We start from the raw sequence: 49,041 nt of genomic DNA, 5'->3' as shown, positions 1-49,041 counted from the left end.
GCCGGCATGCCGGAAATGGTGGCCGCCTTCTCGAGCGCCGCGGGCGGCGCGAACTGACGGGTTTCGTGAAGAACCGAATCGATCTTGGACAAGCGTGTCTCCATGCGTTCATGTGATTCCTGCCGGCGCTCGGGAAAACGCAACATGCATGCCAGTTGTACGACCGGTGCGTGCCTGCGGCGAAAGCCGCGACGGCCGGGCATGTGGCGCCTGATCCGAGCGGCCCCGTGGCGTCGAGAACGGCAGCGCGGTGCGACGCTGCGTTCAGAAATGCAGCAGGTCGTGTTGCAGTCCTGAGCAATGGGTGTGCGAGCCGCAAGGCGGTCGCCCGGCACGGCCGCGTCAGGCGAGCAGCGAGCGCAGCGCCGGTGCGTGCCTGAATTGCCGGATGCGTTCGAGCGCCGATACCTCGAGCTGACGGACGCGCTCTGCCGACAGGTTCAGTTGCCGGCCGATCTCGCGCAGCGAATACTCGTTTTCGACATCGATGCCGTATCGCAGGCGAAGAATCCAGGCTTCGCGGGCGGGAAGGCAATCGATGAGCGCCGCGACCGCCGCGCGCAACTGACCGGCGCTCGCCGCTTCTTCCGGCGTCGGCGCGTCGGGGTCGATCGTGACGTCGCACAGCGTGAGGTCGTGATCGGGCGAAACCGGCAGGTCGGCGGAGATCGGTTCGCGCACGATGCTCATCAGCTCGCGCACCTTATCGACCGGCAGCCGCATCTGCGCGGAAAGCGCCCGCGCGTCGGCGACGTCGCCGGTTCGTTGCCGGTGGATTCGCGCGAGCCGCGACAGCTTGTTGAGCGCATCGACCGTGTGCGCGGGCACGCGTATCGTGCGCCCCAGGTCGGCGAGCGCATGCGTGATCGCCTGCCGGATCCACCACGTCGCATAGGTCGAGAATTTGAAGCCGCGCCGGTGATCGTAGCGATCGACGGCCTTCATCAGGCCGATGTTGCCTTCCTGGATCAGGTCGGAGAACGGCAGGCCGCGATCGGCATAGCGTTTGGCGACCGACACGACGAGCCGCAGGTTGCTCTGGAACAGCTTCGTTCTCGCGGGTTGCATCGCACGCTCGATACGCAAGAGCCGCGCATCGAGCGCTATTGCGATGTCGAGCGGCAACGGCGACTGGCCGGCGAGGCAAGCGAGCGCGCTGCGCGTTTCGATCAGCGTGGGCGCATGGCGGGCGAGTGCGGCGGCACATGCTGGATGCGCGGCGCTGCATGCGTGCAGCCATGCGCGTATGTCGTCGCACCGCGTGAAGAGATCGTGGCGCGCGGATTCCGTACGGATGCCCGAGGCGGCCAGCGTGTCGACGAGCCGCTTTTCGAACGTGCGCGCTTGGGTCGCGCGCTCGCGGTTTGCATGACCGATACGCTCGATCGCACGCAAGGTGAAGCGGACCCTGCCGGTCGCTGCGGCCGCCTCGCGCAACAGCGACCGGTAACCGACCGACGTGAAACCGTCGGTGTGCAATGCCTGCTGCATCGCTGGCGCCAGCGCACCGATACGCTCGAGCGCTTCGACGACCGTATCGCGCCACGCCGGGCTGTCGAGAGAAAGACCGGTGTCGTCCTGCGCAGGCGATTCCGTGGCCGGATCGTCGGGCAGAATCGTCGGCGCACTCGCGGGCGGCTCGGCGTCACAGGCGAGCCCCGTCACGTAAGCCGACGCGGCCGCCTTGCCGGCGCCGATGTCGTCCGCGATCGCCGCGACGACGGCGAGTGCCGCCGGATCGCGGCTCAATGCGTCGATGCATGCGGCGCGGCCGCTTTCCAGACGAAGCGCGAGCGCGATCTCTTCGTCGCGTTCGAGCAGCGGCGTCGCGCTCATTTCCCGCAGATAGAGCCGGATCGGGTCGTTGGTCTGGCCTGCAAGCAGGTCGTCGGCCGCGAGCGGCGTCGATGCGTCGGCGAGCGGCGGCGCGATTTCCGACGCTTGCTCAAAATGGCCGTCGAGCGTCCACGCGGTGCGTGCGCCGGCATGCTCGCGTACGTCGACGCCGAACTCGCGCAGCATCGACGCGGCGGCATCGACATCCGCACCGTCGGCCGCGTCATCGGGCAACGCATCGGCAATTTCGCCGTGCGTCACGTATCCGCGGTCGATGCCCAGCGCGACCAACGCATGCAGATGCGCCGCGCTTTCTGCGTCCGCGCCGCGCCGCGACGCGCCGTCGCGAGCGGGCCCGACGTCAGGCGAGCTTCGCATAGACGTTGCACCAGCCTTCGGCGGCAACCGTCTTGCCCGCGAACATCGGGCACGTACCGGAGGATTCGCCGGCGGCAGCCTTGTAGAAGCGGCAGTTCGAACACGTCTGGCCGGCCTGGTACTTCGGAAACTTGCCGGCGTCGACGGTCGTCGCCTTTGCGCGGTAGCCGAGCGTCTTTGCTGCCGCGTCGTTCTCGTCGACGGGCGGTGTGGCCGCGAATGCACGGGTGCCGGTTGCGAGTGCGGCACACAGGCCGGCCGCCTGCACGAAGAAGGTTCTGCGATGACGGGAGATCATGATGCGGTCCTGAATGAAATGAAATGAATGGAAAAAGTCCGGCCCGCGCGCCGGGCAAGCTTCCCGGCGCGGCGGTCGATCGGTGCGAAAGCGGGTGGAGAGGCTACTTGCGCGGTCCGGCGATGAGCGGTGCCTTCGACGCGTTGGCGATATCGGCGGTCAGCTTGCTCTGTGACGCGTCGTAGCCGTTCGAGTAGAGCAGGAACGCCATCAGGTCCTCGTATTCCTGCGCGGTCATCTTGCCGGGGCGATCGGCCGGCATGTTGCTCGACATGTACAGGAAGATGCCGCCGACCGTGATGTGCGACTTGCCTTCAGGCGCGAACGATTCGCCGCTCAACGCGGGCGCGGTATTGCCTTCGAGCTGGTCGCCATGGCATTTCGCGCACGCATCGCCGTAGAGCTTCTTGCCGTGCTGCACCTGCGCCTGGTCGAACGACGGGACGCCGCTGCCTTCGCCCGTCGACACCTTGATGAAGCCGCTCCTTGCCGGCCGCTGCGCGGACGCGACCGCGCCGTCGAGAAACCGGCCGGGCACGCGCGTGGTGGCGGCTTGCGCGATGTCGTCGGGAAGCGTCCAGCCGCGCGTGAGCGACGCGAGACGGCCGTTGCCGCTCATCTGCGACAGCGTCGCGTCGATGCGCTTTTGCAGTGCGTCCTTGCCGGGCCCGAATGCGAACGACAGTTGCCAGTCGGAGTACGGCGATGCCGTCGCCGCTACCTTGAACTGCTGTTTCGGGTGCGCACGCTCGTACGCGACGACGCTCGGATACCAGACGATCGCGCGCTGTGCGCGGCCGGCGGCGAGCGCGCCGATCGTTTTCTCACTGGTGTTTTCGAGGTCGAAGCGGGCATTCGCCTGCTGCGCCGCGATCAGTTGCGACGGGCTGCCGTACGTGGCCGCGATCGTTTCCTTGGCGCCGGACGACGCTTGCGCGTCGCGCAGCGACACGCTGACGTAGCCGGAGCGCAGATAGCCCTGCGAGAACGTCATTTTCGATCCCGACGCATCGGCGATCGCCGAGCGCGGGAAGCCGGCGATCACATCGCAGTCGCGTTCGAGCGATTTCGTCAGCTCGCTGGCGGAGATGCCGTCGTCGTCGCCGTTGTCGTCGACGCCGCGCTTGTTGAAGGTCGCGGCGATGCCCGCGGCGCGGAACACTTCGCGCGCAACGGAGCGGTCGAGCGTGGTGGTCGGGCTGCCGGGCAGCGTGCAGACGCGCACGCCGGCCGACGCGGCTGCCGGTGTCAGCGCCACGCCCACGGCGAGCAGACTGGCGACGGTAACGGAAGTGAGACGAGTATTCATGATCGTGTGTCCGGTTGAAGCGGGTGGGGCGTCGCGCCCGCATCGGGCGCATGCGGGCGCGACCAGGCGTGGCGCCGGTTCAGTCGAGCGCGAACACGTAGAGCGTGCCGCCGCGCGGAACGTCCTTCGCGATGTCGGCCATCGGGCCGCCCCAGATCGGGTTCGCGCCGCCGTAGCCGGCGAGCACGGCGACATACTCCTTGCCGTCGACCTCGTACACCGACGGCTGCGAAATGATGCCGCTCGCCAGTTGCGGGCTTTCCCAGAGCACCTTGCCGGTCGTCGTGTCGAACGCGTACAGGTGGCCGTCGAGCGAGCCGCTGAACGCGAGACCGCTCGCCGTGGTCGCGACGCCGCCGTTCCACGGCTTCTTCGACCAGTGGCTCCACAGCTTCTTGCCGGTGTTCACGTCGATGGCCGTCAGTTCGCCGTAGCCTTCGCTGCCCGGTTCGGGCTTGATCTCGAAACCTTCACCGAGATACGGCAGGCCTTCCATGTAGCTGACCGACTTGCCGGTCAGGCTCATGCACGCATGCAGCGCGGGCACGACCGCGATGTTGCGTTCCTGGTCGTACGAGATCGACCACCAGTTCTTGCCGCCGAGGAAGCTCGGGCACGTCTCGATCGTCGTGCCGGCCTTCGGGAACTTCGATGCGTCCTGGATCGGCTTGCCGTCGGCCGTGTAGCCGGTGACCGACAACGCCTTCACGAACGGCGTCGCGTAGATCAGCTTGCCGGTCGTGCGGTCGATCGCGTGGAAGAAGCCGTTGCGGTCGGCGTGGATGATCGCGTCGTAGTCCTTGCCCTTGTACTTGATGTCCGCGAGGACGGCCGCGTTCACGCCGTCGTAGTCCCACGTGTCGTTGTTCGTGTACTGGTAGTGCCACTTCAGGTTGCCGCTCTTTGCATCGAGTGCGAGCAGCGAGTCGGAATACAGGTTGTCGCCGGGACGAAGCGCCGCGAGCCATGGGCCGGGGTTGCCGACCCCCCAGTACAGCGTGCGGGACGCGGCGTCGTACGTGCCGGTGAGCCATGCGGCGCCGCCGCCATGGCTCTGCATGCCGTCGGGCCAGGTTTCCGCGCCTTTTTCGCCGGCGTCGGGGATTGTGTAGCGTTTCCAGACCTGCGAGCCGTCCTCCGGATTCAGCGCGGCGATGTAGCCGCGAATGCCGTATTCGCCACCGGACGTGCCGACGACGATCGCGCCGTCGATCGCGAGCGGCGCGAGCGAGAACGCGTAGCCGAGGCCCGGCTCGAACATCTGCTTCTTCCACACGAGATTGCCGGTCTGCGCGTCGAGCGCCGCGATTTCGCCGTTCAGCATCGCGATGTAGACGTTCTTGCCGTACAGCGCGACGCCGCGGTTGACGACGTCGCAGCACGCGGTCTTGAACGAGGCCGCGCCGAGCTTCGGCTCGTATTTCCACAGCTGCTTGCCGGTCTTCGCATCGAATGCGTAGACGTTGTCCTTCGGCGTCGTCACGAACAGGTAGTTGCCGTTGACGATCGGCGTGGCCTCGAAACCCTGCTTCAGGTCGGCGGGGAACTTGTACGCCCACACCTGCTTGAGATCCTTCGCGTTCGACGTGTCGATCTGCTTGAGCGGCGAATGCGAGCGGCCGTCGTAGGTGCGGTAGTAGGTCAGCCAGCCCGGATCGCCGTGTGCATCGGTCAGGCGCTGGTAGGTCACGGCCGGGTAGTCCGCGGCCGCTTCGACGAGGCCGGGGTTCAGCGCGACGGCGGCCGCCACCGCGATTCCGAACGCCGCCAGCCGGCTCGCTGAAGCCGAGGGTTTCTTCATGGTTGTCTCCTGGGTCATTGTGGTCGCACCGCCGCGAACGATTCGTCGCGCCGGCACGGTGGGGTTCCGGGCCGAGTGCACTGCCCGTTATGCAAGTCGCATGCCATCACGGCCGGAAGCCGGGGTGGTGCGGCACACCGGCGCATCGCCGGTGATGCGTCGAGCGACGACACGCGCCATGGCGTCGACGCAGGTGTTGCATTCAGGTACACCGTCGCGCGCGAAGTGTTGCCAAACATGACAGGTGGTGCAGTCCGCGGAACGGCGGGCCGCCGGTTTCACGCATGCCTGTCCAAAGCGATGTGCGGCGCAGCGCACACTGCCCGTCGTTGCGGCGTTGGCACGGTTCTCGCGAGCGGGCTTCGCGACAACTCGGCGCCGCGCGGTGCATCGCACGGGCCGGCGGAATACAAGTGCGGAGACAACGGAATGATCAGGAGACCAAAGGCAGCCGCGCGTGACGGCGCGACGCGGCGTGGCCGGCGTGCGCGATGCATCGGCACGACCGTCGGCGTGCTCGCGCTGTTCGGCCTGCCGCCCGGCAGCGTGCGCGCGCAGCAGCAGGCGGATGGCGCCGCGATCGCGCCGCCCGAGCCGGCCGTCGTGCTGCCCGCGGTGGTCGTCGTCGGTACGGCGCCGCTGCTCGGGATCGGCACGCCGCTGTCGAAGGTGCCGGCGAACGTGCAGACGGTGCGCGCGGCGGAACTCGACGTGCAACACCGCGCGACGCTCGCCGATTTCTTCGCCGCGAACCTGCAGAGCGTGACGATCTCGGATGCGCAGGGCAACCCGTATCAGACGGACGTCAACTATCGCGGCTTCACCGCATCGCCGCTGCTCGGCACGCCGCAGGGGTTGTCGGTGTTCGTCGACGGCGTGCGCGTGAACGAGCCGTTCGGCGACGTCGTAAACTGGGACATCCTGCCCACCCAGGCGATCGACCGCGTGCAGTTGATTCCGGGCTCCAACCCGGTGTATGGGCTCAATACGCTCGGCGGTGCGCTCGCGATCACGACGAAGAACGGCAGGTCGGACCAGGGTGGCGAAGCGGAGGTGTCGGGCGGCGCGTGGGGCCGCAAGACTGCCAGCGTCGAGCAGGGCGGGACGATCGGCTCGAACCTCGACTACTACGCGACCGCGAACGTCGCGAACGACGGCGGCTGGGCCGACCATAACGCGAGCCGCGTGCGGCAGGCGTTCGGCAAGCTGCGTTATACCGATGCGGATACGACGCTGTCGATTGCCGCAGGCGGCGCGGACAACACGCTGTCCGGCACGCAGACGATCCCGCGCTCGTTCCTCGACAACCCGAAGCAGGCGTATACGTATCCGGACCGGAACCGCAACAGCGCCGGCTACCTGACGCTGTCGGGCGACCGTTTTTTCGGTGAAAACGTCGAGCTGAGCGGCAACGCGTACTACCGGCACCTGCGCAACGCGAACACGAGCAGCAACAACAATACGGACTACGGATCGGTGAACGAGGGCGGCACGGTCGACACGGTGCAGGGCAGCAACGCGCAATCGACGATCGTCACCGACAGCTACGGCGGCAGCGTGCAGCTCACGCTGCTCGGCAAGCTCGGCGGGATGGCGAACCGGCTGGTCGCGGGCGTTTCGGCCGATGTCGCGAACTCGAGCTACGTCGCGTCGTCGCAGGACGCGTCTTTCACCGATGCGCGTGCGGCGATCGGCATCGGCGATTTCGTTCGGCAGACCAGCGCGAAGACGCGCAACGCGAACTTCGGTGCATACCTGAGCGATGCGCTGTCGCTCACGCCGCACTGGACGCTGACGCTGTCCGGCCGCTACGACTGGTCGAAGGCGCAGATCGGCGACGAGAGCGGCGTGCAGCCGCTGCTCGACGGCAACCATGTGTTCTCGCGCTTCAACCCGGCCGTCGGGCTCAACTGGAATCCGGTCGCGGGCTTCACCGCGTATGCGGCCTACAACGAAGGCATGCGTTCGCCGACCGCGATCGAGCTCGCGTGTGCGGACCCGGCCGCGCCGTGTTCGCTGCCGAACGACTTCATCGCTGACCCGGCGCTCAAACCCGTGATCTCGAAGACGTTCGAAGCCGGCATGCGCGGCCGCATCGGCGCGGCGACGACCTGGAGCGCGGCGGCCTACCGCACGACGCTGACCGACGACATCCAGTTCATCAGCAGCCCGGCCAGCGCGCAGGGCTACTTCCGCAATGTCGGCGATACGCGGCGGCAGGGTATCGAGCTCGCCGGCCGTACGCGCTTCGGGCCGCTCGGTGCCGGGCTGTCGTACAGCTATGTCGATGCGACCTATCGATCGTCGTGGACCGAGCACAGTCCGGCGAATTCGGCGGCCGACGCGAACGGCAACGTGGCGGTCAAGCCGGGCGACCGCATGCCCGGCATTCCCGCGCATACGGTGAAGCTGCGGCTCGACTACGCGGCGACGCCCGCGTGGGACATCGGCACGAACGTCACGTGGCGCAGCGGCGTATATGCGCGCGGCGACGAGAACAACGCGGACGTGAACGGCCGGATCGCGGGCTACGTGCTGGTCGATCTCGACATGCGTTACCGGGTCACGAAGCGGTTCGAGGTATTCGCGAGCGTGACGAACCTGTTCGACAAGCGCTACGCGAGCTTCGGCGCACTCGGCCGGAATTTCTTCAACGGACCGAATCACACGTTCGACGGCGCCAATCCGGTGAACGAACAGTTCGTCGGGCCGGGCGCGCCGCGCGGCGCTTGGGTCGGCATGCACTATGCGTGGGACTGAGCGGTGCGCGGTCGCGTCGCGACACGAACGAGCGCGCGGCCGTCACGTGAACGGCACCGTCGAGAACATCGCGTTCACGGCGCGTGCGACGCTGCGCGCCAATGCCGGGTCGCTTGCCAGATGTCCGGCCTTCACGCGTTCGATTTCGGCTTCGGGGACGGCTCGCGCGAGGCGCTCGACATTGCCGACCGGGCAAACGGGATCGTGCAACCCGTGCGCGGCGAACAGCGGCACGCGGGCTTGCGCGGCCCGTCGCGCGAGCGCGAGCACGCGGCGCTCGCCGAGCCAGCAATCGTGTTGCAGGTAGTGCGCCTGAATCCGGTATTTGTCGATCAGCCGGCCGACGGTCTTGTTCGAGCGGATCGCGCGCACGGGCGAGCGGCGCGTGCGCGCCGACGCGAGGATCGCGTTTTCGTACGCGTGCCACGCGAGCGCCACCGCGCGCTGCCCGGCCGCGCTCCCGCCGTGGCGCAGCCGCTGCGCGCAGCGCGGCAGCAGGCGATCCGGGCGGCCGCCGCCGGCCGCTGCATGAAGGCGCCGCCACTCGCGCGGCGCACGCGTGCGGGAAGTCGTGAAGAGCCCGCGGACTTCGCGTGGCGACGTCAGGAACAGGCCGCGCAGCACGACGCCCGTCACCCGCTGCGGATGCGTGCCCGCATACGCAAGTGCGAGCGCGGCGCCCCACGAGCCGCCGACGACGCCCCAGCGTGCGATGCCGAGCTGCTCGCGCACCGCCTCCAGGTCCGCGATCAGCCGTGCGGTGTCGTTGTGACGCGTGCCGCCGCGCGGTGCCGACGCACCCGCGCCGCGCTGGTCGACAAGCACGACGCGCACGCGGGTGAGGTCGAACAACCGCAGGATGCCGGCCTGGCTGCCGCTGCCTGGCCCGCCGTGCAGCACGACGACCGGATGGCCCTGCGCGGCGCCGGCCACGGTGAATGCGATCGATTGCGCGTCGCGGTGCAGGCGCCGGTGAACGGGCGTGACCGGCGACGCCGGCGCGTCGGGCAAGGCCCGCGGCGGGGGCGACGGCGTGGATCGAGTCGGGCGACGCGTCATGTCGATAGGGTTCAGGCGGAACGGGAGGGGAATCGTCGGGCGCCGGGGCTGCCTTGCGACGAAGCGAGCGAAAAGCATGCCGGCTGCGCGGATCCGGATTCGCACGGGTAGTCATGCGGCGGGAAATCGCGGTATCAGGAAGGACTGGCCGTCGCGCGACGCGGCACGCTCCGCCGCGCCCAGGCTATTCATTACATTGTGCTTTCAATGCATGCCGTGGCGCCGGCATGGCCCGATGCTTGCTTGTAATGACGGCAAAGAGTCCGGCAGTTGACCGGAAGGATCCCCCGGAGGAGACAATGCGCGATGACGTAGAGCAGGCGGCCGGGTCACGGGCCGCGCATCCCGCAGGCTGGCCCGCGCCGTCGATCCAGAAGGCTCACGAGCGCTCAGAGACGTTCGGCCTGCAGGTCTCGGCACGGCCCGACTACGACGTGCTGTCGAACTCGGCGCTGGTGCTGAAGCGCGAGCAGAGCCGGGTGCTGTGCGTGCACGCGATGCCGGTGATGGAGACGCTGCACGAGCAGATCGTCAATACGCAGAGCATGATCGTGCTGACCGATGCGGAAGGGCTGATCCTGCATTCGATCGGCGACGACGATTTCCTGCGCCGCGCGGAGAAGGTCGCGCTGCGCCCGGGCGCGAACTGGGCGGAGAATCGGCAGGGCACCAACGCGATCGGCACGGCGCTGGCCGAGCTGTGCCCGATGGTCGTCCACGGCGACCAGCACTTCCTGGCCGCGAACCGCTTCCTGACCTGTTCGAGCGTACCGATCCTCGATCCGTACGGCGACGCGATCGGCGTGCTCGACGTGACGGGCGACCACCGCAGCTATCACCAGCACACGATGGCGCTCGCGAAGATGTCGGTGCAGATGATCGAGAATCATCTGTTTACGACGACCTTCCAGGAAACGCTGCAGGTGTCGTTCCACGGACGCCCCGAGTTCCTCGGCACGCTGATGGAGGGGATCGTCGCGTTCACCGCCGACGGGCGCTTCCTGTCGGCCAACCGCAGTGCGCAGTTCCAGCTCGGCATGCCGCTCGCCGCGCTGCGCGCGCACACGCTGTCGTCGCTGTTCGACATCACCAGTGCGCAGCTGATCGACCGCATGCGCGCGAGCACCGACCGGCACCTGATGCTGAATCTCGTCAACGGTGCGGTGGTCTGCGCGCGCGTGCACTTTCGCCGCTCGACGCTCGCCGAAGGCAGCCGGCCGACGGACGTCCACGCTGCGGCGGCGCCGGCCGCACGCGCGAACGCGGTGCCCGCACCGGCTGCAGGCACGTCGGCCGGCCTGTCGCGGCTCAACTATCTCGACACCGGCGATGCGCAGGTCGCGTGCGTGATCGCGAAGGTGCGCAAGGTGATCGGCAAGGACATCCCGATCCTGATCACCGGCGAGACCGGCACCGGCAAGGAGCTGCTCGCGCAGGCGATCCACAACGACTCGCCGCGGCGCGACGCCCCGTTCGTCGCGGTCAACTGCGCGTCGATTCCGGAGACGCTGATCGAATCCGAGCTGTTCGGCTACGAGGAGGGCGCCTTCACCGGTGCGCGCCGCAAGGGGGCGATCGGCAAGCTGCTCCAGGCGAACGGCGGCACGCTGTTTCTCGACGAGATCGGCGACATGCCGTATCCGCTGCAGGTGCGACTGCTGCGCGTGCTGCAGGAGCGCCTCGTCAACCCGCTCGGGTCGACGAAGACGATCGCCGTGGACATCGCGATCATCTGCGCGACGCACCGCGATCTGCGCGACATGATCGCGCAGAACCGTTTTCGCGAGGATCTCTACTACCGGCTGAACGGCCTCGTGGTGCGCCTGCCGCCGTTGCGCGACCGCACGGATCTCGCGGTCGTCGTGCAGAAGATGCTGCAACGGGAAGCGTTCGCGGACCCGGGCCGGCCGCCGCTGTCCGTCGCACCGGACGTGATGGCGCTGTTCGTGCGCTGCACGTGGCCGGGCAATTTCCGCCAGCTCGGCAACCTGCTGCGCACGGCGGCGGCCATGGTCGACGACGATGGCGAAATCCGGCGCGAGCACCTGCCCGACGACTTCTTCGACGACCTGCGGCGCGGCGATGCGCCGGCTGCACAGGTTATCCCCGATTCGGCCGCCGCGGCGAGCGCCGGGCCCTGCGTCGCGGACGCGCTGCCGCTCGCCGACGCGCGCCTGCAGGACGTCGCCGCGTCCGCGATCGCCGCCGCGCTCGCGCGTCATGGCGGCAACGTGTCCGCCGCGGCGCGCGCGCTCGGCGTCTCGCGCAACACGATCTACCGGAAGATGCCGGCCGCCGACGCGGGGCGCCATCCGTCGGACGAGAGCTGACGCGCTCGTCGCGCCGTGCGCGACCTGTCACAGCCGGTGTGTCAAGTTGCAACACCGGTGTTCAACGATTCAACACCTGTCACCACTCGCGGACATCCTGCCGCCGGGGTGGCGAACCGCATTCGCGCGAATCTCGTAGGCTGTTCGTAAGGAATGCGTCCCGATGCCCGGATGAGGGCCGTCTACCGCCGCGGCGCGGCGAATGTACGGCTTCGGCACGCTCCTTGCTGAAGAGGAACCGACCGCTCGATTGCCGCGGTTGTTCGATTCATCCAGCAACGCATCAATCATCAACTCGACAGGAGACACACCATGCAGTGGACGACACCGTCTTACACCGACCTGCGCTTCGGCTTCGAAATCACGATGTACATCGCCAACCGCTGATCGCCGTGCGTGCCGCCCGTTTCGCCGTGGTCGGCGCGGGCGGCCTCGGGAGCTGACGCCCATGAAGATCAAGATACTCGGCTCGGGAGCCGGCGGCGGGCTGCCGCAATGGAACTGCAATTGCGCGAACTGCCGCCGTGCGCGCAGCGGAAGCGGCCACGTGCTGCCTCGCACGCAGTCGTCGATCGCGGTCAGCGACGACGGCATCGACTGGGTCCTCGTCAACGCGTCGCCCGACATTCTTTCCCAGTTGCGCGCGGATCCGGACCTGCAGCCGGCGCGCGCGATCCGCGACAGCGGCATCGCCGCCGTCGTGCTGTGCGACGCGCAGATCGATCACGTGACGGGCCTGCTCATGCTGCGCGAGCGCTCGACGCCGCTGCCGCTCTACGCGAGCGCGCCGGTGCTCGACGACCTGTCGACCGGCTTGCCGCTCGTGCCGCTGCTCGACCATTACTGCGGCGTCGCCGCGCACATGATCGTGCCCGGCGAGCCGTTTGCGGTGCCGGCGGCGAACGGGATCCGTTTCACCGCGATCGCCGTCGACAGCAAGCCGCCGCCGTATTCGCCGCGGCGCGCGTCGGCCGCGCCCGGCGACAACATCGCGCTGTCGATCGAAGACGTCGCGAGCGGGCGGCGCGCGTTCTATGCGCCGGGGCTCGCGTCGGTTACCGACGACGTACGCGCGGCCATGGACGGCGCCGATCTCGTGCTGGTGGACGGCACGTTCTGGACCGGAACCGAGATGATCGATCTCGGCCTGTCGGGCAAGCACGCGGCCGACATGGGGCATCTCGCGCAGTGCGCGGAACACGGGCGGCCCGGCATGATCGACTGGCTCGACAGGCTGCCCGCGCGGACGCGCAAGGTGCTCACGCACATCAACAACACGAACCCGATTCTCGATCCGCATTCCGTCGAGCACGCGCACCTGCGCGCGCATGGCATCGACGTCGCACACGACGGCATGCAATTCCAGGTCTGACGATGAACGCACCGATCCCCGCTACGGCGTTGCACGCGACGCCCTGGACCGCGACCGAATTCGAGGCGCGCCTGCGTGCGCTCGAATCGCGCTATCACATCCATCATCCGTTCAACCGGCGGCTCAACAGCGGCGCCTGTTCGCCCACGCAGATCCGCGGCTGGGTCGCGAACCGCTTCTACTATCAGATCTGCATCCCGCTCAAGGATGCGGCGATCCTGTCGAACTGTCCCGATCGCGATACGCGGCGCCGCTGGATTCAACGGCTGATCGACCACGACGGGCAGGGCGACAACGAAGGCGGCATCGAGGCGTGGGTGCGGCTCGGCGAGGCCTGCGGCCTCGCGCGTGCCGAACTGTGGTCGCTCGAACACGTGCTGCCCGGCGTGCGTTTCGCGGTGGATGCGTACGTGAATTTCGCGCGGCGCGCACCCTGGCAGGAAGCCGTGTGCTCGTCGCTGACCGAGATGTTCGCGCCGCAGATCCATCTCGACCGGCTCGCGGGCTGGCCGTCGCATTACCCGTGGATCGAGCCGGCCGGGCTGCATTACTTCCGCAGCCGCGTGCCGCTCGCGCAGCGCGACGTCGAGCATGGGCTCGCGGTCACGCTGGAGCATTTCACGACACCGGAGGCGCAGCAGCGCGCGCTCGGCATTCTGCAATTCAAGCTCGACATTCTATGGTCGATGCTCGACGCCGTCGAAAAGGCCTACCCGTTATGAACGCGATCGAAGCCGCCAGCGGCGTGCCGCTGCGTCCCTGCCTCAGGGGCATGTACCGCCTGCAATGGGAGGTGGCCCAGGATGCGTACGTGCTCCTCTATCCGGAGGGCATGGTCAAGCTCAACCCCAGTGCGGGCGAGATTCTCGCGCGCTGCGACGGCACGCGCGAACTGGACGACATCATCGGCGAACTCGAGCGCCTGTTCATGCAATCGGATCTCGCGACCGACGTCTACCGCTTTCTCGATCATGCGCGACTGCGCGGCTGGCTGGACTGACATGGCGCCCGACACTTCCCGTCCGTCCGCGCCGCTGTGGCTGCTCGCGGAACTCACGTACCGCTGCCCGCTGCACTGCGCGTTCTGCTACAACCCGGTCGACTTCGCGACGCACGGTGCGGAACTCGACACCGACGCATGGCGCACGGTCATCAGCGATGCGCGTGCGCTCGGCGCCGCGCAAATCGGCTTCTCGGGCGGCGAGCCGCTGCAGCGCGGCGATCTCGAGGCGCTCGTCGCGCATGCGCGCGGGCTCGGCTTCTATACGAACCTGATCACGTCGGGCATCGGGCTGAACGTCGCGCGCATCGAGCGGCTCAAGGCCGCCGGGCTCGACCACATCCAGTTGTCGCTGCAGGATTCGACGCGCGAGCTGAACGATTTCCTGACCAGCACGCGCACGTTCGAACTGAAGCGCGACGTGGCGCGGCTGATCAAGGCACACGGCTACCCGATGGTGCTCAACTGCGTGCTGCATCGCTACAACCTGCCGCACGTCGGGCAAATCATCGAGATGGCGCTCGATCTCGGCGCCGATTATCTGGAACTCGCGAACACGCAGTACTACGGCTGGGCCATGCTCAATCGCGACCAGTTGATGCCGACCGTCGAGCAGGTGCGCGAGGCCGAGGACACGGTCAACCGCTATCGCAAGCTGATCGGCGAGCGCTGCAAGATCCTGTTCGTCGTGCCCGACTATTTCGAGCGCCGCCCGAAGGCGTGCATGAACGGCTGGGGCTCGGTGTTTCTCGGCGTCGCGCCGGACGGCACCGCGCTGCCGTGTCATGCCGCGCGGTCGCTGCCGGGGCTCGCGTTGCCGAACGTGCGTGACCGGTCGCTGCGGGACATCTGGTACGACAGCGACGCGTTCAACGCGTTTCGCGGCGACGACTGGATGCGCGAGCCGTGTCGCACATGCGACGAGCGGCATGCGGATCACGGCGGTTGCCGGTGCCAAGCATACCTGCTGGCCGGCGACCCGAACGAGGCCGATCCGGTGTGCACGAAGTCCGCCCATCACGACCAGGTCGAACAGGCCGTGCAATTCGCGCGACTTCGCGCGCCGCGCGACGAACAGCCGCTGGTCTTTCGCAGCAGGGAGAATTCGCTCGCGCAATGCGGCGCAGCGTGCGACGGCTGACGGGGTGCGGTGAACACCGCGACGGGGAAGAGCGAGGCGATCGATACGCAATCCTCTTCATGCCGTTCTCGTGGTGGGCCGGATTGTCGCCGCGCGCGTCGTGACCGGCAGCGGCTATCCGCGTCTCGATGCGGCGGCGCGCGACGCGGTGCTGGCGAGCCGCTGCACTGCGCATGTAGAGCACGGCGCGCCGTCGCCGATGCGGGCGCGCGTGCCGATCGCGTTCAATCGCGATGAAGGACCGGGCACGTCGCCGCCATCACCCGTCATCCGCCTTCGCCTGCAAATCCTTCAACCCCTGAATCACGACCAGCAGCGCGCGCCCGTGCTCGTCCGACCCGTCCCATGCGTCGACGATCGCGTCGCGCAGCAGGTCGTTATAGCGGCGGCGCGACGGCTCCGTATCGACACCATAAAAACTGCATAGCTTAGTGAATGGCGCGCTGCGGCGCAGCCGCCGCCCGTTCGACAGTCTCAGGCGCGATACGGTCGGCTGGCTGACCCCGGAAAGTCGCGCTATTTCGCTGGACGAGCGTGTATCTGCCATCAAGCGGCGCAACAGGTCTTGAACGGGAAAATCTTGGTCCGGGGCTTCCATGCGATGCATTATACCTATACAGTTACGGCTGTTGAATGGGCTTGCTGTCACCGGCGAGGCTGTATCCCGAGAAAGTTGATGACACTGAAACACCTCCCACCCACGTTCTGCTGGACCAAGATCGGTACCGAGTCCGGCGAGGAACTGCCGACCGTCGTGCTCCGCAAGGAATGGGAACGCAGGCTCGGGGGCGGGCGTTTTCTGTGGGGCATCAACCAGCCGCTCGGCAGCAGCGCGCAAGTCGCCGCGCATCGCACGGGCTCGCTGCTCGCGTTGTTTTCGCCGGTCGCATCGCGCCCGCGCGCAGGCGAGCGCAAGGACGCGCTGTTGTGGAACGCGTGGGTCGACGCGAGCGGGCAGGTGCGGCCGTTGCCGCCGCATACGTTCATCGCCAGCCGCGCGACGTTGCCGTCGGGCCGGCGTCGCGAACAGCACTACGCACTCGTGTGTGCGTCATCCACCGCGCTGACGGTCGGCACGCAGTTGCGCGTGTTTCCCGATCATCTGCGCAGCGTGAGCACCGGCAAGCCGCTCGGCGCCGCACAAGGTGCGGCCGTGGTCGATTGCGTCGGGCGCGCGAAGGAGCAGACGGGCAAGAGCTATCCGCTCGCGCTGTCGGTCGAGCTCGAAGCACCGTATTTCGTGCGGCTCGCGCAGCCGTGTGTACTGAAGGCGCGCGATCTCGCGGAAGTGAACAAGGCCACGCGTGCAGGCGATTTCGATCGCTTCGTCGAACTCGTCGCGCGCCTGCGCGGCCGGTCGCCGACCGACGCCGTGCGCGGCGTCACGCGCGATCTGTTCGACATGCCGCCGATCGAAACGGCGGCCGCGTATGTTGCGCCCACGCATGTCGCGCGCTTGCGCAACCGGCCGGCGGCCGAGCATCCGCGCGATCGCACCGGCGACCTGTTCGACCTGTCGCCGGGCGAGGCGGCTGCATTCGCGGGGCTTGCGCATCCACGCATCGGGCGCGCGTGATGAACCGCGCGACGCAGGTCGCGCAAGAATTTGTTGCAATCTCGCCGTAGCGGATCGGCGAGCGCGGAGGGACAATCGGCACGAAGCGCGCCGCGCGGCGGCCGATGCGTCGACACTCGATGGGTCGTGGTTCACGCCGCCGACATGCGCGCCACGCACACTGAGCGTCGGCGTGCTTCACACTGCAATCCTGAGGGAGGAGTGTCGATGTCGACCCACATCTGTTCGCGGGAAGCGCAGGCCGCACAGCGCTTCGTCGAAGCCACGCGCAACGTCGATCAGGCGTTTCGCGCGGTCCGCGGCGAAAGCGACGACGACGGCTCGTCGGCCGAATACGCACGCGCGATGTCGCGGCTCGATCGCGCACTCGACGAGCTGGCGCGTGCGCAGGAATTCTTCGATCGCGTCGTCGGCGCAGGCGCTACGCACGGCAACTGACCGATTCGTCGTTCCGCTTTTTCGCGCGTCTGGCGGCGCGCGTTCATCTTCTTGCCGGGTACGCATGCCCGGCATGCCGGTTCATTGTCCTGTTTCGATTTTCGACGTCAGACCTTGCCGCCTTCGGCCCGATGCCCGAAGCCGCCTTGGACGCGCATCAGCCTGCGCGCGTCATGTCCGGTGCGGAAGGTGCGGCACGGTATGCGTAGCCGCGATGCTGGAACGACGTCGCGAAGAACCGCATCTGGTAGCGGATCGCGTTCGCCCAGTAATCCCACGTATGACCGCCGGGGCGTTCCGTGTAGTCGTGCGGCACGCCGAGCGCGAGAAGCCGTTCGTGAAGCGTGCGGTTCGAGCCGACGAACGAATCGTCGCGGCCGCAATCGATCGTCAGGTCGAGATGCGCACGCACGAACGCGCGCGCGCTTTCGACGATCACGTTGCGGTTCCAGAACGACGGATGACGGTCGGGATCGCCGAACACGTGGGCGATGCCGGGCTCGTCCGTGCAGCAGCGCGGATCGACCGCGCCGCTGATGCTGCCGACCGCGCCGAACGTGTCGGGCCGGTCGAGCGCGATGCGCAGTGCGCCGAAGCCGCCCATGCTGAGCCCGGTGATCGCGCGCGCGTGCTGCGTCGCGATCGTGCGGAAGTGCAGATCGACGTAGGACACGACTTCATCGCCGATGAAGGTTTCGTAGCGGCTGCCCGAATCGAACGGGCTGTCGATGTACCAGCTTTCGTGCCCACCGTCAGGCATCACGAGGATCACGTGATAGCGGTCGGCGAGCGCGGCGATGCGCGTGTTCGACGTCCAGTCGGTATGGTCGCCGCCCGAGCCGTGCAGCAGATAGACGACCGGATAGCGTTCGTCGCCGCGGTTGCCGCGCGCGTAATCGTCGGGCAGCACGACCGTCGCCTTCAGCGTCTCGCTCATTGCGGCGCTCGGGATCGCGACGACCCGCGCATGAAACGCGAAGGCAGGGCTCGCGACGGCCAGCAGCAGAAGCAGCCAGAAAGTACGTGCCAGGTGCATCGATCCGTGCATGTGTCGACCCAGTCCGGCGCCGGACGCCGGGAAAACCCTGTTCCGACGACTCTAGCAACCGCGCCTTTCAACCATATTTCGGCGAATCCTACGGGTTGTCAGGCAGGCGGCTTGCATACGATGCGCTCGATGGCGGCGCGAAACGCATCGGGCCGTTCGGTCGCGATCAGGTGCCCGCAGCCTGCGATCGTCTCGAAGCCGGCGCAGCGCGCGAGTGCCCGGTCGGGCACGTGCCAGCCGGCACGCGAGCGTTCGCCGGCGATCAGCCAGACAGGGTGGCGCTCGAAGACTTGCGCGAGTGCCTGCAGGTAGCCCGGTTCGCCGGTCGTCGCGACGACCGAGCGGCCCATCGCGCGCAGCGTCGATGCCGGCTGATGCGCGAGCCAGCGGCGTGCGTCGTCGAGCTGGCCCGGCGACGGCGCGTCGATCGCGCCGCGCAGCCAGTCGAGCGGGGCGGCGCGCAAGCCGTCGAGCATCGCGTCGGCTTCGCCGGGTGTCATGCGGCCGACCGAGGCCGACCAGAACGCATCGTCGAGCGTGAAGTTGCCTTCGACGTTAACGACGTGCCGCACGCGCTCAGGGTGGGCATGCGCGAACAGCATCGCGACCGCGCCGCCGACCGAGTGGCCGACGATATCGACCGGCCGCGCGCCGAAGTGCGCGTCGACGGTTTGCCGCACATGTTCGACCTGTGCGGCGAGCGTGATCGTGTCGAACGGCGCCGCGCGATGCGCGCCGTAGCCGAGCAGGTCGGGCGCGAGATGCGGGCCGCTCCAGCCGCGCACGTCGAACGTGCCGATGAAACCGTGGATGAAGATGACGGGCGTGGGCAGGGTCATTCGGCGTGGGCTGAAGGAAGCGGCGGCAATTCGAGTTCGGCGAGCAGTTCGTCGAGTTCGAGCACGTGCGTGCGGTCGTGGTCGAGCAGTTCGCGTACGAGTTCGTCGAGCGACATGCGGCGGATGCCGTCGCGCAGCCCGCAACGTGCGAGCTGCGACGGGTCCAGTGCGGCGGCGGTGGCGCATAGCGCGGCGCGGCACGCGCGGAATGCGTCGACGGCAGACGCGAGCGGCTGCGCAAGGTAGTCGCGCTGCGCGGCGAGCGCGGTGCCGTCGATCGAGTCGATCACGGGCAGCTCGGCCGTGCGCACGGTGTCGATGCGTTCGGCGAATACCGCATCGAGGTCGCGCAAATGGCACGCATGCTCGACGAGCGAGAAGCCGGTGCCGGCCGGGCGGCGCGTGGCCAGCGCGGCCGGTACGTGCGCGGCGTAGGCGGCGAGCCTCTCGGGCATGCGCGCCAGCGCGGCGACGACATCGGCGAATGGCAGCCGATGCGGAAATGCACTGAACACCGCGCCATAGCTGAACAGCGCACCGCCGAGCCGCCCGCGCGCCTGCACGACCTCGTGGCCGTGGCGGCGCATGACTTCCGCGACCATCGCGCCGCAGAACTGGCGGGCCGTCGTGTCGGCTTCGATTTCGGGGAACGTGCGCGCGATCTCGTCCTGGATCGCGCCGATCGCGGCGACGCCGACGCGCGACAGCGCCGCGAACTCGAGATAGCGCTCGGGCTGTTCGATCAGTGCTTCGAGCTGGACGCCGAGCGCGGTCGTGCGGAAACGGTCGAAACGGGAATGCATGACGAATGGGTGGCGCTTGGTAACGTATCAAAACGATACGTTACTAAACTGGCGCTCGTCAACCGGTTCGTCCGGGCGCGCGCGGCTTGCTTTTGCCCACCGCTCAAGGCTTCTGCCGCGTGTCGGCTTGCGCGCTCAGCCGCGCCTTCTGCGCCTGCAGTTCGGCCGTGAATGCCGGGCTGAAATCCTCGGCCTCGAACAGCGGGCGGATTTCGATGTCGGAGTCGACCGGCATCGGGTTCGGGCAGCGCTTCACCCATTCGACGGCTTCTTCCATCGATTTCACCTGCCACAGCCAGTAGCCGGCGATGAGTTCCTTCGTTTCGGCGAACGGACCGTCGATGACGGAGCGGTTCTCGCCGGAAAAATGGACGCGCTTGCCGCGCATGCTCGGGTGCAAGCCATCAGCCGCGAGCAGGATGCCGGCTTCCGCCAGCGCTTCGTTGAAACGGCCCATTTCGGCCATGCATTGGGTGTCCGGCATCCGGCCGGATTCGGACTCGGCGGTGGCTTTGACGATGACCATGACGCGCATTGTCGTATCTCCTGAATAATGAATCGGGGGGAACCGTCGGCCGTCGCGACGGCAAAACGACCGGTTACGACAACACGACGCGCGGGAATGGCGCGAATCGACAGCACGCGCGAAGAATTTTCGGTGACGGGCGAGCCGGCGGGCGCCGCCGCGGAGCGCGCCGCCAAAACTGGTATGCTGATCCTCACCACGTTGACGCGGAGGGTGCCATGGCTGCTAAGGAAGTCTCGAAGAAGAAGTACCTGAAAATCCTGAACAAACGGCTGCGTGCGGAACCGGCAGCGCCGGCCGGCGCGTCGTTTGTGTTTTTCCCGCTGGGCGCGAAGGCGAAGCATGCGACGGGTGTCGTGTCCGGCGACGCGCGCAGCAAGCGCGAACTGGCCGTGATGGCCGCGGTCCAGCGCAAGGCGGCCGAAGAGTTCGTCGTCGCCGGCGCCTGACCGGCACCGGCTGAGCCACCATTGGATAGCCGCCGCCGCGGCTTGCGCGACGGCGGCTTCGCGGCGTGCGATCGCACCGTCGAGCACGCGCGGGATGTCGTGCATGATCGGCCGGCCGCGCATCGGCAGGATGCGCAGCGGCCTGGAACGGCGCTGAACGCCGTCCCGGCCTGCAAGTGACTTCCGCCGGTCAGGACAGCTTGTCCGCTGCCGCCGCCGGATACCGGCCGTTGCCGCCCGTCTCGTCGCCTGCCGCCAGTTGTTCCAGCGCGAGGCCCTTCGTCTCGATCCCGAGCGTCCACACGGCGATCGCCGCCGCGATGAACGACAGCGCGCCGAGCGTGAACACGCCGCCCTGGCCGAACACCGGCAGCACGACACCGACCACGTAAGGCCCGATCAGCGAGCCGATGCGCCCGATCGCCGACGCGAAGCCCGACCCCGTCGCGCGCGCGCCGGTGCCGTACAGCTCGGGCGTGTACGTGTACAGCGCGGCCCACATCCCGAACAGGAAGAACTGCATCGCGAGGCCCGTGACGATCAGCAGCGTCGTGCTGCCGCCGTACAGCGCGCTCTGGCCGTACGCATACGCCATCGCGCCGCCGCCGATCAGCGACGCGATGCAGGTCGGCTTGCGCCCCCAGCGTTCGACGAGCCACGCGGCGCACAGGAAGCCCGGCACGCCGCCGAGCGAGATCAGCACCGTGTAGAACACCGATTTCGTGACCTCGAAGCCCGCTTGCTGCAGCAGCGCGCCGAGCCATGACGTGAGGCCGTAGAAGCCGAGCAGTGCGAAGAACCACAGCAGCCAAACCATCACCGTGCGACGGCGGTACACGCCGCTCCAGATCTCGCGCAGCGCGCCGTGGCCGCGTGCCGCGACCGGCTCCGCGAGCCGCGACGGCGGCGGCAGCGTCGTGACGCCGGCCGAGCGCATCACCTTCGCCTCGATCGTGTGCATCACCGTATCGGCTTCCGCGTGCCGGCCCGCATGTTCCAGCCAGCGCGGCGATTCGGGCACGATGCGGCGCACGACGAGCACGAACACCGCGGGAATCGCGAGCAGCGCGAATACGGTGCGCCAGCCGAACTGCGGCAGCACGAAGTAGGCGACGATGCCGGCCGTGATGAAGCCGAGCGGCCAGAAACCGTCCATCAGCGCGATCAGGCGGCCGCGCTTCTCGGTTGGCACGAACTCGGACAGCAGCGTCTGCGCGACCGGGAACTCCATCCCCATCCCGATGCCGAGCAGCACGCGGTAGACGATCAGCGCGTCGACGCTCTGCGCGGTCGAGCACAGGTACGACGCGGCGCCCCACAGCACCATGCTCCACTGGAACACGGGCCGGCGGCCGAAGCGGTCGGCGAGCAGGCCGGCCACGGCCGCGCCGAGCACCATCCCGAAGAAGCTCGCGCTCGCGACGAGGCCGGCGGCCGCGGTCGACAGTCCGAACTCCTTGCGGATCGAGCCGAGCACGAACGTCATCGTGCCGAGGTCGACCGAGTCGAAGAAGAACGCGATCGCGATGATGAAGAAGATGCGCTTGTGATAGCCGGAGAACGGCAGGCGTTCGAGCCGGGCAGCGGCGGAGGCGGGAGCGGTGGCGGCGGGCATGGCGTCCTCTGAAATGAAAAAGGGGCCGCGCAGCGCATGCTCCAGGGCCCCGATGCTTCACATTCAGTAGACGCGACCACAAACTGCCGCATCAGAGGAAAAACGCCGCCTGCTTGCCCAAATGCGTCATCGGCGGGCGGCGCGTGCCACGTCAGTTCTTCAGCTTGTAGCCGGTGCGGAACATCCACGCGACGATCGCGAGCAGGATCACGAGGAACAGCCCGGTCGCGGCGAGGCTGATCCACACGTGCACGTCGGCGAGCCCGTAGAACGACCAGCGGAAGCCGCTGATCAGGTAGACGATCGGGTTGAACAGCGTGATCACGCGCCACGCGGGCGGCAGCATGTCGACCGAATAGAAGCTGCCGCCGAGGAACGTGAGCGGCGTGATGATCAACAGCGGCACGAGCTGCAGCTTCTCGAAGCTGTCGGCCCAGATGCCGATCACGAAGCCGAACAGGCTGAACGTGATCGCCGTCAGCACCAGGAACAGCACCATCCAGAACGGATGCAGGATGTGCAGCGGCACGAACAGGCCGGCCGTGGCGAGGATGATCACGCCGAGCAGCATCGACTTCGACGCGGCCGCGCCGACGTAGGCGATCACGATCTCCCAGTACGACACGGGCGCGGACAGGATCTCGTAGATCGTGCCCGTGAAGCGCGGGAAGTAGATGCCGAACGACGCGTTCGAGATGCTCTGCGACAGCAGCGACAGCATCACGAGGCCCGGCACGATGAACGATCCGTAGCCGATGCCGTTCACGTCGCTGATGCGCGAGCCGATCGCGGAGCCGAACACGACGAAATACAGCGACGTCGAAATCACCGGCGCGATGATGCTCTGCATCAGCGTGCGGCGCGTGCGGGCCATTTCTGCGCGGTAGATCGCGCGGATTCCATGCCAGTTCATGGGTCAGGCTCCTTGCACGCCGTTGCGGCGGTTGTCGATCAGGCTGACGAAGATGTCTTCGAGCGAGCTCTGCGTCGTGTGCAGGTCGCGGAAGCCGATGCCGGCCGAGCCGAGCGCGTTGATCAGCTTCGCGATGCTCGCGTCGTCGCGCTGCGAGTCGTACGTGTAGACGAGCGCGGCGCCGTCGTCCGCGCGTTCGAGCCCGAACGGCACGAGCGCGGGCGGCACGTCCGCGAGCGGGTGCTCGAGCTGCACGGTCAGCTGCTTCTTGCCGAGCTTGCGCATCAGCTCGCGCTTCTCCTCGACGAGCACGAGCTCGCCGCCGAGGATGATGCCGATCCGGTCGGCCATCTCCTCGGCTTCCTCGATGTAGTGCGTGGTCAGCAGGATCGTCACGCCGCTTTCGCGCAGCGAATCGACGAGCTTCCACATGTCGCGGCGCAACTCGACGTCGACGCCGGCCGTCGGCTCGTCGAGGAACAGGATGCGCGGCTCGTGCGACAGCGCTTTCGCGATCATCACGCGGCGCTTCATGCCGCCCGACAGCGTCATCAGCTTGTTGTCGCGCTTGTCCCATAGCGACAGCGCCTTCAGCGTCTTCTCGATGTACGCAGGATCGGGCGCCTTGCCGAACAGCCCGCGGCTGAACGACACGGTCGCCCAGACGGTCTCGAACGCGTCGGTGGTCAGCTCCTGCGGCACGAGGCCGATCATTTCGCGGGCCGCGCGGTATTGATCGCGGATGTCGTGGCCGCCGACCGTCACGCGGCCTTCGGTCGGCGTGACGATGCCGCAGATCGAGCCGATCAGCGTGGTCTTGCCGGCGCCGTTCGGCCCGAGCAGCGCGAAGATCTCGCCGGGGCGGATGTCGAGGGTCACGTGCTTCAGCGCCTGGAAGCCGGACGCGTAAGTCTTGGAGAGATCGGAGACGGAAAGGATCGGTTGCATGCTCACGGATGGCACGGCCGGCCGGCGCGACGCGGTGCGCTGCGCGTGCCCGGTGCCGCCGCCGCTGGGAAGCGGCCGGGACCGGGGACGGCATGGCGAACGGGCGTCGTATCGAACGGCGTGGTGGTGCGGGATCGCGGGACCGCCATATTAGCAATCGGCAGATCGAAATGCATTCTGATGGAAAAGCCGGGTGTTGCCGGTGCCGGATTTGCGTGAGTCAAGCGCGAATTTGGCAATGAAAGATGATTTTATTTGAATCAAACGAACAATTCGGGGTATTTTCCGCGAATCGGGCCGTGACCGCGTTTCCGCGCGTGCGGCGTGCCGACTGTGCTGCCCGAACGCCGTTGCGCCGTACCGGGACGGCGCGCATCGCGCTCGCGATAATGCGTTCCTTTCATCGTTCACGGAGCGGGGCGCATGTCTTTGATCGATTTCAAGTCCGTGGCGGACGCGCAGGCCGCCGCCTGGAAATCCACGATCGTCGGCGAGGTCGGGCCGGCCCGGATCAAGGTGCTGCGCATGGATGCGCAGCCGTACGAAGCGGAAGTGCACGACTACAACGAGGGGCTGCTGGTGCTCGACGGCGTGCTGATGCTCGAAGTCGAAGCGGAAACGGTCGTGGTCGGCGCCGGGCAGATGTATCTCGCGCATGCCGGCGCGCGCCACGCGGTGCTGCCCGGCAGCCACGGCACGCTCGCGATCATCGACGTTTGAGGTTGCGCCGCAACATGCGCGCGGGCCGCTGAAGGCCGGCAGGCCTGACTCGGCGCGGATTGGCCTGCGCTGTTCAAACGCGTGTTCCACGGGTCCGGTATTTGTCTGAGCAAATAAAATGAAGGCTGTTTGAAAATCTGTTAAATACCGTACAAACGCTAGGATCGCGCGGTTTCATTCGTTTGGAACTCTGCATCCATTTACTTGTTTGAATGGTCCGATCATAGTCTCGACAAACGACGCATCACGATAACGAATCAAGCGTACGGATGGAGACCACACCATGAGACGCGTATCCGCGGGGCCAGCCGGACTGCCGTTTCCCGATTTTTCGCTGAATGCAGGCGCGACGCAGGTCGCATGCCTGCCTCGTCACTTCGCCGTGTAGCGGCGAACCACTTTCCGTTTCGATCGTTCCGACGGCGCCGTGCCGCATGACGGCGCTGCGGGAGCACGCTTGCCTGCCGCAGCGGCATGTGCCGCATCTGCCTGACCGGCATCGCGGCCGTCTTGCGTGCACCGTCATGCGCTGCGCATTCGTGCGGCGGCGCGATACCAACCGGCGGGCCATGCAGCCCGGCCGGACGAGACTTTGTCGTACCTGAAAAGGAGGGGTTGATGATTTGCATTCCTGAATGGCGGAAAGCGATCCTGTCGTGCGCGGTACTGGCGCTGCCGTTCGTCGCCGGTTGCGGCGGCGGGGATGATCCGGGGCCGATCAAGGTGCCGCAGTGCTCGGGCAGCGCATGCGGGCCGAGCGGCGCCGAAACGACGCCGCCCGTCGTGACGAAGCTGTGTCCTGACGCGCTCGATTACACGACGACGTATACGGGCGGCGCCGGCAGCGGCGAGTACGTGAAGGTGAAATTCGACACGACGAAGCTCACCTATCAGATGCAGTTCCTCGAATCGTCGGTGCCGACGTCGGCGGGGCAAGTCAACAATACCCGCGCGGGCCTGACGATCAGCGGCGCATTCCATCATCCGACCACGCTCCCGACCGCCGAGCAGAACCGATGCGCGTTCGTGCTCGACAGCGGCGCAACGAGCGACGGTACGTATGCGGTGACGATCAATCGTGCGGATCCGCCGATGCTGTTCGTCGGCAATGGCGTGGTGGGCGGCGGGATTCCTGGGGCGACGATCGCGTTCGCCGGGATCGAACCGTTCCCGGGCTTCGTGCTTGGCGTCGTGCCGTCGCGCACATTCGATTTCTACCCGTTCATCGGCTTCACGCAAACGGAAACCGATTTCACGCAGGTCGCGGGCAACTACAACGAAGTGGGGATTCACCTGTCGCCTGTCGGCGGCAGCGCCCAGAGCAGTGCCGGGGCGGCGGGCTGGGAGCCCGACGTTGTCAACTGGAACCAGACCTTCAATGCGGACGGTTCGTGCACGATCACGCCGAATAGCGATTACTCGTGCCAGACTACCGGATCGCCGTGGACATTGCGCAAGAACGCGGACGGTTCGGCCGACAACGTGTTCGTGAGCAACGCGGTGCCGAACCAGTTCGGTACGGTCGTGTATCCGGTGGCCGGGCAGGCGCCGGGCATCGTGATCGCGACGCCGAGCCAGGCGAAGGGGATCATGATCGTCGGCAAGCTGAACGGTGTGCGGGTGCCGATCGTGATTCGGGTCGGTTACACGCATGTCGATTCGAGCAATGCGCTCGCATCGGTCGCCGATGCCGAAGTCGGGATCTCGATGCTCTCGTCGACGACCGCCATCGCGGCCAACTCGTTGAAGGGCGGCTTCATCGGCGCAACGAGCGCATCCGCCTGCGGTATCGTGGCGCCCAGCACCGCGACTTTCGCGATCGCCAACTCGGGCCCGAGCTTCAACAACAACGTGCCGCACCCGGATCTGCCCGGTAGCTTCAACGGCACGTTCTTCCTGGCGCAGGCGGGTAGTTGCAACGACGGCACCGCGGTATCGACGATGTCCGCGAACTACACGTCCACGCTGTTCCAGGGCAGCACCGCGGCCTTCATCGATCCGCAGACGTCGTCGGTGACCTCGCAGTTCGGGCTCGACTACACCCAGGCGACGCCCGGCAAGATCAAGGTCACGGCCACGCAGGACTTCAACGCGAAGGGCTCGAACGGCAATGTGGCGATCTTCAAGAAGGGCGATACGGGCTGGGTCGTGACGGCCGGCAATGTCTACGCGATGGTCGTCAACAACAGCCAGGTCAACCCGTTCTTCACGGTCGGCGCGTTCGTCCAGTAACCCTGCATTGAACACGTAACACCGGCGGCGCATGCGTCGCTGCCGGCGAATCGAATTTCAAGAGGATTCCTATGAATTTGAAGAAATGGATGGTCGCGGCGTCGCTCGCGCCCGTGCTGGCAGCATGCGGCGGAGATGGCGACCCGCCGCCCGCGCCGGTGGTCCGGCTGTGCCCGCAGACGATCGACTACAACACGGTGTTCGTCGGCGGGTCGGGGTCGGGCGAGCTCGTGAAGGTGCAGCTCGACACGACGAAGATGACGTACCGGATGACCTACCTCGCTTCGCCGGTACCGACCACCACGGGCACCGTGCAGCCGACGCGCGATACGGCGCCCGCGAATGTGGTCGACGGCACGCTGGCCGACGAAACGGGGCTGCCGACGGTCAAGCTGAACCAGTGCACGTTCCGGATGCAGAACGCGAGTCTCGACCCGACCCGGCCCGCGCGGCTGTTTCTCGGCGAAGGCGTGCTGGGCGGCGCGATTCCGGGCGCGACGATCCAGTTCAACGGTGTGATCGGCGTCGGCAAGATTCCGCAGACGACGTTCCCGTACTACCCGTTCATCAGCTTCTCGTCGCTCGAAACCGACCTGACGAAGATCGCCGGCACGTACAACCAGCTCGGCTATCACCAGGTGCCGTCGCAGAGCTTCCAGCCGGTGGCGCTCGACCAGCAGGTAACGATCAACGCGGACGGCAGCTATGTCGAGACCGACAACTTCGGCAAGAAGAACGGCGGGCAGCCGCTTGCATCGAGCGCGACCGTGAACCAGCCGTTCACGCTGCGTCCCGACGCGCCGGCATTCCAGTCGCTCAACTACCAGCCGCAGATTCCGCCGACGCTCGCGGCGCTCGATCCGGCGAAGGCCGGCAAGGGGATCCTGATCGTCGGCAAGCTGCGCAACCAGCTCGTGCCGATCTTCATCCGCACCGGCGCTGCGAACGCGGACCTCACGCAAGGCCCGCCGAGCGCGGACGACGAATCGGGCATCTCGTTCCTGAGCCCGCAGACGGCGATCACGCAAGGCTCGCAGGACGGCGAGTACACGGGCGTCGACAGCGCGTTCAACTACCGCGCGACCGCGCTCGTCGGCGCACAGGCCACGCTGCTCGATCCATTCAACGCGTCGCAGGCCGCGCTCACGCGCGCGCTGAACCTCGACTACACGCAGAAGGTGCCGGGCATCGTGACGACCGTGCATGCGGATGCGGCGTCGGGGCCGGCAACCGGCAAGTTCGCGTTCACCGGCGGCGTATTCGGGTTCCTCGACATGAACGATACGAGCAACCCGTACTTCACGGTCGGCGCATTCGTGCAGTGACGCACGCCTGGATGGAGACACGGCGGCGCCGCGCGCAGATGCACGGCGCCCCGACAGAATGAGGGGAGACTTCATGAAGAAGCTGATTGTCGCGGGTATCGTCACAGGCGTGTCGACGCTCGCATCGGCCCAGCAGGCGGGCGACAACGTCGCGACGCTGGGCTGGCTGCACATCATGCCGCAGGATTCGACCAACGGGCTGACGACGAATCTCGCGGGCATGCCGATCAACGGGCCGCTGCGCCTGCCCGGTTCGTTCACGTCGCCGGGCACGAGCCTGACGGTCAACAACGCCGACACGGTCGGCCTCACGCTCACGCACTTCTTCACCGACCACATCGCGGTGACGTCGGTGCTCGGCGTGCCGCCCGAATTCACGCTGACCGGCCATGGCGTGATCAAGCCGCCTGGCCCGGCCGGCTCCCTGGGCAACGTCGACATGGACAAGTCGGCGAACCAGCCGGCCGTGAAGAACGCGCGGCAGTGGAGCCCGACGATCATCCTGCAGTACTACTTCAATGCCCCGACGGCGAAGTTCCGCCCGTTCGTCGGGATCGGCGTGGCCTACAGCTGGTTCAGCAACATCGAACTGAACGGCAACTTCGCGAAGGACATCAACGAGAACCTCGGCAGCGTGCTCGCGGCCGGCGCCGGCAAGCCGGGCGCGACGTCGGTGGAAGGCAAGGCGTCGTCGTCGTTCACGCCGGTCTACAACGTCGGTGCGAGTTACGCGATCGACAAGCACTGGGGGCTGACGGCGACGCTGACGTACATGCCGCTGAAGACCTACTCGTCGCTCGTGATCAAGGCGGCCGACGGCTCAACGCTCGCGACCACGCGCACGAAGCTGAAGGCCGACCCGCTGATCACGTTCGTCGGGATTTCCTACAAGTTCTGAGCCGACCGGCGCGCATGACGCGTGCCGGCGGCTTCCTGCGACCGGTTGGCCGGATCGTTCCGGCCGGACGGTCGCGTTCCTGGCGGCGTGCCGCCATTTGTGAAGAGAGGGGGCAGTTCAAATGAGCATTCGCAAAATCGTATCGCTTGTTGCTGCAGTGGCTTTCACCGCGGTTTCGGCCGCGCCTGCTTTCGCTGTCACCGTTTCACGTGCCGACGGCCAGCCGATGAACCCGAACGGCGAGCCGTTCTCCGTATCGGGGCTGACCAACCTCAGCAAGGGAGCGATCAGTGCAACCTGTAACGCGACGTTCAACGGCACGATCACGTCGACCGGCATCGTCAACATCACCTCGACGCAGTTTGCCGGCGGTACCACGTGCGGTCTGATCAGCGGCACGGCAAGCAGCACGTCGCCGTGGACGGGCCAGGCCGACAGCACGACGCAGTTGTCGATCAACAACGTGCAGGTGAACGTCACGCTGCTCGGCGCATGCGGCCCGAGCAAGGTGGTGACGGCATGGAACGATGCGAACTCGTCGCTGACGTTCAATAACTCGGTCCTGACGCCTAACTGCACGGTGTCAGGCACGGTCACGACGTCGCCGAAGTTCCACGTGCAGTAAGCATCGTGGATCGAAGCGGGTGCCCGTCGCGCGCGAGGGCAGTGTGGTATGCGCGGCGGGCATTCGCGGTTTCGATGGGTTCGTGCCGTCGCGTGTATCGGCGCGGCGGCCGGATTCATTCCGCGGAGCGGTCGCGTTTCTCGGGTAAGGCCGCCAACTATCAAGAGAGAGGGCCGTACAGATGAAAATTCGTCGAATTGCATCGCTTGCTGCCGCAGTGGCATTTACCGCGGTTTCGGCTGCGCCGGCATTTGCGGTAACCGTTTCGCGCGTGGACGGCCAGCCGATGAATCCGAACGGTGAGCCGTTTTCGGCGACGGGGCTGACAGCGCTTACCATCAAGCAGATCATCGCGAACTGTACCGCGACGTTCAATGGAACGATTACGCCGGCGGGTATCGTCAATATCGCGTCGGTGCAGTTCAGCGGGGGCAGCGTGTGTCAGCTGGTCAGCGGCAGCGCCAGCGGCTCTTCGCCGTGGACAGGGCAGGTGGACAGCGCGACACAGCTTTCGGTCAACAACGCTCAGGTGGACTTCAAGGTGCTTGGAGCGTGCGGGCCGAGCAAGATCGTGGCGAAATGGAACGATTCGAATTCCTCAATGACTTTCAGCAGCGCTGAACTGACACCGGATTGCAAGTTTTCCGGCACGCTCATGGCGACGCCGAAGCTCCACGTGCAGTAAGAGCCTCGCGAATCGAAACAGGTGCCCGTTGCGCACGAGGGCCGTGCGATATGCATGGCGGACTCTTCATTTTTAGTTGCATTCGTGTCGTCGCGCGTATCGGCGCGACGGCCGGCTGGCCGCCCGCGTCGCGATCCGATCCGGGTGGACATGCAGGGATGGCGCGGCGTGCCGCGCCATTCGATTCGATTGATACAAAACTATTCCAATTGGCCAGAACTATCCCGGAAGACCCATGCTTACCGATCCAGCAAAGTATGGAGATGCCCGCGGCGCGACGCCTGACCGGCTGCGCACGGCCGCGTGGCTGCAGTACCTGATCGAACGACTCGACGCCGCCGCTTGCGCGGCGCAGGCGGGTGACGCCGGCGGCACGACCGTCATCGCGTCGCACGCGATACGCATGCGGGCCGGCGCGACCCTGTCCCGGGAAGCGACAGCGATGCTTTCACGGCTCGCGCCGTGGATCGCATCGGACGGCGGCATCTGCGCATGCGACCTGAGCAACCCGCTCGGTGCGTGCTCGCATGCGCCTTCGATGCAGCAACTCGCCGAAGCCGAACGCAGCTGTCCCGGTTCGCGTGCCGTGTTCGACACCGCGTACGGCGTGATCGATGCATGCGCATTCGACGACCCCGATGTCGGCTGGGCCGCGCTCGAGAGGATTGCCGGCGGCATCAAATGCAACGGGGGCGATGACGGCGAAGGTACCGAACATGAAACGGGCGCGCAGGGCGAGGCGCCGCCTACGAAGAACCCGGGAGACAGGCTGGCCGTCGTCGCGGCGGCGAGTGGAGAAACGTCGGGCATGCCGGGTGCCGTCATCGACGCGCTCGTGCTGCGCGTGTGCGGGCCGCGCGACGATGCATCGCGCATCGACGAGATGGCGGCGCTCGCGACGTTCTCGGCCGTGCTCGCCGCCGGCGACGGGACCTCTGTTGCCGCGTATGGCGATCAGCACAACCTCGTTGCGCGGGCGATTCGCACGAATCGTGCCGATCTCTCGACGGTGGACGGGCTGCTCGCGGCGTTGTCCGTGTGCCGGCTCGATCAGCTCGTCGGCGCGGGCAGCTTCTGGGCCTACTACCTGCTGGCGGGCATCGTGATCGCGGCACCCGACGCCGTGCGGGAAGTCGGTCGCCGCTTTCATGGCGACGAGTGGCAGGGCTGGCTCGATCACGTGCTCGCGTGGCCGGCGGTCAGCCGCTTCGGGCAGCGGGAGGACGTCGCGTTCGAACGTCTGCGCGGCGCAATGAGCCTGACGTCGCGATGGAATCCGATCGTTCGCGGGAAGCGGACGCGAAAGCGGGGTGTGGCAACGCCCTGATTCGGGGAACACGTGGGGCACGGCCGGCTGGTGCGTCGCCCTGGCCGCGCGGCACGCCGTCCACGCCATCTATCCTTCCTGATCGCCTGATCGACGACCGATCCGGGCACCGCCGACCGAACGCAGTATGATTCCGCAGACGATGCCGGCGGTCGCGTCGATATAGCCGCCCGCCCGCACCGTCGAAGATCTGCCAAGCTTGTTGTAAGCCGGACGCAAACAGCCGCCGCGTGAGAGCGCCGCCGCGAACCCGCATCCGGACCACCTTCATCGAAACGGTCAGTCAGATGTCAAAGCAAAACAAGAAAATCCTGCTCCTGAGCGTCAGCGCCGGCGCCGGGCATACCCGCGCGGCCGAGGCGATTCGCGCATTTGCCGATCACCATCCGGCCGGCGTCGAAGCCACGCACCTGGACGTGATGGACTTCGTGTCCACCGGCTTCCGCAAGCTGTACACGGATCTCTACATCAAGCTCGTCAGCAGCCAGCCGGCACTGTGGGGCTATCTGTACCAGAAGACCGACGAAGCCGATCCGGCCGCGGCATCGCAGAAGATCCGCCGCGCGATCGAGCGGCTCAACTGCCGCCAGCTGCTCGCGGAGATCGAGCGGCAGCGCCCGGACGCGATCATCTGCACGCACTTCCTGCCGGCCGAGCTGTTGTCGCGCGAGATCCGCAAGGCGCGCATCGACACGCCTGTGTGGGTGCAGGTCACCGATTTCGACCTGCACAGCATGTGGGTCGTGCCGCACATGCGCGGCTACTTCGCGGCCAACGACGAGATCGCGTGGCGCATGCATGCACGCGGCATGGCGCCGGAAACGGTGCACGTGAGCGGCATCCCGATCATGCCGGCGTTCGGCCAGCCGCTCGATCGTGCGGCCTGCGCGGCGGAGTTCGGCCTCGATCCCGCGCGCCGGACGTTCCTGATGATGTCCGGCGGCGCGGGCCTCGGCGGGCTCGACGTGCTGGCCGCGCGGCTGCTCGAGATGGATGCCGACTTCCAGCTGATCGCGCTGGCCGGCAAGAACCAGGCGATGCTCGCGTCGCTGCAGGCGCTCGCCGCGCGGCATTCGGGCCGGCTCTTTCCGCAGGGCTTCACGCAGCAGGTCGAACGCCTGATGGCCTGTGCCGACCTCGTGATCACGAAGCCGGGCGGCCTGACGACGTCCGAATGCCTCGCGATGCAGTTGCCGATGATCGTCAATTCGCCGATTCCGGGCCAGGAAGAGCGCAACGCGGATTTCCTGCTCGAGCAGGGTGTCGCGCTGAAGGCCATCGACGACGATGCGCTCGTCTACCGGATCCGCGCGCTGCTGCAGGCGCCGGAGCGCCTCGACGACATGCGCCGCCGTCTCGCGCCGCTCGGGCGGCCGCTGGCCGGCCGATTCGTGCTCGACCGCGTGCTGGGCCTGGAGCCTGCCGCATGAGCGTTGCGCGTTTCATCCCGACGCGCCATACGCTGTTCGTCGTCGCGTGGGTCATGCTGCTCGCGTACTTCTTCGCGAACGTCGAGATCCAGATCGAGGGCAGCGCAGGCTGGGCCGCGAACCTGCCGACCTGGCGCATCGAGCATCACTGGCTGCTCGACATCTTCTGGGGCGGGCGGCCGATGACCGGCTACCACGCATGGGTGTTCCCGTTCGTCGCGCTGTTCTTCCATCTGCCGCCGATCTTCAACGGGCGGTGGTCGTGGCGCATCGAGGCGCGGATCATCGCGTGCATCATGGTGTTCTGGCTGACCGAGGATTTCCTGTGGTTCGTGCTGAATCCGGCCTACGGCCTGGCCCGCTTCAACCCGGCCAGCGTGCCGTGGCATGTCCACTGGCTGGGCGTGGCGCCGACCGACTACTGGACCATGAGCGCGGCCGCGATCGTGCTGTTCATCGTTTCCCGCGAGCGCAAGCGCGCATTTTACTGAACCCCGACCCGACATGAAAATCGCCGTCATTGCCGCACTCGCCGTCGCGCTCGCCGGGCTCGTGCAGCCAGCCCACGCGGACCCGGCCTCCGAGGTGTCCGCCCGGCCGATCAAGTGGGCGCAGAGCGTGGTCGATGCGCACGTGAACAACCTGCATCGCATCACGCCGACGCTGTACCGCAGCGCGCAGCTGTCGCGCGCGGACGTGCCCGAACTGCAGAAGCTCGGTATCCGCAAGGTCATCAGCTTCCGTTCGTTTCATGCGGACGACACCATCCTGGCCGGCACGCAGATCAGGATGCAACGCATCCGCATCAACACATGGGACATCCGCGACCAAGACATGGTCACCGCGCTGAAGGCGCTACGCACGGCCGACCAGGACGGCCCGGTGCTGATCCACTGCCAGCACGGCGCCGATCGCACGGGCCTCGTGTCGGCGCTGTACCGGATGGTGTACCAGGGCTGGACGCGCGAGCAGGCGCTCGACGAGCTGCAGCACGGCGGCTACGGGTTCCATCCGATCTGGCGGAACATCACGAACTACCTGGAAAACGTCGACGTCGAGCGTTTGAAGCGGGAGGTGAACAGCGGCTGACGCATGAAAGCGAAACGCCGCCGACCCTCACGGTCGGCGGCGTTTCGTCAGGACACCATCGAAGAGCGGGCCGTGCGCCCGCCGTCGTCAGACCGTCTCGGGCTGCCGCACGGCCTTCGCGACGTTCCGCGCCATCGCGCCGTTCGCAACGAAGTAAGGCACATCCACACGCGCAAGCGGCTTGCGCCCGCGGATCTTGTCGGCGATCTTCTCGGCGATCATGATCGTCGGCGCGTTCAGGTTGCCGGTCGTGATGATCGGCATGATCGACGCATCGACCACACGCAGCCCCTCGAGCCCGTGCACGCGGCCTTCTTCATCGACCACCGCCATGTCGTCGTAACCCATCTTGCACGAGCACGACGGATGGAACGCGGTTTCCGCGCGGGCGCGCACGAACGCGTCGAGTTCCTTGTCGCTCTTGCAGTCGGCACCCGGGTTCAGCTCGCGGCCGCGATAGCGGTCGAGCGCGGGCTGGCGCATGATCTCGCGCGTCGCGCGGATCGCATCGCGGAACTCGCGCCAGTCGAGCGCTTCGGCCATGTAGTTGAACAGGATGCTCGGATGGTCGTTCGGGTCGCGCGAGCGCAGCTTCACGCGGCCGCGGCTCGGCGAGCGCATCGAGCCGACGTGCGCCTGGAAGCCGTGCATCTCGATCGCGTTCGAGCCGTTGTAGTTGATCGCCACCGGCAGGAAGTGATACTGGATGTTCGGCCAGGGATCGTCGTCACGCGTGCGGATGAAGCCGCCCGCTTCGAAGTGGTTGCTCGCGCCGAGGCCCGTGCCGTTCAGCATCCATTCGAGGCCGATCTTCGGCTGGTTCCACCACTTGAGCGCCGGGTACAGCGAGACGGGCTCCTTGCACTCGTACTGGATGTACATCTCCAGATGGTCCTGCAGGTTCTGGCCGACGCCGGGCAGGTCGAGCACGACGGGAATGTCGAGTGCCTTGAGCCATGCGCCGGGGCCGACGCCCGAGCGTTGCAGCAGCTGCGGCGACGCGATCGCGCCGCTGCACACGAGCACTTCGCGGCGCGCATGCGCGGTCGCGCGCTCGCTGCCGCGCAGGTACGTGACGCCCGACGCGCGCTTGCCGTCGAACAGGACGCGGTCCGCGAGCGCGTGCGTGACGATCTCGAGGTTCGGCCGCGCCCTTGCCTGGTCGAGGTAGCCGCGCGCGGTGCTCGCGCGGCGGCCCTTCGGCGTGACGGTGCGGTCCATCGGCCCGAAGCCTTCCTGCTGGTAACCGTTCAGGTCGTCGGTGCGCGGATAGCCGGCCTGCACGCCCGCGTCGACCATCGCCTCGAACAGCGGATTCACGCCCGGCTTGCTGGTCGTGACGGACACGGGGCCGTTGCCGCCGTGATAGTCGTTCGGGCCGACGTCGCGCGTCTCGGCTTTCTTGAAGTACGGCAGGCAGTCGAGGTACGTCCAGTTCTCGAGGCCCTTGTGCGTCGACCAGTTGTCGTAGTCGAGCGCGTTGCCGCGGATGTAGCACATCCCGTTGATCAGCGACGACCCGCCGAGCCCCTTGCCGCGGCCGCATTCCATCCGGCGGTTGTCCATGTGCGGCTCGGGGTCGGTCTCGTACGCCCAGTTGTAGCGGCGGCCCTGCAGCGGGTAGGCCAGCGCCGCCGGCATCTGCGTGCGGAAGTCGAAGCGGTAGTCGGGACCACCGGCTTCGAGCAGCAGCACCGTGACGTCCGGATCTTCCGTCAGGCGCGTTGCGAGCACGTTGCCCGCGGAGCCTGCGCCGCAGATGATGTAGTCGTATTCGCGTGTCGTCATGACGGTGAATCTCCTTTCGTGATCCTCAAAATACCGGGTTGTAGCGGCCGAGCTCGACCTGCACCGACTTGATTCGAGTGTAGTGCTCGAGCGTCGTGATGCCGTTCTCGCGTCCGACACCGGATTGCTTGTATCCGCCAACCGGCATCTCGGCCGGCGATTCGCCCCACGTGTTGATCCAGCAGATGCCGGCTTCGAGGCGGTGGATCGTGCGGTGCGCGCGCGACAGGTTCTCGGTCACGACGCCGGCCGCAAGGCCGTAGTGCGTGTCGTTCGCGCGGGCGATCACTTCGTCTTCCGATTCGAAATCGAGGATGCTCATCACCGGCCCGAAGATTTCCTCGCGGACGATCTTCATGTCGTCGCGGCAATCGCCGAACACGGTCGGCGCGACGTACTGGCCGCTGCCGAAGTGGCCGTCGGTCAGGCGCGTGCCGCCCGCGAGCAGCTTCGCGCCTTCGGCCTTGCCGCTTTCGATGAAGCCGAGCACCTTGTCGAGTTGCGCGGCCGACACGAGCGGGCCGAAGTTGGTGGCGGCATCGGTCGGCTTGCCGACGCGGATGCGCTTCACGCGTTCGAGCACCTTTTGCGTGAATGCGTCCTTGACGGAGCGGTGTACGAACACGCGCGTGCCGTTCGTGCAGACCTGGCCCGAGCTGAAGAAGTTGGCGGTGACCGCGATGTCGGCCGCGCGGTCGAGGTCGGCGTCGTCGAACACGATCAGCGGCGACTTGCCGCCGAGTTCCATCGTCACTTCCTTCAGCGACGACGCGCCGGCCAGCGACATCACCTTCTTGCCGGTCTCGACGCCGCCCGTGAACGACACCTTCGCGATGTCCGGGTGGCCCGTCAGCAGCGCGCCGACCGAGCCGTCGCCCTGCACGACGTTGAACACGCCGGCCGGCACGCCGGCTTCCGTATAGATTTCCGCGAGCTTCAGCGCGGTCAGCGGCGTGACTTCGCTCGGCTTGAACACCATCGCGTTGCCGGCCGCGAGCGCGGGCGCCGTCTTCCAGCAGGCGATCTGGATCGGGTAGTTCCACGCGCCGATGCCCGCGCACACGCCGAGCGGCTCGCGGCGCGTATAGACGAACGACTCGGCGCGCAGCGGCACCTGCAGCCCTTCGATCGCGGTCGCGAGGCCCGCGTAGTACTCGATCACGTCCGCGCCGGTGACGATGTCGACCGCGAGCGTCTCGCCGATCGGCTTGCCGGTGTCGCGCGTTTCGAGTGCGGCGAGCTCGTCGTTGCGCTCGCGCAGCAGGTCGACCGCGCGGCGCAGGATGCGCGAGCGCTGCATCGCGGTCATCGCGGCCCATTCGCGCTGGCCTTCCTGGGCGGACGCGACCGCGCGGTCGACGTCGGCCGCGCTAGCCTGCTGCACCTGCGCGAGCAGTTCGCCGGTGGCGGGATCGAAGGTGTCGAAAGTCTTGCCGCTCGTGGCGTCGACGTAACCGCCGCCGATGTAGAGGCGCTGCAAACCGAATACGGACATGAGGATCTCCTTGAGGGCGACTGCGTGACGCGTCAGGCGGACGCGAGCAGCAGGTCGATGTAATCGTGGGCGAGCTTCAATGCAGCCCGGGTGTCGATCGGGCCGCCGGCGAGTGCGCCGCGCAGCCACAGGCCGTCGATCAGCGCGGCGAGTCCGCTGGCGGCTTCGCGTGCTTTCGTGCGCGGCAACGCCTTCGCGAATTCGGCGCACAGGTTCGAATGGAGGCGCCGCGTGTTGACGTGCTGCAGGCGCTTGAGCATCGGGTCGTGCATGCCCTGCGACCAGAACGCGAGCCACGTCTTCATCACGGGTGCGCTGACCTGCGTGTCGTCGAAGTTCGCGGCGACGACCGCGCGCAGCCGCGAACGCGGATCCTTGCGCGCGGCCGTGCGGCGGCGCGTGGTGGCCGACCACAGGTCGCGCAGCACGTGCCGCATCGTGGCTTCGAGCAGGCCGTCCTTGTCGCCGAAGTAGTGGCTGACGATGCCCGTCGAGATGTTCGCGCGCTGCGCGACCGATGCGAGCGTCGTGCCGGGCAGGCCTGCTTCGTCGATCGAGCGCAGCGTGGCATCGATCAATTGTGCGCGGCGAATCTCCCGCATTCCGACTTTCGGCATCGCGACTCCCTTCGCCCGGACGGGCCGTCCATGGAAGTCGAGAGCTTAGCGGTTTTTTATTGATCGTTCAATCAATAAAAAAGCGGGTCGAACAGGATGCCGCGTTCTAAACGGGGGAGGATTCCTCCCGTCCGGAGCCATGTGCAGGTGCGGAAAAACGATTGAAAGAAGGTTAATTAAGTTTGAATCTGTTTAAAACGATTCGTGAAGATGTGACGCAATGCGGAGGACCATTTCCGCGCTCGGTTTCATTACAAACAGAGAGACTGTCGAGTTCTGCAAAATTATTCACGATATGAAATCGTAAAATCGGATTGTGAAGGTGTTCAATTTTCTAGAAACCGTTTCAATCAGGCGATTTAAACTAGGTAACATATTGAATATTAATGATAATTCGTGTTTTATGAACGCTGGAGCGGATTGCTCGCAAACGATTGCGATCCTCTCTTTTGAGATTCCTCCTACCATAGAAATCGATAAATAAATTTGAATTCGACGTATTTCCGGACCGAGTAGAAGGATTTTTGGAATGACTTGAGTAAGTAATATCGACCGTATTAGTATGGCGCCGCACCATGAGGAATGAATGGGCACCGCCGGCATTTTCCGCGGTGCGTCGGCAATGGGCGCGATGACGAACCGCGCACGAGGCCGTCACCTGTCATTGCGCACCTGCAGCATGCCGCGACGTCGAGACGCCGCATTCACCGGAGAACGACGATGCCGACCGAAAAACACGTGGTCCCGCTACCGAATGGTCTGAAGGTCTACGTCGAACGGAACGTGTTCGACCCGGCGTTCGACACCGCGATGCTCGTCAACGGCGCGCTCGCGACGACGGCGTCGTTCGGGCAGACCGTCCAGTACCTCGGCGAGCGGATGAACACGATCTGCTTCGACCTGCCGTATGCGGGCCAGTCACGCCAGCACAACCCGGGCTGCTACATCCTGACCAAGGACGACGAGGCCGCGATCCTGCAGTACCTGGTCGAGCATTTCGCGCCGGCGTTTCTCGTGTCGGTGTCGTGGGGCGGCGTCGCATCGCTGTTCGCGCTCGCGCGCGGCTGCCCGAGCGTGCGGCGCGCGGCGATCTGCTCGTTCTCGCCGTTCCTGAACGACGCGATGGTCGACTACGTGACGCGTGCCCGCGACCACATCGCGGCCGGCGAGAACCTGAAGGCCGCGCAGCTGCTGAACGACACCGTCGGCCGCTACCTGCCGCGCATCATGAAGCTGTACAACTACCGCTATCTCACGCGCCTGCCGCGCGACGAGCAGGACCAGGTCGCGTTCCACGTCGACCAGATCCTGTCGCTTCAGCCGGAGCGCTACTTCAGCGAGTTCTCGAACATCGGCTGCGAGCTGCTGTTCCTGAACGGCGAGCGCGACGAATACACGACGCCGGCCGACGTGCGCCAGCTCGGCGCACACGTGCCGCGCGCGCGGTTCGCGACGGTGCCGGATGCCGGCCATTTCCTCGACATCGAAGGCCGCGCGCAGCGCGAATACACGCGCGCCGCGCTACTCGACTTCTTCTGCGGCGAGGCGCCCGTCGCGGCCGGCATGGCGCGTGCAGCCGCGCATGCGTGCGTGCCGATGCACGCGCTGTCGTCGTGACGCCCACCGTCGTGCCGCGGGTCCATCCCGCGCATCCCGATTCCCATCCCAACGAGGCAGGCCAGCCGTGAATATCGTTCAGACCATCGCCATCGTCGTTCCGTGGGCCGCATGGCTCGCCTACTGGATCGCCACGTCGCAGGGCGTGAAGACGACCGTGCGCAAGGAAGCATCGCGCTCGCGCACGCTGCAGTCGATTCCGCTGATCGTCGGCGGCGCACTGATCATCCTGCCCGATCCGTCGTGGCAGGCGCTCGTGCCCGACTGGCAGCGCTTCGGGCTGCAGGCGCAGTGCGGGCTCGCGGTGCTGGTGGCCGGACTGTTGTTCTCGGTCTGGGCGCGGCTGCATCTCGGCACGAACTGGAGCGTGTCGGTCACGCTGAAGGAAGACCACGAACTTGTCCGCACGGGGCCGTATGCGCTCGTGCGTCACCCGATCTATACGGGCTGCCTGATTGCGCTCGTCGGCGCCGCGCTGATCGGCGGCGAATGGCGCGGCGCGATCGGCGTGCTGCTCGTGTTCGCGTCGCTCGCGTACAAGGTGCGCGTCGAGGAAAGCTGGCTGACCGGGTATTTCGGGCCGGCGTACGCGCAGTACCGCCGCGAAGTGGCGGCGCTGATTCCCGGCTTCTACTGATTCCCGCGAGGCGCGCGATGGCGAAGATGATCGTGACCGCGATCGGCTCGGCGGGCGACGTGCATCCGTTGCTCGGCGTTGCGCGCACGCTCGCGGCGCGCGGTCACGACGTCGTGTTCTGCACGCACGCGCCGTTCGAGGCGGCCGTGCGCCGCTGCGGGTTCGCGTTCGTGCCGGTCGGTACCGCGGCCGAATACGACGCCGCGATGGAGAACCCGGCGCTGTGGGATCCGCGCACGTCGTTCCGCACGCTGTGGCAGGTGATCGCCCCGACGCTGCGCGCCCACTACGACACGCTGCACGCGCTGACCGATGCCGACACGGTGCTCGTCGGCACGCTGTGGGCGTTCTCTGCGCGCTTCATGCAGGAGCGGCACGGCACGCCGTACGTGTCGGTGCAGGTGTCGCCGTCGACGCTGCTGTCCGCGCATGCGCCGCCCACGCACCCGCGCCTGACGATTCCCGCGCGCTGGCCGCTGCCGGTGAAATCGGCGCTGATGACGCTGATCGAGCGGCAGGTGCTCGATCGCGTGTGCGGCCCGGCGCTCAACGCGGTGCGCCGCGATCTCGGGCTCGCGCCCGCGCGGCGCGTGCTCGGCCGCTGGCTGCATTCGACCGATGGCGTGCTGTGCCTGTTTCCCGGCTGGTTCGCGCCGCCTCAGCCCGACTGGCCGTCGAACCATCTGCAAAGCGGCTTTCCGCTGTTCAACGATATTGAGACACCTGACGATGATGTGGCACTCGATGCGTTTCTCGCGGCCGGTGAGCCCCCGGTCGTGTTCACGGCCGGTTCGACACGCGTCGATCACGCGGCATACGCGCGCGCGGTGGCGCACGCGCTGCGCGCGACCGGCGCGCGCGGGATCCTGCTGACGCCGCACGCTGCGACGCCGGACGATGACCGGCTGCTCGTGCGCCGCTTCGTGCCGATGCGCACCTTGCTGCCGCGTTGCCGCGCGCTCGTGCATCACGGCGGGATCGGCACCGCGGCGCTCGCGTGCGAAGCCGGGATCGTGCAGGTCGTCACGCCGTTCGCGCACGACCAGTTCGACAACGCGCAACGCGTCGTCGCGAACGGCTGCGGCGTGCGCGTCGATGGCCCGGTCGACGGCGCACGGCTCGGCGCGGCGCTCGCACACGTGCTCGACGAACCGGCGTTCGCGGTGCATGCGGAGCGCACGCGCGCGCTGCTCGCGGCCGCGCCGGACGGCTGCGAGGCGGCCGCCGATTTCATCGAACGGTTCGTGCCGGTGCGCGGGCGCGTGGCAGCACGGGCCGATTTCGCGGCGGCCGGCGCATGAGCACCGCATCGCCGCTTCACGACGGGCCCGTCGCGCCGTCCGCATTCGACGTGCCGGCGCCCGCGCCTGCCGCGCAGCCGGTGCGCGGCATCCGGCTCGCGCTGCTGACATTCGCGCTGTCGCTCGCGACCTTCATCGAGGTGCTCGACTCGACCGTGACGAACGTCGCGGTGCCGGCGATCTCCGGCAGCCTCGGCGTATCGAACAGCCAGGGCACGTGGGTGATCAGCTCGTACTCGGTCGCGGCCGCGATCGCGGTGCCGCTGACGGGCTGGCTCGCGCGCCGCGTCGGCGAGCTGCGGCTGTTCGTCGGCGCGGTGCTGCTGTTCACGCTGACATCGCTGCTCTGCGGGCTCGCGCGCGACCTGCACGTGCTGGTGATCTGCCGCGCGCTGCAGGGGCTGTGCTCGGGGCCGATGGTGCCGCTGTCGCAGACGATCCTGCTGCGCGCCTTTCCGCCGGACAAGCGCACGATCGCGCTCGCGCTGTGGGCGATGACGGTGCTGCTTGCGCCGATCTTCGGGCCGGTGGTCGGCGGCTGGATCGTCGACAACTTCTCGTGGCCGTGGATTTTCCTGATCAACTTGCCGATCGGGCTGTTCTCGTTCGCGGTGTGCACCGCGATGCTGCGACCCGACGCGCAGCGCGGCGTGGCCGGCCCGGTCGACGTGCCGGGCATCGTGCTGCTCGTGATCGGCGTCGGCTCGCTGCAGGCGATGCTCGACCTCGGCCACGATCGCGGCTGGTTCGGCTCGCCGCTGATCGTCACGCTCGCGGTGGTCGCGACGCTCGCGATCGTGTCGCTGCTGATCTGGGAGGCGGGCGAGGCGCATCCCGTCGTCGATCTCAGCCTGTTTCGCGACCGCACGTTCTCGTTCTGCGTGCTGATCATCTCGCTCGGGATGATGAGCTTCTCGGTGGTCGGCGTCGTGTTCCCGCTGTGGATGCAGGCCGTGATGGGCTACAACGCGTTTCATGCGGGGCTCGCGACTGCGTCGCTCGGCGTGCTCGCACTCGTGTTCTCGATTCTCGTCGGGATTCATGCGCACCGTTTCGACGCGCGCGTGCTCGCGACGTTCGGTTTCCTCGTGTTCGCGGCCGTGCTCGCGTGGGATGCGCATTTCACGCTGAAGATGACGTTCGCGCAGATCGCCGCACCCGGGCTGATCCAGGGGATCGGGCTGCCGTGCTTCTTCATTCCGCTGACCGCCGCGACGCTGTCGCGGATTCCCGACGACCGGCTCGCCGCCGCATCGAGCCTGTCGAACTTCCTGCGCACGCTGTCCGCCGCGTTCGGCACCGCGATGAGCGTGACGCTGTGGGAAAACCGCGCGACCTATCACTACGACGTCGTGTCGCAATCGGTCACGCACGCATCGGCCAATACGCAGCGTTTCGTGCATGCGCTGAACGCGATGGGCGTGGACGGCGTGCGCGAGCTGTCGACGCTGCACCAGGTCGTGATGCAGCAGGCGTACATGATGGCGACCAACGACATGTTCTGGATGGCGAGCATGACCTGTCTCGCGCTCGCCGCGATGATGTGGCTGACGCGGCCGAAGCGCGGTGCGGCCGCGTCGTTCGGACATTGAGGAGAAGACCATGACGACACTCGGCGCACTCGTGATCCTGTATCACCCGAGCGAAGCGCAGCTCGACGCGCTCCGCGCGTGGCGGCATGCGTGCGACGCGCTGCTCGTGGTCGACAACACGCCGCAACCCGATGCGCGGGCGCGCGAGCTGTGCGACAGGGAAGGCATCGCGCTGCTGCATCACGGCAATCGCGGCGGCGTCGCGGGCGCGTACAACGCGGGGCTCGCGGCACTGTTTCGCGACCGTATCGATGCGGTCGCGCTGTTCGACCAGGATTCGTCGGTGCCGGCCGCGTATTTCCCGGTGATGCGCGACGTCTGCGCGGGGCTCGCGGGGCGCGCGTTCCTGGCCGGTCCGCGCATCTTCGACGAGAACGCGCGCAGCTTCCTGCCCGAACTCGCCACCAACGGCATCGGGCTGCGCCGCTTGCGCATCGAGCCGGGCGCGCCGCTGCAGCGCTGCGCATTCCTGATCTCGTCGGGCTGCGTCGTGTCGCGCGACGCGTTCGACCTGCTCGGCCGCTTCGACGAGACGCTGTTCATCGATCACGTCGACACCGAGTACAGCTTCCGCGCACTGTCGCGAAACGTGCCGCTCTATGTCGTGCCGTCGCTGGTGCTGCAGCACCGGATCGGCGCGAAGCAGCGGCACGCGATCGGCCCTTTCGAAATGACGTCGATGAATCATTCGTGGCAACGGCGCTACTACAGCGCGCGCAACGCGGTGCAGCTCGGGATGCAGTACGGGCTGCGCTTTCCGGTGGCGATCGTGCCGAACCTGCTGACCGTGTGGCAGGTCGTGCAGATCGCGCTCGTCGAGCGCGACAAGCGCGCGAAGCTCGCCGGCATCCTGTTCGGCGTCGCGGACGGCCTGTTCGGCCGGCTCGGCCCGCTCGAGCGCACGCGGCCGCGTCTGGCCGCGCGTGCGCAGCGCGTTCAGCAGGGGTGACGATGCGGCGATCGAGGAAAGCGGCGGGTTCGGCGCGCGGCGTGAAGGGCGGCTCGACGATCGCGGCGGTGGCCGTGCTGTTCGCATTGGGCGGCTGCGTGCCGTCGGGCTTCCTGCCGTCGCTGTCGCTGCGCGCGCCGGCCGACGACGCGCTCGCCCATACGGCCGGCCCCGGCGCGAACGGCGCGTGGCCGGCACCGGACTGGGTGAAGCAGCTGCAGGATCCGCAGCTCGACGACCTGGTAGCCGAGGCGTCGCGGAACAGTCCCGATGTGCAGGTCGCACAGGCGCGGTTGCGGATCGCGCAGGCCCAGCTTCAGCAGTTCGATTCGCTGACCGGGCTGACGGGCACGGCCGGCGCGACGGTCAGCCGCGCGCGGATGCCGAAGCCCGGCGACATCGCCGACGTGACGGCCGGCGGCTATCGCGTGCCGGTGCAGATCTTCGGTGATCCGAACGTTTCGCCGTCGTCGATCTTCGTCGGGCTGAACTACCAGCTGGACCTGTGGGGCAAGAACCGTGCAGCGACGAAGAGCCTGATGTCGCTGCGCGACGCGGCGGGCGTCGAGGCCGAACAGGTGCGGCTGACGCTCGCCGTCGCGATCGTCACCGTGTACTGCCAGCTCGACCAGGCGTATGCGACGCGCGAGCTGTTGCAGCAGAAGCTGAAGATCAGCCAGCGTGTGACGGCCGTGCTGCGCGAGCGCACCGCGCGCGGCCTCGACAACGCGTACGACGCGAGCGACGCATCGATCAAGCGCAGCCGGCTGCTCGAACAGATCGCGCTGAACGACGAGCAGATCAAGCTCGCGCAACTGCAGCTCGGCGTGCTGTCGGGCCGCGGCCCCGAGCGCGGGCTCGCGCTGCAGCGGCCGCGCGTCGGCGCGTTCGCGGGCGGCGCCGTGCCCGCGCGGCTGCCGGCCGACCTGCTCGGCCGCCGGCCCGATATCGTCGCCGCGCGGTTGCGTGTCGAAGCCGCATTCGCGAATGCCGATTCGACGCGCGCGCAGTTCTATCCGGACGTGAACCTCGTCGCGCTCGGCGGCGTGTTCGCGCTCACGCCCGCGTCGCTGTTCTCGCGCGATTCGCTTGCCGGCTCCGTCGGCCCGGCGATCTCGTTGCCGATCTTCGATCGCGGCCGGCTGAAGGCGAAGCTCGGCGCGGATGTCGCGCAGGCCGACGTCGCGATCGGGCTGTACAACAAGACCGTCGACGACGCGCTCGGGCAGGTCGCGCAGCTCGTCACGTCGCTGCAGACGTCTCAGACGCTCGTGACGCAGCAGCAGGACGCGGTCGCGGCCGCGCAGAAGATCGTGCAGATCGCGGCCGACCGTCACCGGCGCGGCGTGCTGATGCAGAAGGATGTCGATGTCGCGGATCTCACGCTGATCGACGAGCGCACGCAGATGATCGCGTTGCTCGGCCGGCAGCGGACGCTGCGCGTGGGGCTGATCGGTGCACTCGGCGGCGGGTTCGATGCAGGCGCAACGGTAGCGCAGGCCCAGACGCCGGCCGTGCATCGCGCGCGCAGCGGGGCGGCGAGGCGCGGGGCGTCGGCTTCGGAGGCTTCCGTGTCGGCGAACCGCGCAGTTGCGGCTGGGCAGTCGACCGATGCGCGTGCGGGGAATGCCGCCATGTCACAGGTCGCAGCCACGGCGAGTGTCGCACCCGCACCCGTACCAGCGCCCGTACCTGCGCTTGCGCGGCGTGACGATGCGGCGCGCCCGTCGACGGCCGGTGCGATCGCCTCCGGCGCGGCATCCCGCGACACGCCCGTTCTCGCACGTACGGCAGCGGCGATTGCGGCGCCGGCCGCGGTGGTCACCCAGCCGATCCCCCTGTTCCAGCACGATCGACTGATCGTTACGCAAAGCGACTGATGCACCACGACAACCTTCATGCCGCCGCGCCGCCGGCCGCCCATACCGACCCGGCACTCGACGCGCGCCGCGCGACGCGCCGCAGGCGCTTCACCGTGTTCTTCGCGATCGTGCTGCTGGCCGCGATCGCGTGGATCGCATACTGGCTGCTGAGCGACCGCTACTACGAAGATACCGACGACGCGTACGTCGCGGGCAGCATCGTGCAGGTCGCCGCGCAGATCCCCGGTGCGGTGACTGACGTGCTGGTGGCCGATACGCAGGCCGTGCGCGCCGGGCAGACGCTCGTGAAGCTCGACGATACCGAGGCGTCCGTCGCGTTCGCGCAGGCGAAGGCACAGCTCGCGCAGGCCGTGCGGCAGGTCGCGAACGCCAGGATCTCGAACACGATGTATGTCGAGGCCGTGAATGCGCGGCGTGCCGACCTGTCGCTCGCGCAGCGCGCACTTGCCGCGCGCTCCGGCGCGTCGGTCGAGATCGTCGCGCCGGAGGAACTGGCGCGAGCGCGTGCGGCGGTGGCCGGCGCGCAGGCGAACCTCGCGGCCGCGCAGGCCCAGCTCGACGCAGCGCGCGCACTCGGCAGCAAGCTGCCCGTCGACGAGAGCCCGGCTGTCGTGCAGGCAGCCGCGCAGTTCAAGCTCGCATACCGGAACCTGAAGCGCACCACGATCGTCGCGCCCGTCGACGGTACGATCGGGCAGCGCTCGGTGCAGGTCGGCCAGCAGGTCGGGCCCGGTGTCCCGCTGATGTCGGTCGTGCAGCTCAACCAGCTGTGGATCGAGGCGAATTTCAAGGAAGGGCAGATTCGTCACATGCGTATCGGGCAGCCGGTCGAGGTCGTGTCGGATCTCTATGGTTCGCGCGTGGCCTATCGCGGCCGCGTGCAGGGCTTCTCGGCCGGCACGGGTAGCGCGTTCTCGATGCTGCCGTCGCAGAACGCGGCCGGCAACTGGATCAAGGTCGTGCAGCGCGTGCCGGTCGTGATCGCGCTCGATTCGCGCGATCTCGCCGCGCATCCGCTGCGCGTCGGGCTGTCGATGCGCGCGACGGTCGACACGCACGACCGCAACGGCCACGCGCTCGACAGCGAGCCGCCGACGCCGGCCGTCAGCACGCGCATGCACGACGGCGTCGCGAGCGACGCGGAAACGGCCGCTGCCGCGATCGTTCGCGAGAATCAGGGCGGGTAACGCCCGTCGGAGAAGGCGAGGGCCGGCCGCGAGGGGCAGTCCGCCCCAAGCGCGTCCTGTCCGGACTTCCCCGTCGCTTCCCGCCCGACTTTCGTATTTCCGCCATCGATGTCGGCGCCGATCAAACGCATGTCGCGTTTGAGACATCGGCGCCCCTGCCTCCGGGACTACTCTCGAACAGCGCGTTGCGCGTGCGCCGCATGGGCCGGCGCGCCGCGGCGCCATCCAACGAGACATGGAGACAATACGATGAGCAGCAATCGAGGTGTCGTCTATCTTGGGCCGGGCCAGGTCGAAGTCCAGAAAATCGATTATCCGAAGATGGTCGACCCGAGCGGCCGCGCGATCGGCCACGGCGTGATCCTGAAAGTGGTCAGCACGAACATCTGCGGCTCCGACCAGCACATGGTGCGCGGCCGCACGACCGCACCGGTCGGGCTCGTGCTCGGTCACGAGATCACCGGCGAAGTGGTCGAGGTGGGCCGCGACGTCGAGACGCTGAAGATCGGCGATCTCGTGTCGGTGCCGTTCAACGTCGCCTGCGGCCGCTGCGCGATGTGCAAGGACACGCATACGGGCGTGTGCCTGAACGTGAACCCGTCGCGTGCCGGCGGCGCATACGGCTACGTCGACATGGGCGGCTGGATCGGCGGCCAGGCCGAATACGTGCTCGTGCCGTACGCCGATTTCAACCTGCTGAAATTCCCCGATCGCGACCAGGCGATGTCGAAGATCCGCGACCTGACCTGCCTGTCCGACATTCTGCCGACCGGTTATCACGGCGCGGTGAGCGCGGGCGTGAAGCCGGGCTCGACGGTCTACATCGCGGGCGCGGGCCCGGTCGGCATGGCGGCCGCCGCATCGGCGCGCCTGCTCGGCGCGGCGGTCACGATCGTCGGCGACATGAACGCGGAACGCCTCGCGCATGCGCGGGCGATGGGCTTCGAGACGGTCGACCTGTCGAAGGACGCATCGCTCGGCGAGCAGATCGAGCAGATTCTCGGCGTGCCCGAGATCGACTGCGCGGTCGACTGCGTCGGCTTCGAGGCGCACGGCCACGGCTCGTCGGGCCATTCGGAGGAAGCGCCCGCGACGGTGCTGAACTCGCTGATGGAAATCACGCGCCCGGCCGGCGCGATCGGCATCCCGGGCCTGTACGTGACGGACGATCCGGGCGCGAAGGACAAGGCCGCGCAGCACGGCAG

The 49,041-nt window shown here is 67.4% G+C and carries 44 protein-coding genes and 1 pseudogene (1 of these 45 only partly in view); 29 read left to right on the top strand and 16 right to left on the bottom strand.

Annotated elements, in window-relative coordinates; genetic code table 11:
* Nucleotides 1-342: 342 nt before the first annotated feature.
* The 4 genes from DIE03_RS26655 to DIE03_RS26640 form a co-directional block, all read right to left on the bottom strand.
* The gene (locus tag DIE03_RS26655) at nt 343-2,214 is read right to left on the bottom strand and encodes a sigma-70 family RNA polymerase sigma factor (RefSeq protein WP_124455290.1); all 1,872 of its coding nucleotides are present in this window, start codon (nt 2,212-2,214) and stop codon (nt 343-345) included.
* Entirely contained in the window at nt 2,198-2,512 is a 315-nt protein-coding gene (locus tag DIE03_RS26650) for a high-potential iron-sulfur protein (protein ID WP_124455289.1), read from the bottom strand. Before DIE03_RS26650 ends, DIE03_RS26655 begins: the two co-directional genes overlap by 17 nt.
* Before the next feature lie 103 nt (nt 2,513-2,615).
* Nucleotides 2,616-3,821, bottom strand: a complete 1,206-nt coding sequence (locus DIE03_RS26645; RefSeq protein WP_124455288.1) for a c-type cytochrome — start codon at nt 3,819-3,821, stop codon at nt 2,616-2,618.
* A 79-nt stretch (nt 3,822-3,900) separates the two neighbouring features.
* On the bottom strand, nt 3,901-5,622 hold the full coding sequence (locus DIE03_RS26640) for a methanol/ethanol family PQQ-dependent dehydrogenase (RefSeq protein WP_124455287.1): 1,722 nt from the start codon (nt 5,620-5,622) through the stop codon (nt 3,901-3,903).
* 429 nt (nt 5,623-6,051) lie between these two features.
* On the opposite strand from DIE03_RS26640, the gene DIE03_RS26635 reads away from it, so the two are divergent.
* Nucleotides 6,052-8,382 carry a TonB-dependent receptor gene (locus DIE03_RS26635; protein WP_124455286.1) on the top strand — a complete coding sequence of 777 codons (2,331 nt, stop codon included), beginning with the start codon at nt 6,052-6,054 and terminating at the stop codon, nt 8,380-8,382.
* A gap of 42 nt (nt 8,383-8,424) precedes the next feature.
* Here the strand turns inward: DIE03_RS26635 and DIE03_RS26630 are convergent, their stop codons facing one another.
* Nucleotides 8,425-9,441: an alpha/beta fold hydrolase gene (locus DIE03_RS26630; protein WP_124455285.1), complete on the bottom strand. Its 1,017-nt coding sequence runs from the start codon at nt 9,439-9,441 to the stop codon at nt 8,425-8,427.
* A gap of 299 nt (nt 9,442-9,740) precedes the next feature.
* On the opposite strand from DIE03_RS26630, the gene DIE03_RS26625 reads away from it, so the two are divergent.
* The 7 genes and pseudogenes from DIE03_RS26625 to DIE03_RS39085 form a co-directional block, all read left to right on the top strand.
* Nucleotides 9,741-11,771 carry a sigma-54-dependent Fis family transcriptional regulator gene (locus tag DIE03_RS26625; RefSeq protein ID WP_124455284.1) on the top strand — a complete coding sequence of 677 codons (2,031 nt, stop codon included), beginning with the start codon at nt 9,741-9,743 and terminating at the stop codon, nt 11,769-11,771.
* Nucleotides 11,772-12,083: 312 nt separating this feature from the next.
* Complete coding sequence (gene pqqA, locus DIE03_RS26615; protein WP_006485436.1) at nt 12,084-12,158, top strand: pyrroloquinoline quinone precursor peptide PqqA; 75 nt, start codon at nt 12,084-12,086, stop codon at nt 12,156-12,158.
* 61 nt (nt 12,159-12,219) lie between these two features.
* Nucleotides 12,220-13,143 carry a pyrroloquinoline quinone biosynthesis protein PqqB gene (pqqB, locus tag DIE03_RS26610; RefSeq protein WP_124455282.1) on the top strand — a complete coding sequence of 308 codons (924 nt, stop codon included), beginning with the start codon at nt 12,220-12,222 and terminating at the stop codon, nt 13,141-13,143.
* Nucleotides 13,144-13,145: 2 nt separating this feature from the next.
* Nucleotides 13,146-13,865, top strand: a complete 720-nt coding sequence (pqqC, locus tag DIE03_RS26605) for a pyrroloquinoline-quinone synthase PqqC (RefSeq protein ID WP_124455281.1) — start codon at nt 13,146-13,148, stop codon at nt 13,863-13,865.
* Nucleotides 13,862-14,143 carry a pyrroloquinoline quinone biosynthesis peptide chaperone PqqD gene (gene pqqD / locus DIE03_RS26600; protein WP_124455280.1) on the top strand — a complete coding sequence of 94 codons (282 nt, stop codon included), beginning with the start codon at nt 13,862-13,864 and terminating at the stop codon, nt 14,141-14,143. Before pqqC ends, pqqD begins: the two co-directional genes overlap by 4 nt.
* Nucleotide 14,144: 1 nt before the next feature.
* Complete coding sequence (gene pqqE / locus DIE03_RS26595) at nt 14,145-15,284, top strand: pyrroloquinoline quinone biosynthesis protein PqqE (protein WP_124455279.1); 1,140 nt, start codon at nt 14,145-14,147, stop codon at nt 15,282-15,284.
* A 70-nt stretch (nt 15,285-15,354) separates the two neighbouring features.
* Nucleotides 15,355-15,453, top strand: a pseudogene (locus tag DIE03_RS39085) (energy transducer TonB); the annotation flags it as partial.
* Between the two features lie 90 nt (nt 15,454-15,543).
* On the opposite strand, the gene DIE03_RS26585 reads toward DIE03_RS39085, so the two are convergent.
* Nucleotides 15,544-15,882, bottom strand: coding sequence for a helix-turn-helix transcriptional regulator (locus DIE03_RS26585; protein WP_059239146.1), 339 nt, complete (start codon nt 15,880-15,882; stop codon nt 15,544-15,546).
* A 78-nt stretch (nt 15,883-15,960) separates the two neighbouring features.
* Between DIE03_RS26585 and DIE03_RS26580 the strand changes: the two genes are divergently transcribed.
* Both DIE03_RS26580 and DIE03_RS26575 read left to right on the top strand, forming a co-directional pair.
* Nucleotides 15,961-16,860, top strand: a complete 900-nt coding sequence (locus DIE03_RS26580; protein WP_124455278.1) for a hypothetical protein — start codon at nt 15,961-15,963, stop codon at nt 16,858-16,860.
* Nucleotides 16,861-17,067: 207 nt separating this feature from the next.
* The gene (locus tag DIE03_RS26575; RefSeq protein ID WP_124455277.1) at nt 17,068-17,298 is read left to right on the top strand and encodes a hypothetical protein; all 231 of its coding nucleotides are present in this window, start codon (nt 17,068-17,070) and stop codon (nt 17,296-17,298) included.
* Between the two features lie 157 nt (nt 17,299-17,455).
* Here DIE03_RS26575 and DIE03_RS26570 read toward each other — a convergent pair whose 3' ends face one another.
* The 4 genes from DIE03_RS26570 to DIE03_RS26555 all read right to left on the bottom strand — a co-directional run bounded on the left by DIE03_RS26570 (nt 17,456) and on the right by DIE03_RS26555 (nt 20,523).
* Nucleotides 17,456-18,334, bottom strand: a complete 879-nt coding sequence (locus tag DIE03_RS26570) for an alpha/beta hydrolase family protein (RefSeq protein WP_185658225.1) — start codon at nt 18,332-18,334, stop codon at nt 17,456-17,458.
* A 110-nt stretch (nt 18,335-18,444) separates the two neighbouring features.
* Nucleotides 18,445-19,185, bottom strand: a complete 741-nt coding sequence (locus DIE03_RS26565; protein WP_124455275.1) for an alpha/beta fold hydrolase — start codon at nt 19,183-19,185, stop codon at nt 18,445-18,447.
* Entirely contained in the window at nt 19,182-19,988 is an 807-nt protein-coding gene (locus DIE03_RS26560) for a DinB family protein (RefSeq protein ID WP_124455274.1), read from the bottom strand. The genes DIE03_RS26565 and DIE03_RS26560 overlap by 4 nt, the downstream gene beginning before the upstream one ends.
* 103 nt (nt 19,989-20,091) lie before the next feature.
* Nucleotides 20,092-20,523, bottom strand: a complete 432-nt coding sequence (locus DIE03_RS26555) for a YciI family protein (RefSeq protein ID WP_124455273.1) — start codon at nt 20,521-20,523, stop codon at nt 20,092-20,094.
* 209 nt (nt 20,524-20,732) lie between these two features.
* Here DIE03_RS26555 and DIE03_RS26550 point away from each other — a divergent pair, with 209 nt between their 5' ends.
* Complete coding sequence (locus DIE03_RS26550) at nt 20,733-20,963, top strand: hypothetical protein (RefSeq protein WP_012339508.1); 231 nt, start codon at nt 20,733-20,735, stop codon at nt 20,961-20,963.
* Nucleotides 20,964-21,153: 190 nt separating this feature from the next.
* Here the strand turns inward: DIE03_RS26550 and DIE03_RS26545 are convergent, their stop codons facing one another.
* The 3 genes from DIE03_RS26545 to DIE03_RS26535 form a co-directional block, all read right to left on the bottom strand.
* Entirely contained in the window at nt 21,154-22,578 is a 1,425-nt protein-coding gene (locus DIE03_RS26545) for an MFS transporter (RefSeq protein ID WP_124455272.1), read from the bottom strand.
* Between the two features lie 151 nt (nt 22,579-22,729).
* A complete protein-coding gene (locus tag DIE03_RS26540; protein WP_059239178.1) occupies nt 22,730-23,491 on the bottom strand; it encodes an ABC transporter permease in 762 nt (253 codons plus the stop codon).
* Nucleotides 23,492-23,494: 3 nt separating this feature from the next.
* A complete protein-coding gene (locus DIE03_RS26535; RefSeq protein WP_124455271.1) occupies nt 23,495-24,439 on the bottom strand; it encodes an ABC transporter ATP-binding protein in 945 nt (314 codons plus the stop codon).
* A 423-nt stretch (nt 24,440-24,862) separates the two neighbouring features.
* Between DIE03_RS26535 and DIE03_RS26525 the strand changes: the two genes are divergently transcribed.
* The 10 genes from DIE03_RS26525 to DIE03_RS26480 all read left to right on the top strand — a co-directional run bounded on the left by DIE03_RS26525 (nt 24,863) and on the right by DIE03_RS26480 (nt 34,770).
* Nucleotides 24,863-25,159: a cupin domain-containing protein gene (locus DIE03_RS26525; RefSeq protein WP_124455270.1), complete on the top strand. Its 297-nt coding sequence runs from the start codon at nt 24,863-24,865 to the stop codon at nt 25,157-25,159.
* Nucleotides 25,160-25,777: 618 nt separating this feature from the next.
* Nucleotides 25,778-27,391 carry a DUF2957 domain-containing protein gene (locus DIE03_RS26520; RefSeq protein WP_124455269.1) on the top strand — a complete coding sequence of 538 codons (1,614 nt, stop codon included), beginning with the start codon at nt 25,778-25,780 and terminating at the stop codon, nt 27,389-27,391.
* 71 nt (nt 27,392-27,462) lie between these two features.
* Entirely contained in the window at nt 27,463-28,716 is a 1,254-nt protein-coding gene (locus tag DIE03_RS26515) for a DUF2957 domain-containing protein (RefSeq protein ID WP_124455268.1), read from the top strand.
* Nucleotides 28,717-28,789: 73 nt separating this feature from the next.
* The gene (locus DIE03_RS26510; RefSeq protein ID WP_124455267.1) at nt 28,790-29,614 is read left to right on the top strand and encodes an OmpW family protein; all 825 of its coding nucleotides are present in this window, start codon (nt 28,790-28,792) and stop codon (nt 29,612-29,614) included.
* A gap of 121 nt (nt 29,615-29,735) precedes the next feature.
* Complete coding sequence (locus DIE03_RS26505) at nt 29,736-30,239, top strand: activator protein (RefSeq protein ID WP_124455266.1); 504 nt, start codon at nt 29,736-29,738, stop codon at nt 30,237-30,239.
* 181 nt (nt 30,240-30,420) lie between these two features.
* Nucleotides 30,421-30,924, top strand: coding sequence for an activator protein (locus tag DIE03_RS26500; RefSeq protein ID WP_124455265.1), 504 nt, complete (start codon nt 30,421-30,423; stop codon nt 30,922-30,924).
* Between the two features lie 235 nt (nt 30,925-31,159).
* The gene (locus DIE03_RS26495; RefSeq protein ID WP_124455264.1) at nt 31,160-32,251 is read left to right on the top strand and encodes a hypothetical protein; all 1,092 of its coding nucleotides are present in this window, start codon (nt 31,160-31,162) and stop codon (nt 32,249-32,251) included.
* 287 nt (nt 32,252-32,538) lie between these two features.
* Nucleotides 32,539-33,681 (top strand): MGDG synthase family glycosyltransferase, encoded by a 1,143-nt coding sequence (locus tag DIE03_RS26490; RefSeq protein WP_124455263.1) that lies wholly within the window; start codon nt 32,539-32,541, stop codon nt 33,679-33,681.
* Complete coding sequence (locus DIE03_RS26485) at nt 33,678-34,172, top strand: hypothetical protein (protein ID WP_124455262.1); 495 nt, start codon at nt 33,678-33,680, stop codon at nt 34,170-34,172. Before DIE03_RS26490 ends, DIE03_RS26485 begins: the two co-directional genes overlap by 4 nt.
* A gap of 13 nt (nt 34,173-34,185) precedes the next feature.
* Nucleotides 34,186-34,770 carry a dual specificity protein phosphatase family protein gene (locus DIE03_RS26480; RefSeq protein ID WP_124455261.1) on the top strand — a complete coding sequence of 195 codons (585 nt, stop codon included), beginning with the start codon at nt 34,186-34,188 and terminating at the stop codon, nt 34,768-34,770.
* 87 nt (nt 34,771-34,857) lie between these two features.
* On the opposite strand, the gene betA is transcribed toward DIE03_RS26480, so the two are convergent.
* From betA to betI, 3 genes are read right to left on the bottom strand one after another with little or no spacing between them, the layout of a single operon-like run.
* A complete protein-coding gene (gene betA, locus DIE03_RS26475) occupies nt 34,858-36,558 on the bottom strand; it encodes a choline dehydrogenase (protein WP_124455260.1) in 1,701 nt (566 codons plus the stop codon).
* A gap of 25 nt (nt 36,559-36,583) precedes the next feature.
* The gene (betB, locus tag DIE03_RS26470; protein ID WP_124455259.1) at nt 36,584-38,053 is read right to left on the bottom strand and encodes a betaine-aldehyde dehydrogenase; all 1,470 of its coding nucleotides are present in this window, start codon (nt 38,051-38,053) and stop codon (nt 36,584-36,586) included.
* 32 nt (nt 38,054-38,085) lie between these two features.
* Entirely contained in the window at nt 38,086-38,670 is a 585-nt protein-coding gene (betI, locus tag DIE03_RS26465; RefSeq protein WP_124455258.1) for a transcriptional regulator BetI, read from the bottom strand.
* Nucleotides 38,671-39,390: 720 nt separating this feature from the next.
* On the opposite strand from betI, the gene DIE03_RS26460 reads away from it, so the two are divergent.
* The 8 genes from DIE03_RS26460 to fdhA form a co-directional block, all read left to right on the top strand.
* The gene (locus DIE03_RS26460) at nt 39,391-40,287 is read left to right on the top strand and encodes an alpha/beta fold hydrolase (protein ID WP_124455257.1); all 897 of its coding nucleotides are present in this window, start codon (nt 39,391-39,393) and stop codon (nt 40,285-40,287) included.
* Between the two features lie 67 nt (nt 40,288-40,354).
* Nucleotides 40,355-40,924, top strand: coding sequence for an isoprenylcysteine carboxylmethyltransferase family protein (locus DIE03_RS26455; RefSeq protein ID WP_011547084.1), 570 nt, complete (start codon nt 40,355-40,357; stop codon nt 40,922-40,924).
* Between the two features lie 17 nt (nt 40,925-40,941).
* Entirely contained in the window at nt 40,942-42,225 is a 1,284-nt protein-coding gene (locus DIE03_RS26450; protein ID WP_124455256.1) for a glycosyltransferase, read from the top strand.
* A complete protein-coding gene (locus DIE03_RS26445) occupies nt 42,222-43,817 on the top strand; it encodes a DHA2 family efflux MFS transporter permease subunit (protein WP_124455255.1) in 1,596 nt (531 codons plus the stop codon). The genes DIE03_RS26450 and DIE03_RS26445 overlap by 4 nt, the downstream gene beginning before the upstream one ends.
* 10 nt (nt 43,818-43,827) lie before the next feature.
* Complete coding sequence (locus DIE03_RS26440; protein WP_124455254.1) at nt 43,828-44,766, top strand: glycosyltransferase family 2 protein; 939 nt, start codon at nt 43,828-43,830, stop codon at nt 44,764-44,766.
* A 2-nt stretch (nt 44,767-44,768) separates the two neighbouring features.
* Nucleotides 44,769-46,646, top strand: a complete 1,878-nt coding sequence (locus tag DIE03_RS26435) for an efflux transporter outer membrane subunit (protein WP_124455253.1) — start codon at nt 44,769-44,771, stop codon at nt 46,644-46,646.
* Nucleotides 46,646-47,836, top strand: coding sequence for an efflux RND transporter periplasmic adaptor subunit (locus tag DIE03_RS26430; RefSeq protein WP_124455252.1), 1,191 nt, complete (start codon nt 46,646-46,648; stop codon nt 47,834-47,836). The genes DIE03_RS26435 and DIE03_RS26430 overlap by 1 nt, the downstream gene beginning before the upstream one ends.
* 249 nt (nt 47,837-48,085) lie before the next feature.
* On the top strand, nt 48,086-49,041 hold the 5' portion of the coding sequence (fdhA, locus tag DIE03_RS26425) for a formaldehyde dehydrogenase, glutathione-independent (protein ID WP_059239222.1). The gene runs 241 nt beyond the window's last position; 956 of the gene's 1,197 nt are visible here — the first part of the coding sequence; the start codon lies at nt 48,086-48,088; its stop codon lies beyond the right edge, outside the window.

The sequence above is a fragment of the Burkholderia sp. Bp8992 genome, assembly GCF_003853705.1.
Classification (GTDB): Bacteria; Pseudomonadota; Gammaproteobacteria; order Burkholderiales; family Burkholderiaceae; genus Burkholderia.
Note: the sequence above shows the minus strand (reverse complement) of the source record. Positions and strands in the feature narration are given on the sequence as shown.

Coding starts and splice junctions, on each gene's coding strand:
- pqqB (WP_124455282.1), top strand. CDS start 12,220: ATGAAGATCAAGATACTCGGCTCGGGAGCCGGCGGCGGGCTGCCGCAA.
- betB (WP_124455259.1), bottom strand. CDS start 38,053: ATGTCCGTATTCGGTTTGCAGCGCCTCTACATCGGCGGCGGTTACGTC.
- DIE03_RS26540 (WP_059239178.1), bottom strand. CDS start 23,491: ATGAACTGGCATGGAATCCGCGCGATCTACCGCGCAGAAATGGCCCGC.
- DIE03_RS26430 (WP_124455252.1), top strand. CDS start 46,646: ATGCACCACGACAACCTTCATGCCGCCGCGCCGCCGGCCGCCCATACC.
- DIE03_RS26655 (WP_124455290.1), bottom strand. CDS start 2,214: ATGCGAAGCTCGCCTGACGTCGGGCCCGCTCGCGACGGCGCGTCGCGG.
- DIE03_RS26535 (WP_124455271.1), bottom strand. CDS start 24,439: ATGCAACCGATCCTTTCCGTCTCCGATCTCTCCAAGACTTACGCGTCC.
- DIE03_RS26545 (WP_124455272.1), bottom strand. CDS start 22,578: ATGCCCGCCGCCACCGCTCCCGCCTCCGCCGCTGCCCGGCTCGAACGC.
- DIE03_RS26505 (WP_124455266.1), top strand. CDS start 29,736: ATGAGCATTCGCAAAATCGTATCGCTTGTTGCTGCAGTGGCTTTCACC.
- DIE03_RS26650 (WP_124455289.1), bottom strand. CDS start 2,512: ATGATCTCCCGTCATCGCAGAACCTTCTTCGTGCAGGCGGCCGGCCTG.
- DIE03_RS26450 (WP_124455256.1), top strand. CDS start 40,942: ATGGCGAAGATGATCGTGACCGCGATCGGCTCGGCGGGCGACGTGCAT.
- DIE03_RS26500 (WP_124455265.1), top strand. CDS start 30,421: ATGAAAATTCGTCGAATTGCATCGCTTGCTGCCGCAGTGGCATTTACC.
- DIE03_RS26510 (WP_124455267.1), top strand. CDS start 28,790: ATGAAGAAGCTGATTGTCGCGGGTATCGTCACAGGCGTGTCGACGCTC.
- pqqE (WP_124455279.1), top strand. CDS start 14,145: ATGGCGCCCGACACTTCCCGTCCGTCCGCGCCGCTGTGGCTGCTCGCG.
- DIE03_RS26460 (WP_124455257.1), top strand. CDS start 39,391: ATGCCGACCGAAAAACACGTGGTCCCGCTACCGAATGGTCTGAAGGTC.
- DIE03_RS26520 (WP_124455269.1), top strand. CDS start 25,778: ATGATTTGCATTCCTGAATGGCGGAAAGCGATCCTGTCGTGCGCGGTA.
- DIE03_RS26550 (WP_012339508.1), top strand. CDS start 20,733: ATGGCTGCTAAGGAAGTCTCGAAGAAGAAGTACCTGAAAATCCTGAAC.
- DIE03_RS26575 (WP_124455277.1), top strand. CDS start 17,068: ATGTCGACCCACATCTGTTCGCGGGAAGCGCAGGCCGCACAGCGCTTC.
- DIE03_RS26490 (WP_124455263.1), top strand. CDS start 32,539: ATGTCAAAGCAAAACAAGAAAATCCTGCTCCTGAGCGTCAGCGCCGGC.
- betA (WP_124455260.1), bottom strand. CDS start 36,558: ATGACGACACGCGAATACGACTACATCATCTGCGGCGCAGGCTCCGCG.
- DIE03_RS26555 (WP_124455273.1), bottom strand. CDS start 20,523: ATGCGCGTCATGGTCATCGTCAAAGCCACCGCCGAGTCCGAATCCGGC.
- DIE03_RS26485 (WP_124455262.1), top strand. CDS start 33,678: ATGAGCGTTGCGCGTTTCATCCCGACGCGCCATACGCTGTTCGTCGTC.
- DIE03_RS26630 (WP_124455285.1), bottom strand. CDS start 9,441: ATGACGCGTCGCCCGACTCGATCCACGCCGTCGCCCCCGCCGCGGGCC.
- DIE03_RS26435 (WP_124455253.1), top strand. CDS start 44,769: ATGCGGCGATCGAGGAAAGCGGCGGGTTCGGCGCGCGGCGTGAAGGGC.
- DIE03_RS26640 (WP_124455287.1), bottom strand. CDS start 5,622: ATGAAGAAACCCTCGGCTTCAGCGAGCCGGCTGGCGGCGTTCGGAATC.
- DIE03_RS26645 (WP_124455288.1), bottom strand. CDS start 3,821: ATGAATACTCGTCTCACTTCCGTTACCGTCGCCAGTCTGCTCGCCGTG.
- DIE03_RS26635 (WP_124455286.1), top strand. CDS start 6,052: ATGATCAGGAGACCAAAGGCAGCCGCGCGTGACGGCGCGACGCGGCGT.
- DIE03_RS26525 (WP_124455270.1), top strand. CDS start 24,863: ATGTCTTTGATCGATTTCAAGTCCGTGGCGGACGCGCAGGCCGCCGCC.
- betI (WP_124455258.1), bottom strand. CDS start 38,670: ATGCCGAAAGTCGGAATGCGGGAGATTCGCCGCGCACAATTGATCGAT.
- DIE03_RS26495 (WP_124455264.1), top strand. CDS start 31,160: ATGCTTACCGATCCAGCAAAGTATGGAGATGCCCGCGGCGCGACGCCT.
- pqqD (WP_124455280.1), top strand. CDS start 13,862: ATGAACGCGATCGAAGCCGCCAGCGGCGTGCCGCTGCGTCCCTGCCTC.
- DIE03_RS26625 (WP_124455284.1), top strand. CDS start 9,741: ATGCGCGATGACGTAGAGCAGGCGGCCGGGTCACGGGCCGCGCATCCC.
- DIE03_RS26570 (WP_185658225.1), bottom strand. CDS start 18,334: ATGCACCTGGCACGTACTTTCTGGCTGCTTCTGCTGCTGGCCGTCGCG.
- DIE03_RS26480 (WP_124455261.1), top strand. CDS start 34,186: ATGAAAATCGCCGTCATTGCCGCACTCGCCGTCGCGCTCGCCGGGCTC.
- DIE03_RS26445 (WP_124455255.1), top strand. CDS start 42,222: ATGAGCACCGCATCGCCGCTTCACGACGGGCCCGTCGCGCCGTCCGCA.
- DIE03_RS26585 (WP_059239146.1), bottom strand. CDS start 15,882: ATGGAAGCCCCGGACCAAGATTTTCCCGTTCAAGACCTGTTGCGCCGC.
- DIE03_RS26440 (WP_124455254.1), top strand. CDS start 43,828: ATGACGACACTCGGCGCACTCGTGATCCTGTATCACCCGAGCGAAGCG.
- DIE03_RS26580 (WP_124455278.1), top strand. CDS start 15,961: ATGACACTGAAACACCTCCCACCCACGTTCTGCTGGACCAAGATCGGT.
- DIE03_RS26560 (WP_124455274.1), bottom strand. CDS start 19,988: ATGCATTCCCGTTTCGACCGTTTCCGCACGACCGCGCTCGGCGTCCAG.
- DIE03_RS26565 (WP_124455275.1), bottom strand. CDS start 19,185: ATGACCCTGCCCACGCCCGTCATCTTCATCCACGGTTTCATCGGCACG.
- DIE03_RS26515 (WP_124455268.1), top strand. CDS start 27,463: ATGAATTTGAAGAAATGGATGGTCGCGGCGTCGCTCGCGCCCGTGCTG.
- pqqC (WP_124455281.1), top strand. CDS start 13,146: ATGAACGCACCGATCCCCGCTACGGCGTTGCACGCGACGCCCTGGACC.